This is a genomic window from Streptomyces sp. SM18, assembly GCF_002910775.2.
GTDB lineage: Bacteria > Actinomycetota > Actinomycetes > Streptomycetales > Streptomycetaceae > Streptomyces > Streptomyces halstedii.
On sequence record NZ_CP029342.1, the window covers coordinates 5,370,606 to 5,428,276 of the forward strand.

The 57,671-nt window shown below is 72.2% G+C and carries 48 protein-coding genes (2 of these 48 cut by a window edge); 32 read left to right on the plus strand and 16 right to left on the minus strand.

The window, feature by feature from the left end; translation table 11 throughout:
• The 8 genes from aroA to B9S64_RS24405 all read left to right on the plus strand — a co-directional run.
• Positions 1-800 carry the 3' portion of a 3-phosphoshikimate 1-carboxyvinyltransferase gene (aroA, locus tag B9S64_RS24365; protein WP_103488612.1) on the plus strand. Its footprint begins 439 nt before the window's first position, so 800 of the gene's 1,239 nt are visible here — the last part of the coding sequence; the start codon falls outside the window, past its left edge; its stop codon occupies positions 798-800.
• 51 nt (positions 801-851) lie between these two features.
• Positions 852-1,346 (plus strand): nucleotidyltransferase domain-containing protein, encoded by a 495-nt coding sequence (locus B9S64_RS24370; protein WP_103488611.1) that lies wholly within the window; start codon positions 852-854, stop codon positions 1,344-1,346.
• A gap of 367 nt (positions 1,347-1,713) precedes the next feature.
• Complete coding sequence (dxr, locus tag B9S64_RS24380; protein WP_103489116.1) at positions 1,714-2,967, plus strand: 1-deoxy-D-xylulose-5-phosphate reductoisomerase; 1,254 nt, start codon at positions 1,714-1,716, stop codon at positions 2,965-2,967.
• The gene (locus tag B9S64_RS24385) at positions 2,964-4,274 is read left to right on the plus strand and encodes an RIP metalloprotease (RefSeq protein WP_103489115.1); all 1,311 of its coding nucleotides are present in this window, start codon (positions 2,964-2,966) and stop codon (positions 4,272-4,274) included. The genes dxr and B9S64_RS24385 overlap by 4 nt, the downstream gene beginning before the upstream one ends.
• A gap of 215 nt (positions 4,275-4,489) precedes the next feature.
• A complete protein-coding gene (gene ispG, locus B9S64_RS24390) occupies positions 4,490-5,647 on the plus strand; it encodes a flavodoxin-dependent (E)-4-hydroxy-3-methylbut-2-enyl-diphosphate synthase (RefSeq protein ID WP_103489114.1) in 1,158 nt (385 codons plus the stop codon).
• A 134-nt stretch (positions 5,648-5,781) separates the two neighbouring features.
• The gene (locus tag B9S64_RS24395) at positions 5,782-6,642 is read left to right on the plus strand and encodes a DUF4081 domain-containing GNAT family N-acetyltransferase (protein WP_103489113.1); all 861 of its coding nucleotides are present in this window, start codon (positions 5,782-5,784) and stop codon (positions 6,640-6,642) included.
• Between the two features lie 44 nt (positions 6,643-6,686).
• Entirely contained in the window at positions 6,687-7,265 is a 579-nt protein-coding gene (locus B9S64_RS24400; RefSeq protein WP_103489112.1) for a GNAT family N-acetyltransferase, read from the plus strand.
• A gap of 69 nt (positions 7,266-7,334) precedes the next feature.
• Positions 7,335-9,035 carry a proline--tRNA ligase gene (locus B9S64_RS24405; RefSeq protein WP_103489111.1) on the plus strand — a complete coding sequence of 567 codons (1,701 nt, stop codon included), beginning with the start codon at positions 7,335-7,337 and terminating at the stop codon, positions 9,033-9,035.
• Between the two features lie 88 nt (positions 9,036-9,123).
• Here B9S64_RS24405 and B9S64_RS24410 read toward each other — a convergent pair whose 3' ends face one another.
• The 3 genes from B9S64_RS24410 to B9S64_RS24420 are packed head-to-tail and all read right to left on the minus strand — an operon-like array spanning position 9,124 to position 11,102.
• Positions 9,124-10,041: an aminoglycoside phosphotransferase family protein gene (locus tag B9S64_RS24410; RefSeq protein ID WP_103489110.1), complete on the minus strand. Its 918-nt coding sequence runs from the start codon at positions 10,039-10,041 to the stop codon at positions 9,124-9,126.
• Positions 10,042-10,080: 39 nt separating this feature from the next.
• Positions 10,081-10,590 (minus strand): ferritin-like domain-containing protein, encoded by a 510-nt coding sequence (locus B9S64_RS24415; RefSeq protein WP_109492113.1) that lies wholly within the window; start codon positions 10,588-10,590, stop codon positions 10,081-10,083.
• The gene (locus B9S64_RS24420) at positions 10,587-11,102 is read right to left on the minus strand and encodes a hypothetical protein (protein WP_109492114.1); all 516 of its coding nucleotides are present in this window, start codon (positions 11,100-11,102) and stop codon (positions 10,587-10,589) included. The genes B9S64_RS24415 and B9S64_RS24420 overlap by 4 nt, the downstream gene beginning before the upstream one ends.
• A gap of 171 nt (positions 11,103-11,273) precedes the next feature.
• On the opposite strand from B9S64_RS24420, the gene rimP reads away from it, so the two are divergent.
• The 10 genes from rimP to B9S64_RS24470 all read left to right on the plus strand — a co-directional run bounded on the left by rimP (position 11,274) and on the right by B9S64_RS24470 (position 24,125).
• Positions 11,274-11,771, plus strand: a complete 498-nt coding sequence (rimP, locus tag B9S64_RS24425; RefSeq protein WP_103488378.1) for a ribosome maturation factor RimP — start codon at positions 11,274-11,276, stop codon at positions 11,769-11,771.
• Between the two features lie 2 nt (positions 11,772-11,773).
• Positions 11,774-12,805 carry a transcription termination factor NusA gene (nusA, locus tag B9S64_RS24430; protein WP_103488379.1) on the plus strand — a complete coding sequence of 344 codons (1,032 nt, stop codon included), beginning with the start codon at positions 11,774-11,776 and terminating at the stop codon, positions 12,803-12,805.
• Positions 12,806-12,981: 176 nt separating this feature from the next.
• Positions 12,982-13,260 (plus strand): YlxR family protein, encoded by a 279-nt coding sequence (locus tag B9S64_RS24435; protein WP_103488380.1) that lies wholly within the window; start codon positions 12,982-12,984, stop codon positions 13,258-13,260.
• Positions 13,261-13,410: 150 nt separating this feature from the next.
• Positions 13,411-16,488 (plus strand): translation initiation factor IF-2, encoded by a 3,078-nt coding sequence (gene infB, locus B9S64_RS24440; protein ID WP_109492115.1) that lies wholly within the window; start codon positions 13,411-13,413, stop codon positions 16,486-16,488.
• Positions 16,489-16,692: 204 nt separating this feature from the next.
• A complete protein-coding gene (locus B9S64_RS24445; RefSeq protein ID WP_028443562.1) occupies positions 16,693-16,989 on the plus strand; it encodes a DUF503 domain-containing protein in 297 nt (98 codons plus the stop codon).
• A gap of 25 nt (positions 16,990-17,014) precedes the next feature.
• Positions 17,015-17,476 (plus strand): 30S ribosome-binding factor RbfA, encoded by a 462-nt coding sequence (gene rbfA, locus B9S64_RS24450; RefSeq protein WP_103488887.1) that lies wholly within the window; start codon positions 17,015-17,017, stop codon positions 17,474-17,476.
• The gene (gene truB / locus B9S64_RS24455) at positions 17,473-18,375 is read left to right on the plus strand and encodes a tRNA pseudouridine(55) synthase TruB (RefSeq protein WP_103488886.1); all 903 of its coding nucleotides are present in this window, start codon (positions 17,473-17,475) and stop codon (positions 18,373-18,375) included. Before rbfA ends, truB begins: the two co-directional genes overlap by 4 nt.
• A 256-nt stretch (positions 18,376-18,631) precedes the next feature.
• Positions 18,632-22,261, plus strand: coding sequence for a serine protease (locus tag B9S64_RS24460; RefSeq protein WP_109492116.1), 3,630 nt, complete (start codon positions 18,632-18,634; stop codon positions 22,259-22,261).
• A 43-nt stretch (positions 22,262-22,304) separates the two neighbouring features.
• A complete protein-coding gene (locus B9S64_RS24465; protein WP_103493123.1) occupies positions 22,305-23,258 on the plus strand; it encodes a bifunctional riboflavin kinase/FAD synthetase in 954 nt (317 codons plus the stop codon).
• Between the two features lie 66 nt (positions 23,259-23,324).
• Positions 23,325-24,125, plus strand: a complete 801-nt coding sequence (locus B9S64_RS24470; RefSeq protein WP_103493124.1) for a thioesterase family protein — start codon at positions 23,325-23,327, stop codon at positions 24,123-24,125.
• A 10-nt stretch (positions 24,126-24,135) separates the two neighbouring features.
• Here the strand turns inward: B9S64_RS24470 and B9S64_RS24475 are convergent, their stop codons facing one another.
• The 9 genes from B9S64_RS24475 to eccE form a co-directional block, all read right to left on the minus strand.
• Positions 24,136-25,137 carry an ABC transporter ATP-binding protein gene (locus B9S64_RS24475; RefSeq protein ID WP_103493125.1) on the minus strand — a complete coding sequence of 334 codons (1,002 nt, stop codon included), beginning with the start codon at positions 25,135-25,137 and terminating at the stop codon, positions 24,136-24,138.
• Positions 25,134-26,195: an ABC transporter ATP-binding protein gene (locus B9S64_RS24480; RefSeq protein WP_103493126.1), complete on the minus strand. Its 1,062-nt coding sequence runs from the start codon at positions 26,193-26,195 to the stop codon at positions 25,134-25,136. The genes B9S64_RS24475 and B9S64_RS24480 overlap by 4 nt, the downstream gene beginning before the upstream one ends.
• Complete coding sequence (locus B9S64_RS24485; RefSeq protein ID WP_103493127.1) at positions 26,192-27,112, minus strand: ABC transporter permease; 921 nt, start codon at positions 27,110-27,112, stop codon at positions 26,192-26,194. The genes B9S64_RS24480 and B9S64_RS24485 overlap by 4 nt, the downstream gene beginning before the upstream one ends.
• Positions 27,109-28,200 (minus strand): ABC transporter permease, encoded by a 1,092-nt coding sequence (locus tag B9S64_RS24490; RefSeq protein WP_109492117.1) that lies wholly within the window; start codon positions 28,198-28,200, stop codon positions 27,109-27,111. Before B9S64_RS24490 ends, B9S64_RS24485 begins: the two co-directional genes overlap by 4 nt.
• A gap of 3 nt (positions 28,201-28,203) precedes the next feature.
• On the minus strand, positions 28,204-30,069 hold the full coding sequence (locus B9S64_RS24495) for an ABC transporter substrate-binding protein (protein ID WP_103489821.1): 1,866 nt from the start codon (positions 30,067-30,069) through the stop codon (positions 28,204-28,206).
• A gap of 197 nt (positions 30,070-30,266) precedes the next feature.
• The gene (locus B9S64_RS24500) at positions 30,267-33,299 is read right to left on the minus strand and encodes an SCO5717 family growth-regulating ATPase (protein ID WP_109492118.1); all 3,033 of its coding nucleotides are present in this window, start codon (positions 33,297-33,299) and stop codon (positions 30,267-30,269) included.
• A gap of 437 nt (positions 33,300-33,736) precedes the next feature.
• Positions 33,737-33,970, minus strand: a complete 234-nt coding sequence (locus B9S64_RS24505) for a DUF397 domain-containing protein (RefSeq protein ID WP_103491287.1) — start codon at positions 33,968-33,970, stop codon at positions 33,737-33,739.
• An 81-nt stretch (positions 33,971-34,051) separates the two neighbouring features.
• Positions 34,052-34,762 (minus strand): hypothetical protein, encoded by a 711-nt coding sequence (locus tag B9S64_RS24510; RefSeq protein WP_103491286.1) that lies wholly within the window; start codon positions 34,760-34,762, stop codon positions 34,052-34,054.
• A complete protein-coding gene (gene eccE, locus B9S64_RS24515; protein WP_103491285.1) occupies positions 34,759-36,099 on the minus strand; it encodes a type VII secretion protein EccE in 1,341 nt (446 codons plus the stop codon). Before eccE ends, B9S64_RS24510 begins: the two co-directional genes overlap by 4 nt.
• 183 nt (positions 36,100-36,282) lie before the next feature.
• Here eccE and eccB point away from each other — a divergent pair, with 183 nt between their 5' ends.
• The 3 genes from eccB (at position 36,283) to B9S64_RS24530 (ending at position 39,826) form a co-directional block, all read left to right on the plus strand.
• Complete coding sequence (gene eccB, locus B9S64_RS24520) at positions 36,283-37,809, plus strand: type VII secretion protein EccB (RefSeq protein ID WP_103491284.1); 1,527 nt, start codon at positions 36,283-36,285, stop codon at positions 37,807-37,809.
• Between the two features lie 12 nt (positions 37,810-37,821).
• Positions 37,822-39,150 (plus strand): type VII secretion-associated serine protease mycosin, encoded by a 1,329-nt coding sequence (mycP, locus tag B9S64_RS24525; protein ID WP_103491283.1) that lies wholly within the window; start codon positions 37,822-37,824, stop codon positions 39,148-39,150.
• A gap of 133 nt (positions 39,151-39,283) precedes the next feature.
• Positions 39,284-39,826: a hypothetical protein gene (locus B9S64_RS24530; protein WP_239084788.1), complete on the plus strand. Its 543-nt coding sequence runs from the start codon at positions 39,284-39,286 to the stop codon at positions 39,824-39,826.
• On the opposite strand, the gene B9S64_RS34765 is transcribed toward B9S64_RS24530, so the two are convergent.
• A complete protein-coding gene (locus B9S64_RS34765) occupies positions 39,802-40,389 on the minus strand; it encodes a hypothetical protein (RefSeq protein WP_181012287.1) in 588 nt (195 codons plus the stop codon). The genes B9S64_RS24530 and B9S64_RS34765 overlap by 25 nt on opposite strands.
• A 1,210-nt stretch (positions 40,390-41,599) precedes the next feature.
• On the opposite strand from B9S64_RS34765, the gene B9S64_RS24540 reads away from it, so the two are divergent.
• The 3 genes from B9S64_RS24540 to B9S64_RS24550 all read left to right on the plus strand — a co-directional run bounded on the left by B9S64_RS24540 (position 41,600) and on the right by B9S64_RS24550 (position 43,694).
• Positions 41,600-42,862: a S8 family serine peptidase gene (locus B9S64_RS24540; protein ID WP_103491281.1), complete on the plus strand. Its 1,263-nt coding sequence runs from the start codon at positions 41,600-41,602 to the stop codon at positions 42,860-42,862.
• A gap of 106 nt (positions 42,863-42,968) precedes the next feature.
• Positions 42,969-43,328, plus strand: a complete 360-nt coding sequence (locus B9S64_RS24545; protein ID WP_103491280.1) for a WXG100 family type VII secretion target — start codon at positions 42,969-42,971, stop codon at positions 43,326-43,328.
• Between the two features lie 66 nt (positions 43,329-43,394).
• Entirely contained in the window at positions 43,395-43,694 is a 300-nt protein-coding gene (locus B9S64_RS24550) for a WXG100 family type VII secretion target (protein WP_028443541.1), read from the plus strand.
• Between the two features lie 242 nt (positions 43,695-43,936).
• Here the strand turns inward: B9S64_RS24550 and eccCa are convergent, their stop codons facing one another.
• On the minus strand, positions 43,937-47,911 hold the full coding sequence (eccCa, locus tag B9S64_RS24555) for a type VII secretion protein EccCa (RefSeq protein WP_103491279.1): 3,975 nt from the start codon (positions 47,909-47,911) through the stop codon (positions 43,937-43,939).
• Between the two features lie 239 nt (positions 47,912-48,150).
• On the opposite strand from eccCa, the gene eccD reads away from it, so the two are divergent.
• From eccD to B9S64_RS24585, 6 genes are all read left to right on the plus strand, one after another.
• On the plus strand, positions 48,151-49,659 hold the full coding sequence (eccD, locus tag B9S64_RS24560) for a type VII secretion integral membrane protein EccD (protein ID WP_103491278.1): 1,509 nt from the start codon (positions 48,151-48,153) through the stop codon (positions 49,657-49,659).
• A gap of 214 nt (positions 49,660-49,873) precedes the next feature.
• Positions 49,874-50,164, plus strand: a complete 291-nt coding sequence (rpsO, locus tag B9S64_RS24565) for a 30S ribosomal protein S15 (protein WP_028443538.1) — start codon at positions 49,874-49,876, stop codon at positions 50,162-50,164.
• 271 nt (positions 50,165-50,435) lie between these two features.
• On the plus strand, positions 50,436-52,673 hold the full coding sequence (locus B9S64_RS24570) for a polyribonucleotide nucleotidyltransferase (RefSeq protein ID WP_103491277.1): 2,238 nt from the start codon (positions 50,436-50,438) through the stop codon (positions 52,671-52,673).
• Positions 52,670-54,049: a pitrilysin family protein gene (locus tag B9S64_RS24575; RefSeq protein ID WP_103491276.1), complete on the plus strand. Its 1,380-nt coding sequence runs from the start codon at positions 52,670-52,672 to the stop codon at positions 54,047-54,049. The genes B9S64_RS24570 and B9S64_RS24575 overlap by 4 nt, the downstream gene beginning before the upstream one ends.
• A 21-nt stretch (positions 54,050-54,070) precedes the next feature.
• On the plus strand, positions 54,071-54,823 hold the full coding sequence (gene dapB / locus B9S64_RS24580; protein ID WP_103491275.1) for a 4-hydroxy-tetrahydrodipicolinate reductase: 753 nt from the start codon (positions 54,071-54,073) through the stop codon (positions 54,821-54,823).
• Between the two features lie 13 nt (positions 54,824-54,836).
• The gene (locus B9S64_RS24585) at positions 54,837-55,289 is read left to right on the plus strand and encodes a hypothetical protein (RefSeq protein ID WP_103491274.1); all 453 of its coding nucleotides are present in this window, start codon (positions 54,837-54,839) and stop codon (positions 55,287-55,289) included.
• 39 nt (positions 55,290-55,328) lie between these two features.
• On the opposite strand, the gene B9S64_RS24590 is transcribed toward B9S64_RS24585, so the two are convergent.
• Positions 55,329-55,877 (minus strand): hypothetical protein, encoded by a 549-nt coding sequence (locus B9S64_RS24590; RefSeq protein ID WP_103491273.1) that lies wholly within the window; start codon positions 55,875-55,877, stop codon positions 55,329-55,331.
• 93 nt (positions 55,878-55,970) lie between these two features.
• Positions 55,971-56,210: a hypothetical protein gene (locus B9S64_RS24595; protein WP_103491272.1), complete on the minus strand. Its 240-nt coding sequence runs from the start codon at positions 56,208-56,210 to the stop codon at positions 55,971-55,973.
• 230 nt (positions 56,211-56,440) lie between these two features.
• On the opposite strand from B9S64_RS24595, the gene thyX reads away from it, so the two are divergent.
• Together thyX and dapA are read left to right on the plus strand one after the other, a co-directional pair.
• Positions 56,441-57,178: an FAD-dependent thymidylate synthase gene (gene thyX / locus B9S64_RS24600; RefSeq protein WP_103491271.1), complete on the plus strand. Its 738-nt coding sequence runs from the start codon at positions 56,441-56,443 to the stop codon at positions 57,176-57,178.
• Between the two features lie 152 nt (positions 57,179-57,330).
• Positions 57,331-57,671: the 5' portion of a 4-hydroxy-tetrahydrodipicolinate synthase gene (gene dapA / locus B9S64_RS24605; protein WP_103491270.1), read on the plus strand. Its footprint extends 559 nt past the window's final position; only the first 341 of its 900 coding nucleotides appear in the window; its start codon is at positions 57,331-57,333; its stop codon lies off the right edge, out of view.

Sequence of the window (57,671 nt, forward strand, 5' to 3'; positions counted from 1 at the left end):
GCGAACTCACCCTGGACGCCGGGCAGTCGTCCCAGTACCTCACCGCGCTGCTCATGCTCGGTCCGCTCACCGCCGAGGGGCTGCGGATCCACGTCACGGAACTGGTGTCCGCGCCGTACGTCGAGATCACCCTGTCGATGATGCGGAGCTTCGGCGCCGACGTCGTCCGGGAGGGGAACACCTTCACCGTCCGGCCCGGCGGCTACCGCGCCACCACCTACGCCGTGGAGCCCGACGCGTCCACCGCGAGCTACTTCTTCGCCGCCGCGGCCCTCACCGGCCGCGAGGTCACCGTCCCCGGGCTCGGTACGGGCGCGCTCCAGGGCGACCTGCGCTTCACCGACGTCCTGCGCCGCATGGGCGCGGACGTGACGACCACGGACCGGGGGACCACGGTCCGCTCCACCGGGACGCTCACCGGCCTCACCGTCACCATGCGGGACATCTCCGACACCATGCCGACCCTGGCGGCCATCGCCCCGTTCGCCTCCTCGCCCGTACGGATCGAGGACGTGGCCAACACCCGGGTCAAGGAGTGCGACCGGCTGGAGGCCTGCGCCGGGAACCTGCGGGCCATGGGGATCACCGTGCGCACCGGCCCGGACTGGATCGAGATCCACCCCGGCACGCCCCGGCCCACCGAGATCGCCACGCACGGCGACCACCGCATCGTGATGTCGTTCGCGGTCACCGCCCTGCGCGTGCCCGGCATCGGCTACGACGACCCCGGCTGCGTCCGCAAGACGTTCCCCGGGTTCCACGAGGCGTTCGCCGGGTTCGCGGCCCCGGGCGCCGGCTGACCGGAGGAAAAACCCCGCGCATCGGGCCGGGCCGGTGCCTATCCTGCGCCCATGATGACCCTGAGCGACGTCCTGTCCGTGCTCGAACTCCTCGACCGGGCCGGCGCCGATGTGGTGATCGCCGGAGGGTGGGGCGTCGACGCGCTGCTCGGCGAGCAGACACGGGACCACCGCGACCTCGACCTGCTGCACCGCCGGGAGCAGGAGGGTGCCGTCGTCGCGGCGCTGGAGGCGGCCGGATACGCCGAGACACTCGACTGGCGGCCCGCCCGCTTCGTCCTCAGCCACCCCGACGGGCCGGAGACCGACCTGCATCCGCTGGAGTTCGCCCCCGACGGCTCCGCGACGCAGTCCTCGCTCGACCCGGAGCGGCCCTTCGTCTACCCGGCGGCCTGCTTCGTCACCGGCACTCTCGGGACGGTCACGGTGCGCTGCGTCTCCGCCGAACAGCAGGCGCTGTTCCACCAGGGGTACGAACCGGCCGAGCGTGATCTGGCGGACATGGCGCGCCTGAGGGGGAAGTTCGGCGTCCGGACGCACTTCTGATCCCGCGATGCCGCACAATCGAGCCCCGGCCGCGCTCTCGGCGGCCGTCAACCGACGACAGGGGCAGGGATGTTCGGGGTGTTCGGAGCGGGTGGCCCGAGGGGCGGGGGCACCGCCGCCGCGGCCCGGGGAGCGGTGGCCGTCACCGGGTGCGGCAGCGACGGCGGGGAACGGGCCGCCGCGCGCCCCCACGGCCGGGCCGCGTCCGCGCCACGCCGGGTGACCCCGGACACGGGCCGCCCCTCCGGGGCTCCGAGGGGCGGCCCGGCCGCCCGGCAGGAGGAATTCCGTGCGGCCGGTGTCTGAGCCACGCGCCGACGGGGACGCCCTGTCCGCGCACACAGCACGAGCGGCGACAATGGTCGCCATGACCGACAGCCCCGCACCTCTCGCCGACCCCCATCTCGTCTTCGACGCGGTACACGGCCGCCGGGATCTGGTGATCCTCGGCTCCACCGGGTCCATCGGCACCCAGGCCATCGACCTGGTGCTGCGCACCCCGGACCGCTTCCGCGTCACCGCGCTCTCCGCCGCGGGCGGCCGGGTCGCGCTCCTCGCCGACCAGGCGCGACGGCTGCGGGTGGACACCGTCGCGGTCGCCGACCGGGACAAGGTGCCGGCCCTGCGCGAGGCGCTGCGCGAGGCCTACGGCCCGGGGGAGCCGCTCCCCGAGATCCTGGCCGGCCCCGACGCCGCGACCCAGCTCGCCGCGAGCGACTGTCACACCGTGCTGAACGGCATCACCGGCTCGATCGGCCTGGCCCCCACCCTCGCGGCGCTGAAGGCGGGGCGCACCCTCGCCCTCGCCAACAAGGAGTCGCTGATCGTCGGAGGCCCCCTGGTCAAGGCCCTCTCGGCGCCCGGCCAGATCATCCCGGTGGACTCCGAGCACGCCGCGCTCTTCCAGGCGCTCGCCGCCGGGAAACGCGCCGATGTGCGCAGGCTCGTCGTCACCGCGTCCGGCGGTCCCTTCCGGGGACGTACGAGGAGCGAGCTGGCCGACGTGACCCGGGAGCAGGCGCTCGCGCACCCGACCTGGGCCATGGGGCCGGTGATCACGGTCAACTCCGCGACCCTGGTCAACAAGGGGCTGGAGGTCATCGAGGCCCATCTCCTCTACGACATCCCGTTCGACCGGATCGAGGTCGTGGTCCACCCCCAGTCGTACGTGCACTCGATGGTGGAGTACACCGACGGCTCCACCCTCGCCCAGGCGACCCCGCCCGACATGCGGGGCCCGATCGCGATCGGTCTCGGCTGGCCCGAGCGGGTCCCGGACGCGGCGCCCGCCTTCGACTGGACGACCGCCTCCCGCTGGGAGTTCTTCCCGCTGGACACCGAGGCCTTCCCGTCCGTGGGCCTGGCCCGGCACGTGGGCACGCTGGGCGGGACGGCCCCCGCGGTGTTCAACGCGGCCAACGAGGAGTGCGTGGACGCGTTCCTGGCGGGACGGCTGCCCTTCAACGGCATCATGGACACGGTCACCGCGGTCGTGACCGAGCACGGCACCCCCGCCACGGGAACTCCGCTGACGGTCGCGGACGTCCTCGACGCGGAGACCTGGGCCCGCGCCCGGGCCAGGGAACTCTCGGCGGAAGCGACAGCGGAGGCGCGCGCATGAGCATGACGACGATCCTGATGACGGTCCTGGGGATCGCCGTCTTCGTTGTGGGGCTGCTGTTCTCGATCGCCTGGCACGAGCTGGGGCACCTGTCGACCGCGAAGCTCTTCGGCATCCGCGTACCGCAGTACATGGTCGGCTTCGGTCCGACCATCTGGTCGCGCACGAAGGGCGACACGGAGTACGGCATCAAGGCCATCCCGGCCGGCGGCTACATCCGGATGATCGGCATGTTCCCGCCCGGCCCGGACGGACGCCTCGAAGCCCGCTCCACCTCCCCCTGGCGCGGCATGATCGAGGACGCCAGGTCCGCCGCCTTCGAGGAGCTCCAGCCCGGCGACGAGGCCCGCCTCTTCTACACGCGCAAGCCGTGGAAGCGCGTGATCGTCATGTTCGCCGGGCCGTTCATGAACCTGGTCCTCGCCGTGGCGATCTTCCTCGGTGTGGCGATGAGCTTCGGCTTCCAGACCCAGACCACCGAGGTCGCCGGCGTCCAGCAGTGCGTGATCGCCCAGAGCGCGAACCGCGACACCTGCCGGCCCACCGACCCGGTCTCGCCCGCCAAGGCCGCCGGGCTCAAGGAGGGCGACAAGATCGTCGCCTTCGACGGGCAGCGCATCGACGACTGGGCCACGCTCTCGGACCGCATCCGGCAGACCATCGGCCCCGCCACCCTCACCGTGCAGCGCGACGGCCAGGAACTCACCCTGCACGCCGTGCTGAAGAAGAACGCCGTGGCGAAGAAGGACTCCCACGGCGAGGTCGTCCCCGACCAGTACGTCAGCGCCGGCTATCTGGGCTTCGCCGCCCAGACCGAGATCCTCCCGCTCTCCTTCGGCGATTCCGTCGTCCGCATGGGCGACATGATCGAGAACGGCGTCCACTCGATCATCGCCCTGCCCTCCAAGATCCCCGACCTGTGGAACGCCGCGTTCAGCGACGGCGAACGAGGGGACGACTCACCGGTCGGCGTGGTCGGAGCGGCCCGGATCGGCGGCGAGGTGATGAACCTCGACATCCCCGCCCAGAACCAGATCGCGATGATGCTCTTCCTGCTGGCGGGCTTCAACCTCTCGCTGTTCCTCTTCAACATGCTGCCCCTGCTCCCGCTGGACGGCGGGCACATCGCCGGCGCCCTCTGGGAGGCCCTGCGCCGCAACGCGGCCCGGGTCTTCAAACGGCCCGACCCCGGCCCCTTCGACGTCGCCAAGCTGATGCCCGTCGCGTACGTCGTCGCCGGGATCTTCATCTGCTTCACGCTGCTGGTGCTCGTCGCCGACATCGTGAACCCCGTGAAGATCACCTGACGCCCACCACCACGTCCGTCCCGTCCCTCTCGTCCGTCCCGTCCGTCTCGTCCGTGGAGCTCCGTCACACGACTGGCCTCCCGCCGCCCGCCGTCCGGCGGACTTGCCGACAGGGTGCGCCCGGATTTCCTCCGGTGCCGTAACCTCGGAGCCTGGAGTCCGCCGTTCTCGGAACCTCGATCCACACTGATCCACACCTTGGGGATGCTCAGCGCATGACTGCGATTTCTCTCGGAATGCCTGCCGTTCCGACCAAGCTCGCCGACCGACGGGTCAGCCGTCAGATCCAGGTCGGATCGGTGGCGGTCGGCGGGGACGCACCGGTGTCGGTGCAGTCCATGACGACGACACGTACCTCGGACATCGGTGCCACCCTCCAGCAGATCGCGGAGCTGACGGCCTCGGGCTGCCAGATCGTACGGGTGGCCTGTCCCACCCAGGACGACGCGGACGCCCTGTCCACCATCGCCAGGAAGTCGCAGATCCCGGTCATCGCGGACATCCACTTCCAGCCGAAGTACGTGTTCGCGGCCATCGACGCGGGCTGCGCGGCGGTCCGGGTGAACCCCGGGAACATCAAGCAGTTCGACGACAAGGTCAAGGAGATCGCCAGAGCGGCCGGGGACGCCGGGACTCCCATCCGCATCGGCGTGAACGCCGGCTCGCTGGACGCCCGGCTGCTCCAGAAGTACGGCAAGGCGACGCCCGAGGCCCTGGTCGAGTCCGCGCTCTGGGAGGCCTCGCTCTTCGAGGAGCACGGCTTCCGGGACATCAAGATCTCGGTGAAGCACAACGACCCGGTCGTCATGGTCAACGCCTACCGGCAGCTCGCCGCCCAGTGCGACTACCCGCTGCACCTCGGCGTGACCGAGGCCGGACCGGCGTTCCAGGGGACCATCAAGTCCGCCGTGGCCTTCGGCGCACTGCTCTCCGAGGGGATCGGGGACACCATCCGGGTCTCCCTGTCGGCCCCGCCCGCCGAAGAGGTCAAGGTCGGCCTCCAGATCCTCGAATCGCTCAACCTGAAGCAGCGCCGGCTGGAGATCGTCTCCTGCCCGTCCTGCGGACGCGCACAGGTGGACGTCTACAAGCTCGCCGACCAGGTCAGCGCGGGCCTGGAGGGCATGGAGGTCCCGCTGCGGGTCGCCGTGATGGGCTGTGTCGTCAACGGTCCCGGCGAGGCGCGCGAGGCCGACCTGGGCGTCGCCTCGGGCAACGGCAAGGGTCAGATCTTCGTCAAGGGCGAGGTCATCAAGACCGTCCCCGAGTCGAAGATCGTGGAGACCCTCATCGAGGAGGCCCTGAAGATCGCCGAGCAGATGGAGAAGGACGGCGTCGCCTCCGGCGAGCCCGAGGTCTCCATCGCGGGCTGACCCTCCCATACCACGCGTTCCGTGCCCCGCGGGTCCGTCCCGCGGGGCACGGTCATGTCCGCGGCAGGCCCCTCGGCCCACGCGGGCGGCGTTCCACAGCCTCGTTGGGTACAGTGCGGAAATCAGCAGACCGTATGGTGAGGCCCCCAGTGTTGACGCAGACCACCACCCGGGTCCTCGACCCCGCCGAGCTCCCCGCCGCGCTCGCCGTCCTGGAGAGCGAACCCGTCGAGAACGCGTTCGTGACGTCCCGTGTGCAGGTCGCGGGCCTCGACCCCTGGCGCCTGGGCGGTGAGATGTGGGGCTGGTACACCGACGGCCGGCTGCGCTCGCTCTGCTACTCCGGCGCCAACCTCGTGCCCATCTGCGCCACCCCCGAAGCCGTCCGGGCCTTCGCCGACCGCGCCCGCCGCGCCGGACGCCGCTGCTCCTCGATCGTCGGCCCGGCCGGGCCCACGGGCCAGCTGTGGCGGCTGCTCGAACCGAGCTGGGGCCCCGCCCGCGAGGTCCGCCCCCACCAGCCGCTCATGGTCACCGAGAGCCCGTCCGCCGAGATCGAGGCCGACCCCCTGGTCCGCCGGATCGGCCCGGACGAGATGGACGTCCTCATGCCCGCGTGCGTGGCCATGTTCACCGAGGAGGTCGGCGTCTCCCCGCTCGCCGGTGACGGCGGACTCCTCTACCAGGCACGGGTCGCCGAACTGATCTCCACCGGCCGCTCCTTCGCCCGTATCGAGGACGGCAAGGTCGTCTTCAAGGCGGAGATCGGCGCCGCGACCTCCCGCGCCTGCCAGATCCAGGGCGTCTGGGTCGCGCCCGAACACCGGGGCCGCGGACTCTCCGAGACCGGTATGGCCGCCGTGCTGCGCCTCGCGCTGGCCGATGTGGCACCGGTCGTCAGCCTGTACGTGAACGACTACAACACCGCCGCCCGCCGGGCCTACCGGCGTGTCGGCTTCCGTGAGACCGGCGCGTTCATGAGCGTGCTCTTCTGAAGCACGCTGTTCTGACCGGACGGCCCGGCCAGTAGGGTTCCCGCATGGCAGCAGCAACCCCCGCTTTCCCCGGCGGCTCCGGGGCCCCCGGCATCGTGGTCGGACCGCTCGACCTCGCCGCCCGTGTGGACGAGGCACTGGCCGTCCAGGCCGTCGCCTTCGGCCTCTCCCAGGACGAGATCGACGTGCGCCGCCATATCGTGCTCCGGCACCTCGACGACCCCGGCGCGCGGGCCCTCGGGGCCACCACCCCCGACGGACGCCTCGTCGGCTTCGTCTACGGCCTGCCGAACGACCGCGCCCACTGGTGGTCCACCGTCGTCCAGCCGTATCTGCGGGCCACCTGCTCCGACCACTGGCTCGACGACTCCTTCGTGATCACCGAACTCCACGTCCACCCGGACTTCCAGCAGCACGGCACCGGCCGCTCTCTGATCACCACCGTCACCGACGCGGTGGACCAGCCCCGCTCGATCCTCTCCGCGATCGACACCGACAGCCCCGCCCGCGGCCTCTACCGCAGCCTCGGCTACCGGGACCTGGCCCGCCTGGTGGCCTTCCCCGGCGCACCCAGGCCGTACGCGGTGATGGGCGCGCCCCTGCCGCTGCGACGCGGCCGGTGAATCGATTTCCGCCCGCGCGGGCCGCCCGGCTAACCTCGGGGCCACCACCCTTCCTAGCAGGAGTTCACCATGGCCCAGGTCCAGCGCATGTCCCGATTGATGATCAAGACACTGCGTGACGACCCGGCCGACGCCGAGACGCTCAACCACAAGCTCCTCGTCCGGGCCGGATACGTACGCCGCACCGCCGCCGGCATCTGGTCCTGGCTCCCGCTCGGCAAGAAGGTCCTGGAGAACGTGAGCCGGGTCGTCCGCGAGGAGATGGACGCCATCGGCGGCCAGGAGGTCCTGCTGCCCGCCCTGCTCCCCAAGGAGCCGTACGAGGCCAGCGGCCGCTACGACGAGTACGGCGACCTGCTGTTCCGGCTCCAGGACCGCAAGGGCTCCGACTACCTCCTCGGCCCCACCCACGAGGAGATCTTCACCCAGGTCGTCAAGGACATGTGCTCGTCCTACAAGGACCTGCCCGTGATCCTCTACCAGATTCAGACGAAGTACCGCGACGAGGCCCGCCCGCGCGCCGGTGTGCTGCGCGGCCGCGAGTTCCAGATGAAGGACTCGTACTCCTTCGACACCACCGACGAGGGCCTGGCCGAGTCGTACCGGCTGCACCGCGGCGCCTACATCCGGATCTTCGACCGGCTCGGCCTCGACCACCGCATCGTCTCCGCGGTCTCCGGGGCGATGGGCGGTTCGGCGTCCGAGGAGTTCCTGGCCCCCGCCCCGGCCGGCGAGGACACCTTCGTCGACTGCCCGAACTGCGACTACGCCGCCAACACCGAGGCCGTGACCTTCGTGGCCACCCCCGGTGACGCCTCCGGAACCGCCCCCGTCGAGGAGATGGACACCCCCGACACCCCGACCATCGAGACCCTCGCGGACTTCCTCGGCGTCCCGGCCTCCGCGACGCTGAAGAACCTGCTCGTCAAGGTCGACGGCGAGATCGTGGCCGTGGGCGTGCCCGGTGACCGCGAGGTGGACCTCGGCAAGCTCGGCGAGCACCTGGCACCGGCCGAGGTCGAACTGGTCACCGCCGAGGACTTCGTGGGCCGCCCCGACCTGGTACGCGGCTACGTCGGGCCGCAGGGCCTGGAGAAGGTCCGCTACATCGCCGACCCCCGTGTCGCCGCCGGCACCTCCTGGATCACCGGCGCCAACAAGGAGGGCGTGCACGCGAGGAACGTCGTGTGCGGGCGGGACTTCGAGGTCGACGACCACCTCGACGTGGTCGTCGTCGAGGCCGGCGACCCCTGCCCCCGGTGCGGTACCGGCCTCCAGGTGGACCGCGCCATCGAGATCGGTCACATCTTCCAGCTCGGCCGCAAGTACGCCGACATCTTCTCCCTCGACGTCCTCGGCCAGCAGGGCAAGCCGGTCCGCGTGACGATGGGCTCGTACGGCATCGGCGTGTCCCGCGCGGTGGCCGCCCTGGCCGAGCAGACCGCCGACGACAAGGGGCTGTGCTGGCCCCGCGAGATCGCCCCGGCCGACGTGCACGTGGTCGCCGCGGGCAAGGCGCTCCAGACGGAGCTGGCGCTCGACGTGTCCGAGAAGCTCGCCGCGGCGGGTGTCCGGGTCATCGTCGACGACCGCGCGGGCGTCTCGCCGGGCGTGAAGTTCACCGACGCCGAGCTCATCGGCGTCCCGACGATCCTCGTCGCCGGGCGCCGCTCGGCCGAGGGCGTCCTGGAACTGAAGGACCGGCGCACGGGCGAGCGCGAGGAGCTGACGGTCGAGGACGCCGTCGCCCGCCTGACCGCCCAGGGCTGACCCGCCCTCACACCGCACACCGAGCGGCTCCCGCGCACCGCGCGCGGGGGCCGCTCGGCCGTCGGCCGCCCCGCCGGCGGGGACGCCCTCAGAGCCAGCCCGCGAACTCCAGGGTCAGCTCGCCGTCCTGACGGCGGCCCGCCGTCAGCGTGCGGGTGCCCGACTCCACGGCCCGGAACAGGGTCCAGCCGCGCAGCCGCGCCTGATCGACCTCCAGGGACTCCGCCAGCCTCTTGATCCGCCGCCGGGCCGTCACCGGGCCGCCCGGCGAGGCGATCAGGTCCTCGACCCGGTCGCGCACCAGCCGGGCCAGGTCGTAGGCGCGTTCACCCACCAGCGGTTCCGGCCCCACCGCCAGCCACGGCGCCCGCTCGCCCGACAGCACCTTGCTCTGCCGGAAGTTGCCGTGCAGCAGGAAGCTCTCCGTCCCCCCGGCGAGCAGTTCCTCGCGTGCCGCGAGCGCCGCCGAGACCAGCGGCTCCAGCTCCGGCTCCCGCGCGGCGGCGGCCCGCATCGGCCCCGCCTGGGCCCCGGTGCGCTCCGCGACGGTCTCGAACGGGTGGCCGGGCGGCGGCTGGACCCAGAGCCGCCGTACCGTGCCCGCCGCCTCCAGCAGCGCCTTGGCCTCCGGCAGGGAGCGCAGCGACACCTCGTGGTGCAGCCGCTCCAGCAGCAGGGCGTCCCCGGGCGCCGCCAGGTCGCCGGGGACCAGCAGCTCCACCGCGCCCCAGCCGTTCCAGTGCGCGAGCGCCGCGCGTTCGAGCGCGGGCGCGGCACCGGGCGGGGCGATCTTCAGCGCGGCCCGGGTGCCGTCCGGCCGGTGTACCAGGAGGACGAGGCTGCTGCGCCCGCCCGGGGCCACGACCCGTTCGGCGACGGCCTCGCGGCCCGGGGCGGACAGTGCCTCCCCGGCCAGTGCGGGGAGCCGGCCGAGCCAGTCGGCGGCCCCGTCCCCGTACGTCTCGCCGAGCGCCCGCACCAGTCTCCGAGGCGGTTCGAAACCCATACGTGCCTTGTTCCCCTTCCGAGCCCGCGTCAGCCCGCGTCAGTGCGGGACGCCCGTGGCGCCCGCCTCGGCCGTGGTGTCCGCCGGTTCGGCGGAGGCCTTCTCCGCGAGCCCCGGAAAGGCTACGCCGGAGCCGCGCAGGCGGGCCGCCCGCACGGCGGCCTCGCGGAGCGCCCCCGCGGCCTGTGACCGCAGCGGCCCCCGGGCCGCCCGCACCAGGTCGGAGTAGACGCCCGCGACCCGGTCCTCGATCACGGCGGCGAGCCGCAGGGCGGCCGACGGGTCGGACACCGGGAACGGCAGAGCGTACGCGGCGTCCGCCGCCACCGGCGTACCGCCCAGGTCGCGGACCGTACGCACCAGCGCGTCCCGGCGCGCGCGGTGAGCGTCGTGGGCCGCGGTGGCGTCGGTGCGCGGGCGGCCCTCCAGCCGGCCGCCCAGCACGCCGTAGCCGTACACCGCGGCGTGTTCGGCCGCGAGCGCGGCCTGCGCGGCCCGGAGCGTGCCCGGGTCCTCGCCCCGCGCGGCCGTCGCCGTCACCTCGGTCATGACGCGATCTCCTTGGCCAGTTCCGTCAGCAGATGGGCGTGGACCGCTCCGGCGGCCGCGACCGAGGCCAGCAGCCGGGCCGTCTCCGGGTCGGCCGTCAGCAGGGCCCCGGCACGCTCGTCGGCCACCCTGAGCTCCTCGGCCGCCAGCTCCTTCAGGGCGGCACGGGCGTCGGTGGGGGAAGGGGCGGGAGCCGGTGCGGACGGCGCCGGCACGTCCTTGGAGAAGGCCCGCGCGTGTGCGCCCACGGCGGCGCTCAGCGGCGCGAGCCCGCCGGCCGTCGCGGGGTGCGCGGCCGCCACCTCGGCGTACCGGGCGCGCAGGGCGTGGCTGGTGCGGGCGGCCGCCGTCCGCAGCGCCGTCCGCGCGCGCGTCGAGGCGCTACGGGCGTCGGCGGGCACGGCCCCCCGGTCGCTCCCGGTGCCGCCTGCGCAGCCTGTCAGTAGCGCGCCCAGGGCGAGTGCTCCCGAAGCGGTGAGCGCACTCCTGCGCGTCGTCCCCGTGCGCTGCACTTGTCTCCTTCAGCCTGGTTTTTGACGGTTTCTGACCCGAAATGATCACCGCAGGCGAGCGTACCCGCGGCTGGACGGGAGGCGGACGGCAACACCCCTGCGGACCGGATACCCTTTGACCTGACACGCGACGATCCCCACAACAGCACACGCGGCCGAGGAGTCACCCGGATGAGCACCACCCAGAGCGAGAGGCTGCGCGGGCTGCTCGAACCGCTCGTCAGCGCCAAGGAGCTGGACCTGGAGGAGATCGAGGTCTCCCGGGCAGGCCGCCGCCGGGTGCTGCGGGTCGTCGTGGACTCCGAGGACGGCGTGGAGCTCGACACCTGCGCCGAGCTGAGCCGCGTGATCGCCGACACCCTCGACGCGACCGATGCGATGGGCGAGGGCGAGTACGTCCTCGAAGTGAGCTCTCCGGGCGCGGACCGCCCGTTGACCGAGCACCGCCACTACGTACGCGCCACCGGCCGGCTGGCCAAGCTGACCCTCGCCGACGGCGGCGAACTGGTGGCCCGGATCCTCGGTGTCGACGACGAAGGGCTCGATCTCGAAGTGCCGGGCGTCAAGGGCCGCAAGCCCACCGCGCGCCGCGTCGCCTTCGACGAGATCGCCAGGGCGCGCGTGGAGATCGAATTCAACCGCAAGGACAAGAAGGAAGAGGAGGCGTAGCCGTGGACATCGATGTGAAGCTTCTGAAGGGCTTGGCGCAGGACAAGGAGATCCCCTTCGACGTGCTCGTCGGGGCGATCGAGTCGGCCCTCCTCATCGCGTACCACCGCACCGAGGGCAGCCACCGCCGGGCGCGCGTCGAGCTGGACGCCAACGGCCACGTCACGGTGTGGGCCAAGGAGGACCCGGCCGACCTGGAGGAGGGCCAGGAGGCCAAGGAGTTCGACGACACCCCGTCCGGCTTCGGGCGCATCGCCGCGACCACCGCCAAGCAGGTCATCCTGCAGCGGCTGCGCGACGCCGAGGACGACCGGACGTTCGGCGAGTACGCCGGCCACGAGGGCGATGTCGTCACCGGCCTCGTCCAGCAGGGCAAGGACCCGAAGAACGTCCTGGTGGACATCGGCAAGCTGGAGGCGATCCTGCCCGTCCAGGAGCAGGTGCCGGGCGAGGAGTACACCCACGGCCTGCGCCTGCGGACCTACGTCGTCCGGGTGGCCAAGGGGGTGCGCGGGCCGTCCGTGACCCTGTCGCGCACCCACCCGAACCTCGTGAAGAAGCTCTTCGCGCTGGAGGTTCCGGAGATCGCGGACGGCTCGGTCGTCATCGAGGCCATCGCCCGCGAGGCCGGCCACCGCACCAAGATCGCCGTCCGCTCCACCCGTGCCGGGCTCAACCCGAAGGGCGCCTGCATCGGCCCCATGGGCAGCCGGGTGCGCAACGTGATGGCGGAACTGCACGGCGAGAAGATCGACATCGTGGACTGGTCGGACGACCCGGCCGAGATGGTCGCCAACGCGCTGTCACCCGCACGGGTGAGTGAGGTCGAGGTCGTGGACCTCGGCGCCCGCTCCGCCCGGGTCACCGTGCCCGACTACCAGCTGTCGCTGGCGATCGGCAAGGAGGGGCAGAACGCCCGGCTCGCCGCGCGGCTCACCGGCTGGCGCATCGACATCCGTCCGGACACCGAGACGGACGAGGAGCGGGAGACCGCCGACCGCGAGCGCGCCGAGCGCGCCCGGGAACGGTCCTGACCGACGCGGCGCACGGCCCCGGGGCCGTGCGCCGCACGGGTTCCGCCGCCTCACGGAACCGGCCCCCGGCCGGTGTGACGGAATAGATCAAGGCGATCCGTCGCTGAGATCACGACAACATCCGTTCGATTCTTGCCCCAAAGGGGTGAGGTCGGTGCGGGGAGGTAGACTTAAACGTGTCTGGCCGGACGCATGCCCGCGCTTGCCCTGAGCGCACCTGTGTGGGATGCCGGGAGCGGGCGGCCAAGAGCGAGCTGCTGCGCACCGTGGTGGACGAGGGAGACGTCGTCCCTGATCCACGCGGTACGCTGCCCGGCCGGGGTGCGTATGTGCACCCCGCCCCTGTCTGTCTCGACCTGGCGGTCCGCCGCCGGGCGTTCCCCCGGGCCTTCAAGGCCAAGGGGCCGTTCGACACCGCGGCACTGCGGCGGTTCGTGGAGCGGGTGACACCGTAAGAAAGAAAGTGAACGGCGGGTCCCCGTGCGGTCAGGTACCTCGCGAGTTGGAAGTAGGTCGAGATTGCGATGAGCACTCGATGAGTACGCGATGAGTACGTCCATGAAGTAGCGACGGTCCGGCGGTAACCCGGACCTAAAAGGAGCGAAGTGGCTAAGGTCCGGGTATACGAACTCGCCAAGGAGTTCGGCGTGGAGAGCAAGGTCGTCATGGCCAAGCTCCAAGAACTCGGTGAATTCGTCCGTTCGGCGTCCTCGACGATCGAGGCGCCGGTTGTACGCAAGTTGACCGACGCGCTGCAGGGCCCCGGTGGCAACGCCGGGAAGTCCGCGGCGAAGCCTGGCGCGCCTCGTAAGGCCGCCCCCGCGAAGCCCGCCGCGCCCTCACCGGCCGCGGCGGCACGTCCCGCTGCCCCCAAGCCCGGTGCCCCGGCTCCCAAGCCGGCCCAGGCGAGCAGCACCCCCGCGGCACCGTCCGCGGGTCCCCGTCCGGGCCCGAAGCCCGCGCCCAAGCCGGCCCCGGTCACCCCGGTGCCGGCCGCCGAGTTCTCGGCCCCGGCTCCGGCCCAGGAGCGGCCCGCCGCACCGCAGCAGGCCCCGCGTCCCACCGGCGCCACCCCCGGCCCCCGTCCCGCCCGCCCGGCTCCGGCCGGCGGTCAGCGTGACGGCGGCCAGCGTGACGGCGGCCGCGGCGGCGAGCGCGGCGGTGACCGTCCGGCCCGTCCCTCGGGTCAGGGCGCACCCCGTCCCGGCGCACGTCCGGCGGGTCCCCGCCCGGGCAACAACCCCTTCACCTCCGGCGGTTCCACCGGCATGGCGCGCCCCCAGGCGCCCCGTCCCGGCGGTGCCCCGCGCCCCGGCGGCGGTCAGGAGCGCCCCGGCGCCCCGCGTCCGCAGGGTGGTCCCGGCGGCGCCCCGCGCCCGCAGGGCCAGGGTGGCGCACGTCCGTCCCCGGGCGGCATGCCCCGTCCGCAGGCTCCCCGTCCGGGCGCGGGCCCGGCCGGTAACCGCCCGAACCCGGGCATGATGCCGCAGCGTCCCGCCGCGGGTCCGCGTCCCGGTGGTGGCCCCGGCGGTGGCCGTGGTCCCGGTGCCGGCGGTCGTCCCGGCGGTGCCGGTGGCGGTCGTCCCGGTGGCGGCGGCTTCGCCGGCCGTCCGGGCGGCGGTGGCGGCGGCGGCTTCGCCGGCCGTCCCGGTGGTCCCGGTGGCGGTGGCGGCGCGGGCCGTCCCGGTGGCGGCGGCGGCTTCGGCGGTCGTCCCGGCTTCGGTGGACGTCCCGGCGGCCCGGGTGCCCGTGGTGGCACACAGGGTGCGTTCGGCCGTCCCGGCGGTCCCGCGCGTCGTGGCCGCAAGTCGAAGCGGCAGAGGCGCCAGGAGTACGAGGCCATGCAGGCCCCGTCGGTGGGCGGCGTCATGCTGCCCCGTGGCAACGGGCAGGCCGTCAGGCTCTCGCGCGGTGCCTCGCTGACCGACTTCGCGGAGAAGATCAACGCCAACCCGGCGTCGCTCGTCGCCGTGATGATGAACCTCGGCGAGATGGTCACGGCGACGCAGTCCGTCTCCGACGACACGCTGCGCCTCCTCGCGGACGAGATGAACTACGTCCTGGAGATCGTCAGCCCCGAGGAGGAGGACCGCGAGCTGCTGGAGTCCTTCGACATCGAGTTCGGTGAGGACGAGGGCGGCGAAGAGGCCCTCATCCCGCGTCCGCCGGTCGTGACCGTCATGGGTCACGTCGACCACGGTAAGACGCGCCTGCTGGACGCGATCCGGAAGACGAACGTGGCCTCCGGCGAGGCCGGTGGCATCACCCAGCACATCGGTGCCTACCAGGTCTCCTCCGAGGTCAACGGCGAGGACCGGAAGATCACCTTCATCGACACCCCGGGTCACGAGGCGTTCACCGCCATGCGTGCCCGTGGTGCGAAGTCCACCGACATCGCGATCCTCGTGGTGGCGGCGAACGACGGTGTGATGCCCCAGACGATCGAGGCGCTGAACCACGCCAAGGCGGCCGAGGTGCCGATCGTGGTCGCGGTCAACAAGATCGACGTCGAGGGTGCCGACCCGACCAAGGTGCGCGGTCAGCTCACCGAGTTCGGTCTGGTGGCCGAGGAGTACGGCGGCGACACGATGTTCGTCGACATCTCCGCCAAGCAGGGCCTCAACATCGAGGCGCTGCTGGAGGCCGTCGTCCTCACCGCCGACGCCTCGCTCGACCTGCGGGCCAACCCGGAGCAGGACGCGCAGGGCATCGCGATCGAGTCCCACCTCGACCGCGGCCGCGGTGCGGTCTCGACCGTCCTGGTCCAGCGAGGCACGCTGCGCATCGGTGACACGATGGTCGTCGGCGACGCGTACGGACGTGTCCGCGCGATGCTCGACGACAACGGCAACAACGTCGAGGAAGCGGGTCCGTCGACCCCCGTCCTGGTCCTGGGTCTCACCAACGTCCCGGGTGCCGGCGACAACTTCCTGGTCGTCGACGAGGACCGTACGGCCCGTCAGATCGCCGAGAAGCGTGCCGCCCGCGAGCGCAACGCCAACTTCGCCCGCAAGGGTGTCCGGTTCTCCCTGGAGAACCTGGACGAGGCGCTCAAGGCCGGTCTGGTCCAGGAACTCAACCTCATCATCAAGGGCGACGCGTCCGGTTCGGTGGAGGCTCTCGAGTCCTCGCTGCTCCAGCTCGACGTCGGCGAAGAGGTGGACATCCGGGTCCTGCACCGCGGTGTGGGTGCGGTCACCGAGTCGGACATCGACCTGGCGACCGGCTCCGACGCCATCGTGATCGGCTTCAACGTGCGGGCCGCCGGGCGCGCACAGCAGATGGCCGAGCGCGAGGGCGTGGACGTCCGGTACTACTCGGTCATCTACCAGGCGATCGAGGAGATCGAGGCGGCCCTCAAGGGCATGCTCAAGCCGGAGTACGAAGAGGTCGAGCTCGGTACGGCGGAGATCCGCGAGATCTTCCGCTCGTCCAAGCTGGGCAACATCGCCGGTGTGCTGGTCCGGTCCGGCGAGGTCAAGCGCAACACCAAGGCGCGCCTGCTGCGCGATGGCAAGGTCATCGCGGAGAACCTCAACATCTCCGGTCTGCGCCGCTTCAAGGACGACGTCACCGAGATCCGCGAAGGCTTCGAGGGCGGTATCAACCTCGGGAACTTCAACGACATCAAGATCGACGACGTCATCGCGACGTACGAGATGCGCGAGAAGCCGCGAGGCTGATCCACGGGGAATCCCGGGGGGAGACCCCCGGGCTCTCCTCCGCGGTCGGGGCCGGTCGACGGGTCGTATTTCCGTCGATCGGCCCCGGCCGTTCCGTGTACGGTTCGGGGTGTCCCCGCCACGAGGGTGGCGGGACACGGCTGTGCCGGCCCGGGGGTCGCCCCCGGGCCCTCGAACCCGAACCGGCGGGACATCCGGACACACATGTACGTGGGGACACTGTCCTTCGACCTCCTGCTCGGCGACGTACGGTCGCTGAAGGAGAAGCGTTCCGTCGTCCGTCCGATCGTGGCCGAGATCCGTCGCGCGTACGCGGTGAGCGTCGCGGAGACGGGCAACCAGGACCTCTACCGCAGGGCCGAGATCGGGCTTGCCGTGGTCTCCGGGGACACGGAACACCTCACAGACGTACTCGACCGGTGCGAGCGCATGATCGCGGGCCGGCCGGAAGTGGAGCTGCTGTCCGTACGGCGGCGGCTGCACAGCGACGAAGACGATTGAGCACGTTCAGATAGGAGAAGGACCAGTGGCCGACAACGCGCGGGCAAAAAAGCTGGCGGACCTCATCCAGGTGGTGGTCGCCGAGAAACTGCAGCGCGGTATCAAGGACCCGCGTCTGGGCACGCATGTGACCATCACGGACACCCGGGTCACCGGCGACCTGCGGGAGGCCACGGTCTTCTACACGGTCTACGGGGACGACGAGGAGCGGGCCAGCGCGGCCGCCGGGCTGGAGAGTGCCAAGGGCATCCTGCGGTCTGCGGTCGGCGCCGCGGCGGGGACGAAGTTCACCCCGACCCTGGCCTTCGTGGCGGACGCCCTGCCGGACAACGCGCGCGCGATCGAGGACCTGCTCGACCGGGCGCGTGCCTCCGACGCCAAGGTCCGCGAGGCCTCCTCCGGCGCCACGTACGCCGGTGACGCCGACCCGTACCGCAAGCCGGAGGACGAGTCCGACGAGAACGACGAGGGCTCACCTTCCGCATGACGCAGCAGAACGACAGGACGCCGGACGGGCTCGTCGTCGTCGACAAGCCCGCCGGTTTCACCTCGCACGACGTGGTGGCCAAGATGCGCGGCATCGCCCGCACCCGACGGGTCGGCCACGCGGGCACGCTGGACCCCATGGCGACCGGAGTCCTCGTGCTCGGTGTCGAGCGGGCGACCAAGCTGCTCGGCCACCTCGCCCTGACCGAGAAGGAGTACCTCGGGACGATCCGGCTCGGGCAGGACACCGTCACCGACGACGCGGAGGGCGAGATCATCTCCTCCACCGACGCCTCGGGGGTGACGCGCGAGGCCGTCGACGCCGGGGTCGCCGCACTGACCGGCCCGATCATGCAGGTGCCGTCCAAGGTCAGCGCGATCAAGATCGACGGCAAGCGGTCGTACGCCCGGGTCCGCGGCGGCGAGGAGTTCGAGATCCCGGCCCGCCCGGTGACCGTCTCCTCCTTCCGCGTCTACGACGTCCGCGAGGCGGTCGCCGAGGACGGCACCCCCGTCCTGGACCTGGTCGTCTCGGTGGTCTGCTCCTCGGGCACCTACATCCGGGCGCTCGCCCGCGACCTCGGCGCCGGGCTCGGTGTCGGAGGCCATCTGACCGCGCTGCGGCGCACCCGGGTGGGTCCGTACGGACTGGACGCGGCCCGGACGCTCGACCAGCACCAGGAAGAGCTGACCGTGATGCCCGTGGCCGAGGCCGCCGCGGCCGCGTTCCCCCGCTGGGACGTGGACGAGAAGCGGGCCAGGCTCCTGCTCAACGGCGTACGGCTGGACATGCCGTCCTACCCGCCGGGGCCGGTGGGGGTCTTCGGGCCGGACGGGGCGTTCCTGGTGCTCGTCGAGGAGCAGAAGGGCAAGGCCAGGAGCCTCGCGGTCTTCGCCTGAGCACCGGCCCCGCGGGGGCGGCACGTGGACCCGGGCACCCGGCGTCCGGAGGCCGCTCCCGCACGGCGGGATCCGCCGTGGGGCGGGCAGTCCCCCCGGTGCCCGCCCCACGCTTCCCCTCCCGCGCCCATCCCTGTCCAGGAAGACCCCGCCCCTCACCCCAATGGACGGGCGCTCGGAGTGACTGAGGGGGGTGCGGGGGGCGCGTTGCACACCGCGCTCCTCGCGTCGCCCACCCGAGACCTACCGTCGGACCATGGGCAGCGGGGACCGGTCGACACTGGTGAGAATCTGCGACGAGGCCGGCCGGCCGCGAGGGACCGGGTTCGTCGCGGACGACCGCGGCACGGTCGTCACCGGCCATCAGGCCGTGGCCTCGGCCGTACCGCTCGTCCTGCACGCCCCGGACGGGCGGACGCGCGCCCTGGACCCGGACGACATCACCGAGCTGCCCGCCCAGGGCCTCGCCCTGCTCCGCACCGGCGGACCGGGCGCCCTGGGCGTGGAGCCCCTGCCCGTCGCCGTACGCGACCGGATCGAGACCGGCACCTACGTCCGTATCGCCGCCCACGGCTGGCGGGAGGCCCGGGTCCTGGGGACGACTCCCGCGACCTACACCGAGGGCGGACGGGACCACCGGCTGGACGCCGCCCTGGAACTCGCGCTCGGCACCGACGGGCGGGACGCGCTGCGGTCGGGCGGGGCGGCGGTCGGGGGCCCGGTCACCGATCCGGGTACCGGGGCCGTGCTCGGGGTGCTCTCCACGGCGCTGCGGGCCGGTCACGAGGCGGCCGGGCTCGCCGTACCGCTCGGCTCCCACGGACGGGGCGCCGAAGGGCCGCTGGGCGCGCTGCTGCGGCGCAACGCGGTAGCCGTCCCGGGGTACGGCCGCGACCTCAACCTCGCGGGAGCGTTGCAGCTCACCGCGACCACCCTCGGTCACCCCGGCCGGCCCGACGGGCCCGAGGCGGTCGAACGCCCGGACACCGCGGCGGAGTTCACCGCCTTCGAGGGGGGCACGGGGCTCGTGCTGGGCCTGGTCGGCGCCCCCGGGACGGGCCGCACCACCGAGCTGGCCGCGCTGGCCGCCCGGCGGGCCGGCGGCGCCGTGCCCGCGCTCACCCTGTGGCTGCGCGGCGCCGACCTGCTGGCCGAGGACACCTCGGTCGCCGACGCGCTGACCCGGGCGCTCGCCCGCTCGGGGCGGATCGTGACCGCCGCCGGGGCCCGCGGGGACATGGCGGCGGCCACCCCCGAGCGGGTCGCCCGCCTCGCCGCCGCGTCCGGTGTGGCCCTGCTGGTCGTCCTGGACGGCCCCGGGGAGATGCCGCCCCCGCTCGCCCACCGGCTCGCCGAGTGGACCGAGGGGACCGCGGGCTGGCTGCGTGAGCACGGGGCGCGGATGGCCGTCGCCTGCCGTCCGGAGCACTGGGAGAGGGCCGGGGCGCTCTACCCCCGGGACGCCCTGCACCGGCCGGAGCGGCCCGCCCGGGGACTGCCGCCCGCCGTCCCGCTGGGCGGCCTGACCCCGGAGCAGGCCCGGTGCGCCATGGAGCGGTACGGCATCCCGCCGGACGCGATCGCCCCAGGCCACGACCGGCACCCGCTCACCCTGCGGCTGCTCGCCGAGGTACGGGAGGCGCTGCCGCCCGACGTGCCGGGCCGGCCCACCACCGAGGAGGTCTTCGCGGCCCACCTCGACCTCACCTGCCTCCGGATCGCCGTCCGGATCGGGGCGGAGGCCGAACCCCGGCTCCGGGGCGCGGCCGTACGGCGGCTCGCGGCGAAGGTGGCGGGCCAGGTCCACGAGGCGGCCCGGCGCTGCCTGGGGCCCGGGCAGGGCGAGCTGGACCGCGCGGCGTTCGAGGAGCTCTTCCCCTGGCGTACGGGATGGGCCTCGGCCGTGCTCACCGAGGGGCTGCTGGCCCCGGCGGGCGCGGGCTACCGCTTCGCCCACGAGGAGCTGGGCGACCGGGTGCAGGGCGCCCACCTGGACCTGGACGCCGCCCTGTACGCCCTGGTCCACCGCCGGCACGCGGACGGGGACCCGGCGGACGGCCCGCCCGCTCCCGCGACCACCGCGGGCACGAAGGAGCCGCCCGGGGACGCGGAACCCCGCAGCCTGCCTGTGCCCCGCCATCGCATCGGTCCGGTGATCGAGGCGATGCTCCTGCTGGAACGCCGACGGGGGAGCGCGGCGCTGGCCCACCGGATGGCCGACCTCATCGAGGCCACCGACCGCCTCGCGGCCGGTGCCGGGGACGACGGCCGCGACCCGGACCGCCGGGCCGACGCCGTGTGGTGGGCCGCCCGGCTGCTCCGCGAGAGCCTGCTGCGGGTGGCCGACGCGCGGCCGTACACCGGCGTGCTGCGGGTGCTCGCCGGGCGGATCACCCGGTGGTCGCGCAGCGGCGACGGCGCCGGGCCCTATGCCGCCTTCGAACCGTGGTTCTGGCGCCGGCTGGCCCTGCCGGAGAGCACCCGGATCGACCTCCTGCGCCGGCTGGTGCCCGCCGACGGCGCCCCGTGCGGCCGTCCGGACGGGGCGCCGTCGCCGTGCGGTGGACGGGCCCCGCGCGGCGACGGGGGAGAACGCTATCTGGACGCCGTGGACCGCCGCCTGGCCGCCCACCCCCGGACCGTGCAGATCCTGCTCTGCCGCTGGTTCACCGACGAGACCCCGCTGCACGCCGAGGAGGGCGTGCCGATACGGCTCACCGTGGCCGCCGCCGCGCAGGCCCTTCTGTACGCCCGGCGCGACCTGGGCGCCGACGACCTGACCGAGGCGCTCGTGGACGCCGGCCATCCGCGCGCCGCCGAACTGCTGACCGCCCTCGCGGAGGACGAACCGGCCGTGCTGTGCCGGGCCGTCGAGCGGTGGGCGCGCGACGGGAGACGGCCCGAGCGGCGGGCCGCGGCCGCCGCCCACGCCACGCTCCTGGCGCGCCTCCCGCTCACCGCCGAGGACCGCGCCCTGCTGCGCGAGGCCGCCCTCACCCTGCTGGCCCGCCCCGGCGACCCCGCGCCGCACGCCGCCGCCCTCACCGTGCTCGTACGGGATCCGCGCACCCGGAGCCGGTATCTGCCGCAGGCCCTGAGGATGTTCGCCGCCGGGGACCCGGGGCCGCCGGTCGACCTGCTGGCCGAGGTCTTCCCCGAGTACCCCGGACCGGTGCTCGCCGCCCTCGGCGCGCGCCTGTCGCTGCCCGGGGAGGCCGCCGCCGACGTCCTGCGGGAGCTGGCCCTCCTGGACACCCCCGCCCTGGCCCTGCACGCCCCCGCTCTCGTACGCCGGTACCTCGACAGCCATCCCGCGGACGGCGCCGGGGTCGCCGCCTACGCCGAGCTGCGGATGGAGCACAGCCCCGCCGCCCGCGCGCTGCTGCTGCCGCTGGTGACCGGGCTGCTGCGGGACCGTCCGGTCCCGCCCCCGGCGCGTGCCGCGCTCGCCCGGGTGCTGGCCGCCCCCGCGAGCGACGCCTCGCGGGCGCTGCGGGCCGAGCTGCTGGAGGTGCTGCTGGACTTCGAGCAGGACACCGGCGGGGACCAGGAGGTACTCGAAGCGCTGCTCCGGGCCACGGCCGCGGGCTGTGACCGGCGCCCCGAGGCCCGTACCCGCGCCCTGGCCCACCGCACCGGGATGCTCCTGGTCCGCACGACCGAGGGCGCGGCCCGCTTCGACCGCGTCCTCGTCGAACTCGCCCGGGAGGTGCCCGGATTCGCCGCGCTCGTCACCGGGTGGCTCGCCGACGCCCCCCAGGAATGGGCGGCCGTGGTGGGCCCCGGAGCCCGGCGGACCATGGAGGCACTGTGCGGACCGGCTCCCGTGATGACGGTGCCGATGCGGGCCGCGGGACGTGAGCATGGCAGTCTTAGACCTGCGTAACGGTCATACACACGTACACGGGTTCGGGCGAGGAGCGGTCACAGTGCAGTGCTGGCGCGGCTTGGAGGACATCCCCGATGACTGGGGACGCAGCGTCGTCACCATCGGCTCCTACGACGGGGTCCACCGCGGTCATCAGCTGATCATCGGCCGCGCGGTGGAGCGCGCCCGCGAGCTCGGCGTCCCGGCCGTCGTCGTCACCTTCGACCCGCACCCCAGCGAGGTCGTACGCCCCGGCACCCACCCGCCCCTGCTCGCCCCGCACCAGCGGCGCGCGGAGCTGATGGCGGCGCTGGGTGTGGACGCGGTGCTGATCCTGCCCTTCACCACGGAGTTCTCGAAGCTGGCGCCCGCCGACTTCATCGCCAAGGTGCTCGTCGACCAGCTGCACGCCCAGCTGGTCATCGAGGGCCCGAACTTCCGCTTCGGCCACCGCGCGGCGGGCGACGTCACGCTGCTCGCCGAGCTGGGCGCCACGTACGACTACCGCGTCGAGGTCATCGACCTCTTCGTGAGCGGCGAGGCGGGCGGCGGCGAGCCGTTCTCCTCCACGCTGACCCGCCGGCTGATCGCCGCCGGCGACGTCGGGGGGGCCGCCGAGATCCTCGGCCGCCCGCACCGGGTCGAGGGCATCGTGGTGCGCGGGGCCCAGCGCGGCCGCGCGCTCGGCTTCCCCACGGCGAACGTGGAGACCCTCCCGCACACCGCGATCCCCGCCGACGGCGTCTACGCGGGCTGGCTCACGGTCGAGGGCGAGGCCATGCCCGCCGCGATCTCCGTCGGCACCAACCCGCAGTTCGACGCCACCGAGCGGACCGTGGAGGCCTACGCGATCGACCGCGTCGGGCTCGACCTGTACGGGCTGCACGTGGCGGTGGACTTCCTCGCCTATGTGCGCGGCATGCTCAAGTTCGACTCGGTCGACGACCTGCTCGTGGCGATGGCCGCCGATGTGAAGCGGTGCTCCGAGCTGATCGCGGCGTACGAGGGCGCCTGAGGCAGCCCGGCCGCCGACGCCGTTCCGTACCGCCACACCGGTGTTCCGCACGAGGAGAGGGAATCCGTGACCGCCCCCACCGCTTCGCCCGACAGCTACTACCAGCGCACAGGCGAGCGCCGGTACAAACCGACGGCGCACGCGGGGGGCGCCTGGAACGTCGGCGAGCAGCACTTCAGCCCCCTGGCCGGACTGATCGTCCACGCGATCGACCGCCACCTCGCGGCGGGTGCCGACCAGGACCTCGCGGTGGCCCGGATCAGTTTCGACATACTCGGCCGTATCGCCCTCGACGAGTGCGAGATCACGGTGGAGACCGTCCGGCCCGGCCGCACCGTCGAACTCCTCGAAGCCGTCGTCGTCATCGGGGACCGCCCGGTGGTCCGGGCCCGTGCCTGGCTGCTCGCCTCGCTCGACACGACGGAGGTCGCGGGCACCCCCGACGAACGGCTCGCCCCGCCGGAGACCTTCCCCCGGTGGCCGATGACCGAGGTGTGGGACGGGGGCTTCATCGCCTCGATCGACATCCGGCGCCAGGCCTCACCCCCGGCCGGCCGCGCCACCGCCTGGATCACCAGTCCCCTCGACCTGGTCGCGGGCGAGCCGAGCAGCTCGCTGGCGTCCTTCATGGCCCTCGTGGACACCGCCAACGGCATCACGGTCCGGCAGCCGCCCACGGAGTGGATGTACCCCAACATGGACCTGACCGTCCATCTCCACCGCCGGCCCGAGGGCCGCTGGACCGGTCTGGACACCACCGTCAGCTTCGGGCCGGCCGGCCACGGTCTCACCAGCACCGTCCTGCACGACGCCGACGGGCCGGTGGGCCGCGCCGAGCAGATCCTCACCGTCCGCCCGCTGCCCTAGGACGGGGGGCCTACGGCGCCGGCGCGACCGGGGCCGCCGCCCAGTGGCACGCCACCTGTGTCCGGTCGCCGCCTCCCAGGACCGGCAGGTCCCGGGTACGGCAGGCGTCCGCGACACCGGCCCGCTCCGCCTCCCCGGAGGCCAGGACGTGGCAGCGCGCGTGGAAGCGGCAGCCGGACGGGATCTTCGACGGATCCGGCGGCTCACCGGTCAGGATCACCGGCTCCCCCTCCGCCTCCGGCAGCACCGACAGCAACGCCTGGGTGTACGGATGCCGGGGCGCCGTCAGGATCTGCTCCACCGCGCCCGTCTCGACGATCCGGCCGAGATACATCACCGCCACCCGGTCCGCGATGTTCCAGGCCAGCCCCAGGTCATGGGTGACCACCAGGGCCGACAGCCCCAGTTCCTCGCGGAGCTTCAGCAGCAGGGCCAGGATCTCGCCGCGTACGGACGCGTCCAGCGAGGCCACCGGCTCGTCCGCGACGATCAGTTCGGGCTCCAGGACCAGCGCCCCCGCGATCACCACCCGCTGGCGCTGCCCGCCGGACAGCTCGTGCGGATACCGCAGGAGGAACCGTTCCGGCGGACGCAGCCCCGCCCGTGCCAGGGCACCCGAGACGGCCGTGTGCTCGTCGCCCGCGTATCCGTGGATGCGCAGCCCCTCGGCCACCGCGTCGTACACCGTGTGGCGCGGGTTCAGCGAGCCGCTGGGGTCCTGGAGCACCAGCTGCACCCGTTTGCGGTACGCCTTCAGCGCCCGGCCCGAGTAGTCCAGCGGTGCGCCGCCGAAGGTGACCCGGCCGGAGGTGGGCGGTACCAGGCCCAGCAGGGAACGGGCCAGCGTCGTCTTGCCGCAGCCCGACTCACCGACCAGGGCCACGATCTCGCCCGGCCGGATGTCCAGGTCCACCCCGTCGACGGCGCGTGCCGTCGCCGCCCCTCGGCGTCCGGGGAAGGTGACCTCCAGTGCCTCGGCGCTGAGCAGCGGGGCGGGGGGAACGGTGGTCATGGGGTGCTCCTCGTGCTCTCGCCGCCGCCGTGCGGCCCCGGTGTGCCGAGGGCGCCGGGCTCCACCAGCGCGCAGGCCGCCCGGCGGTCCCGCCCGGCGTCCCGCAGCTCCTGGTCCTCGGTGGCACAGCTCTTCAGCGCCACCGGGCAGCGCGGATGGAAGGTACAGCCGGACGGCAGCGCCGCCGGGTCCGGCGGGTCGCCCGGCAGACCGCGCGGGGCGTGCCGGGAGGAGAGGTCGCCGATCCGGGGGAACGCGGCCGACAGGGCGTGGCCGTACGGGTGGCGGGCGTGCTCGTAGACCTGCTTGGCGGGGCCCTCCTCGACGACCCGGCCCGCGTACATCACCGCCAGCCGGTCGCAGGTGTCGGAGAGCACCGCCAGGTCGTGGCTGATCATGATCAGGCCGAGGTCCTGGTCGGCCACGAGCTGCTCGATCAGCCGGAGGATCTGCGCCTGGATCATCACGTCCAGGGCGGTCGTCGGCTCGTCGGCGACGATCAGCCGGGGGTCGCAGGCCAGCGCCATGGCGATCATCACGCGCTGGCGCTGGCCGCCGGACAGCTCGTGCGGGTAGGCGTCGGCGCGGGCGGCGGGCAGGCCCACCTGCTCCAGCAGTTCGCCGGCGCGCCGGCGGGCGGCGGCCGGGGCGGTCCGGCTGTGCAGCAGAATCGGTTCCGCGATCTGGTCCCCGATCCGGTGCACCGCGTTCAGCGAGTGCATCGCGCCCTGGAAGACGATCGACGCCCCCGCCCAGCGCACGGCCCGCAGCCGCCCCCACTTCATGGTGAGGACGTCCTCGCCGTCCAGCAGGATCTCCCCGCTCAGGGTCGCGGACGGGGGCAGCAGCCGCAGCAGCGCGAGGGCCAGCGTCGACTTGCCGCAGCCGGACTCCCCGGCGACCCCCAGCTTGCGGCCCGCCTCGACCCGCAGATCGACCCCGCGCACGGCGGGCACGGCCGAGGGCCCCGAACCGTAGGTGACCCGTAGGTCCCTCACGTCGAGCAACGGCGGCGGGGCCTTCGGGCTCGGCGCGCTCTCCTGCTTCACAGCGGTCAACGGGACACCCCCAGCTTGGGGTTGAGCACGGACTCGACGGTGCGGCCGCACAGCGTGAACGCGAGGGCGACGACGGCGATGGCGAGTCCGGGCGGAGCGAGGTACCACCAGTTGCCGGAGCTGACGGCCCCGGCCTCACGGGCGTCCTGGAGCAGCCCGCCCCAGGAGACGATCGTGGGATCGCCGAGCCCGAGGAAGGCGAGCGTCGCCTCGGTGAGGATGGCGGTGGAGATCACCAGTGTCGTCTGGGCGAGCACCAGAGGCATCACGTTGGGCAGGACGTGGCGGGACATGATGTGACGGTGTCCGCCGCCGAGCGCCCGGGACCGCTCGATGTAGGGACGGGCCTCCACGGAGAGGGTCTGCGCCCGCACCAGCCGGGCGGTGGTCGGCCAGGTCGTCACCCCGATCGCCAGGATCGTCGTCCAGACCGACCGGGACAGCACGGTGGCGAGCGCGATGGCCAGCACCAGCGTCGGCATCACCAGGAACCAGTCGGTGATCCGCATGACGACGTTGCCGTACCAGCCCTTGAAGTGGCCGGCGGTGACGCCGACCAGGGTGCCGATGGCCACGGAGAGGAACGCGGCCAGCAGGCCGACGGTCAGCGAGACCCGCGTGCCCCACACCAGCAGGGCCAGCAGACTGCGGCCGAACTGGTCCGTGCCCAGCGGGAAGGCGGCGCTCGGTGCCTCCAGCGCGCGTCCGGGCGCGGCGGTGACACTCTGCGAATCCGCGCCCACCAGCCAGGGCGCGGCCAGCGCGGTGACGGCGATCAGCGTGAGGACGGCGAGTCCGGCGAGCCCGGCCCGGTGTCCTCGGTACTGGAGCCAGAAGCGGGCGACGGCCTGGCGCCGCCGGGCGCGGGCGTGACCGCCCGCTCCGGGGGCCGGTACCGCGTCGGTCGTGGTCGTCATCGGCCCACCCGGGGATCGAGGAGCGGATAGATCACATCGGCGAGCGTGTTCATCAGGATCACCGCTGCGGCGAAGACGAAGAACAGTGCCTGCACGAGCGGCAGGTCGGGCACGCTCAGCGCCTGGTAGAAGAGGCCGCCGAGTCCCGGCCAGGAGAACACCGTCTCCACCAGGATGGCGCCCGCCACCGTGTTGCCGAGGTTCACGAAGAGCAGGGTGACGGTGGGCAGCATCGCGTTCGGGACGGCGTGGCGGCGGCGTACGTGGTCGTCGCGCAGCCCCTTCGCCCGTGCCGTCGTGAGGTAGTCGCCGCCCATCTCGTCCAGCAGCGAGGAACGCATCACCAGCAGGGTCCGGGCGTACTCGACGGCGACGAGCGTGATCACCGGGAGGACCAGGTGGTGGGCCACGTCGAGGACGTGGTCGAGGCCGCTGCCGGGGCCCGACTCCATGCCGCCGGTCGGGAAGAGCCCGGGAACCGGCCCGATGCCCACCGACAGGGTGATGATCAGGAGCAGACCGAGCCAGAACGACGGCACCGAGTACAGCGTCAGGGCGAAGGCCGTGTGGAAGCGGTCACCGGCGGAACCGTGCTTCCAGGCGGATCTGGAGCCGAGCCAGACACCGATCACCGTGTAGATCACGAAGGCGGTACCGGTGAGCAGCAGCGTGGCCGGCAGCGCCTCGGCGATCTTGTCCACGACGGGGGCGTGGAACTGGTACGACGTACCGAAGTCCCCGGTCAGGGCCTTGCCGCAGTACTCGGTGAACTGCTGCCAGAGCGGCAGGTCCAGGCCGAATTCGCGGCGCATCGCGGCGATCTGCTCGGACGACACCTGGCGGCCGCCGGTCATCTGCTTGACCGGGTCGCCGGGGATCAGCCGGAAGAGGAAGAAGCTGGTGACGAGCACGGCGAACAGCGAGACGGCGGCGCCGGCCAGCTTGCCCGCCGCGTAGCGGAGGTACGCGGTCGTGCCGCGGGCGCGCGGGCCGCGGGCCGGCGGCACGACCGGAGCCGTACCGTCGGCCCGCGCGGCGTCCGCGCCCGCCCCGCCCGGCGCGAGCGCGGGAGTGCTTTCAGAGCTCATGGACTATTCACGGTCTTCCGCGGTGGAACGGCGACGCATGGCGAACAGCAGCCCGCCACCGGCGAGGACGACTACGGCGACCCCGACACCGATCAGGACCCCGGTCGAGCCGCCGCCGGACGAGCCGCCCGACGCACCGGCGGCGGGGGTCGCGGACCACCAGCTCCAGTAGCCGTCCTGGCCGTAGATGTTGCCCGCGTCGGAGGGCATCGTCGTCAGGGACGCGATCTGGTCGGTGCGGTAGGCCTCGACGGCATTCGGGTACGCCATGACGTTCATGTACCCCAGGTCGTACAGCCGTGACTCCATCCGCTTGACCAGGACAGCCCGTTTGGCGGGGTCGTATTCCGCGAGCTGCTTCGCGTACAGCTCGTCGTACGGCTTGTCGCAGATGAAGTTGTCGGTGGCCGCCGTCTCCTTCGCCTTCGCCGGGAGCGCGGCGCAGGTGTGGATCGACATCACGAAGTCGGGGTCCGGGTTGACGGACCAGCCGTCGAAGGCGAGGTCGTACTCACCGGCGTACCAGGGGTCGGAGACGTTGTCCCGGCAGTCCACCTTCAGGCCGATGCCCAGGTCGCCCCACCACTCCTGGAGGTACTTGCCGACCGCCTTGTCGTTGGGGTCGGTGGCGTGGCACAGGATGCGGAAGTCGAGCGGCTTGCCGTCCTTGCCGGTCCGCTTGCCCGCGCCGTTCTTCTTGTACCCGGCCTCGTCCAGCAGGGCACCGGCCTTCGCCGGGTCGTAGGCGAGCTTCTGCCCGTCGGACGGCTTCCAGAAGTACGAGTCGAAGCGGGGCGGGATGTAGCCCTCGCCCTCCACGGCGTGGCCCTGGAAGACCTTGTCGACCACGGCGCTCCGGTCGACCGCCATGAACAGCGCCTGACGGACCTTCTGGTCCCTCAGCGCCGGGTGCCCGTCACCGAACTTCTTGCCGTCCTTGGTACGCGCGCCCGGGTTGACGGCCAGCGCGTAGAAGCGCCGGCCGGGGGCGTCGTTCACCTTGATGTTGTCGGCGCTGCGCAACGAGGCGGCCTGGGCCGGGGTCAGGCTCGGGCTGCCCGCGACGAAGGAGACCTCGCCCTTGCGGAGCGCGGCGACGGCGGCGTCCTGGTCCTTGTAGTAGCGGAAGACCAGCTCGTCGAACTTGGGCGCCCCGCGCCAGAAGTCCTTGTTGGCCTTCAGCTTCACATAGCTGTCGACCTTGTAGTCCGTCAGGACGAACGGCCCGTTCCCCACGATCGGGAACCGGGTGTCGTTGTTGAACGTGGAGAAGTCGGAGACCTTCTCCCAGACGTGCTTGGGCACGATCGGCACGTCCAGCGCCGTCATCGTGGCCTGAGGCTGCTTCAGCTGGATGACCAGCTTGTCCGGGCTCGGTGCGGTGACCTTCTCGAAGTTGCCGACGAAGCTGCCGTTGGAGGTGGCGGCGCCCTCGTCCGTCATCATCGTGTTGAGGGTCCACGCCGCGTCCTCGGCGGTCGCCCGCTCTCCGTCCGACCACGTCGAGTCCGACCGGATGGTGTACGTCCAGGTCAGCTTGTCCGGCGACGGCTCCCACGCGGTGGCGAGCCCGGGGACCGTGTGGTTGTCCTTGGGGTCGTAGTTGGTCAGGAAGTCGTACATCAGCCGGGAGATGCTCGTGGAGAGCAGTCGCTGAGCGAGGAAGGGGCTCAGCGAGTCGACGCTCTGGGCGACCGCGACGGTGAGCGTCGAGGTACCGGCGGCGTGGGCCTCCTGGGCGGTGTCGCCGACCGGGTTCCCGGGGACGACGGATCCGGCGGCCAGGGCCAGCGCGGCGGCGCCGGAGGCGAGCAGGAGGCGCAGGCGGCCGCGTGGGCGGGCGGAGCGCGCGGGGAAGCTTGTGACCATAGGACGTGGACCTCGCGTCATGACTCGCACGGTGAAGGCGGGCAGATCTCTGGTTCGCCAGCTGGTGAAGCGAAGGTTTATCAGCGGGGTCGGGCTGCGTCAACGGTCGATCAAACCGCGTGTGGGCTGCGGGAATACGGCGAGGGCCCGCATCGTGGGGACGATGCGGGCCCTCATTGGTTCAGACCTCTAATGCCTTACTGGCCAGGCGCCGACGGCGGCTGCGGCGGGTACTGCCGCCAGTCGGCCGGCGGCACGGGACCGTGCGGTTCCGTCTGGCCGGACCGGGGTGGCTGACCCGGCTGGGACACCTGGCCGCCGGGGTGGGGTGCCTGACCGGGCTGCTGTTCCTGACCGGGGTACGCCGGGTGCGCGCCCGGCTGCGGCGGGGGAGGCGGCGCCTGCTGCCAGCCGTTGTGCTGCGCCCCGGGCCCGCCGTACGGGGGATAGGCCTGCGGCGGCTGCTGACCCCCGTACGGCGACGGGGGGTAGGGCTGCTGCTGGCCGGGGTAGGGCTGGGCCGGGTACGGCTGCGGAGGGCCGGGCCGCTGTCCCGGCTGCTGCGGGGCGTACGGCTGCCGACCGGGCGTCTGGTGACCGGGTGCCTGCTGGCCGGGCGCCTGCGCGCCGCCCGGCATCGGCGGGGCGAACTGCGGCGGCGGGCTGCTGCCGTCCGACGTCCACAGGCCCTGTTCCTGCTGGGCGCGCTGGAAGTCCTCGGCGACGAGCGCGGAGAGGTTGAAGTACGCCTCGCGGGTCTTGGGCCGCATCATGTCGAGATCGACCTCGGCCCCGGCCGCCAGGTGCTCGTCGAACGGCACCACGACCACACCCCGGCAGCGGGTCTCGAAGTGCCGCACGATGTCCTCGACCTTGATCATCTTTCCGGTCTCGCGGACCCCGGAGATCACCGTGAGGGAGCGCCGCACCAGCTCCGCGTACCCGTGCGCCGAGAGCCAGTCCAGGGTGGTGGACGCGCTGGAGGCACCGTCGACGGACGGCGTCGAGATGATGATGAGCTGGTCGGCGAGGTCGAGCACCCCGCGCATCGCGCTGTAGAGGAGACCGGTGCCCGAGTCGGTGAGGATGATCGGGTACTGCTTGCCGAGGACGTCGATCGCCCGGCGGTAGTCCTCGTCGTTGAACGTCGTGGAGACGGCCGGGTCCACGTCGTTGGCGATGATCTCCAGACCGGAGGGCGCCTGCGAGGTGAAGCGGCGGATGTCCATGTACGACTGGAGGTACGGGATCGCCTGGACCAGGTCCCGGATGGTCGCCCCGGTCTCCCGGCGCACCCGGCGGCCGAGCGTGCCGGCGTCCGGGTTGGCGTCGATCGCGAGGATCTTGTCCTGCCGCTCGGTGGCCAGGGTCGAACCGAGGGCCGTCGTGGTGGTCGTCTTGCCGACACCGCCCTTGAGGCTGATGACCGCGATCCGGTAGCAGGAGAGCACCGGGGTGCGGATCAGCTCCAGCTTGCGCAGCCGCTCCTGCTCCTCCTTCTTGCCGCCCAGCTTGAAGCGGGACGCGGAGGGGTTGCGGCTGCTCTTCGCCTTCTGCTTGCCCCGCACCAGACGGTCCGACGACAGCTCGACGGCGGCCGTGTACCCGAGCGGGGCACCGGGAACCGAGCGCTCGCGCTGGTCGTGCGTCACCGGGGTGGGCCAGGCGGCCCCGGTACGGGGATCGACCGGCGGGGCCTGCGGCGCGGGCTGCTGAGGCCGGTAGGCGTCCGGCTGCCCCGGCGCCTGAGCGGGCGGGTGGGGCGCGCCGGCCTGCCCCTGCTGGGGGACCTGCGGGGGCAGCGGGGCGCTCTGGGCCGGCAGGTGCGGCGGCGGGGCGGCCTGGGCCGGCAGGGCGGCCTGGGGGTTCTGCGGACCCGCCGGGTGCTGCGGGTACGCGGGGTTCTGCGGGTTGTAGGGACTCTGCGGGGCCTGAGGCGGGAAGCCGTAGCCGTCCTGAGGCCGGTCGGGGGCGGCCTGCGGCAGCTGGGGAGCGCCCTGCTGTGGTGGATACTGCTGCGGGAAGCCGTAACCGGCCTGCGGGGCAGGGGTGTTCGGCGCGACCGGTGCCGGGGGCACGGGGCCGGCAACCGGGGGCTGCGGGAAGCCGTATCCGCCGGACGCGTCCGAGGCGGGCGGGAGCGCGGGCGCCTGCGGTGCCACCGGCGCGGGCCACTGCGCGGCCGGCTGCGGGGCGCCGGGCTGCGGCGCGGCGGGCTGGAAGTCGGGCGGCAGCGGCGGGAGGGCGCCCTGCGCGGGGGGTGCGACCGACCAGGGGGCCGGGGCGTCGGGCGGCGGGGTGCCGGTCGCGGGGGAGGCGGCCGTGGACGGGGCGTCCGCGGCGGGCGCACCCGGGGACACCGGCTCGACCGCCGGGTCCGACGGGGCGCCGGTCCGGCCCGCGTCGGTCTCCGCGTCGTCGGCTGCCCGCGGGGCGCCGGAACGCGTCTCGTCCGTGGAGGAGGCGTCGGCGTCGTGCGCCGTCTCGTCCTCGTCGTCCCGCGCGCCCGGAGCGGGCGCCGCATCCGGGGCGTCCGTGGCTGCCGGGGCGTCCTCGCCCGGCGCGCCGTCCGCCCGGTCCGTACCGGCGGCCGTGGCGTCGGCGTGGGCCGCGCCGCCCTCCGGGGCATCCGTCGCTCCGTCGCCCGCGGGACCCGCAGGGCCGGCCGGATCGGTACGGGCCGCCTCGCGCTCCTCGATCTCCCGCTTCAGGGCGGCCGGTGAGAACCGCATCGTCGCGCCGCTCTCCACATCGCCGCCACCGAACGGGCCGGCCTGGCCCTGTCCGGCCGACGCCTCTTCCTGACGGTCCGCCCGGGTGCCGTCCGCGCGGTCCGGACCGTCCGGGCCGTCCGGGCCGTCCGCGCCGGGCACGGCCGGGGCCACCGGTCCGGGCGCGGGGGACGAGGCGGACGGCGCGGGCTCGGACGAGCCGGGCTCCGGCACCGCTGCCTGCTCCGCTTCCGGGGCGGCCGACGGCGACCAGGCGGGCGGGAAGCCGCCCCCGGCCGGAAGGCCGGGCACGGACAGGGGCGCGCCCTGCGGCGGTGGAGGCGGGGCGAGATGCGCTCCGGCACCGCCCGACGCCTCCCCCGACGCGTTCTGCGTGTACCAGGCGGGCGGGGTGTAGTCGATGGTGAACTCACCCGTCACCTCGACGGGTTCCGCGTCGGACGACTCGTCGACGGGCGTGTTCCATCCCCCGTGGATCTCGTCCCGATCGCCGTTCACTGTTGCCTCCTGGTGTGGTCGAGCACCCTTGTGCCGTGATGGGTAGGGGCGACCGTTCCCGTTGTCCGATTCGCCCGGCTCTCCCCCTGCGACGCGCAGTGCCCGTCCGCAGGTTCTCTGCCGCGTTCCGGTCCACCCTAATCGCCATCGGGCGCACTACGTCAGGGCGTACCGCGGGGGAGGACCCTCCGGCAGGTCACGCGGCGTCCTCAACTGAAGGGCGTACGGCGGAAACCGGGGCACACGCGGCGGGAACCGGAGCACGTACGAGGCGAACTGGACGCACGTACGAGGGAAACCGGAGCGCGTACGGCGGGAAGCGCGGGCGCGCGGGGGCGCGCTCGGCACGGGGCCGTCCGGACGCGGCCGGAAGGCGGGGAGCCGGAAGGCGGGGAGGGGGAGACCGCCGGACGGCCGCCCCCTCACCAGCCGTTGACTCAGGTGAGGTCGAACTCACCGTCCCGCGCGCCCAGGACGAAGGCGCGCCACTCGGCCTCCGTGTACCGCAGCACCGTCTCCGGATCCAGCGAGGAGCGCATGGCCACCGCGCCTCCCGGAAGATGCGCGATCTCGACCCGCTCCTCGGCGTCCTCGGTACCGGGAGCGCTCAACCACTCCACGCCCGAGATGTCGAGAGCGTAGAGCTCGTCCTTCTCCTGCTGGGTGCCCATGGGGACGTCCTTCCTTCGCACGGTGTCGTTCCCCGCCATGATCCTGAACCGTCGCGGTCCCGGGGCGGAAACGGGACAGTTTCAGTCCATTCTGCGGGCGGTGCCCAGCAGGCCCGTCTCGACGTCCGTCGCGCTGGTCATCACCCAGTGGCGCTCGCCGCCCGCCACCCAGAGCGTGACACCGTCCGCCAGGGTGGGCAGCGCCTCGCTCTCGGCGCGCGCGAGCCCCAGGATCGTGCCGATCTGCTCCGCCTCGGCGGGCGACACCCGCTGGATCCCCACGAGCGTCGAGGCCCGCAGCAACCGGGGTGCCACCGGGCTCAGATACGGCAGCAGCGTCAGCACCGACTGCCACGGAGAGGAGACCACCCGGCCGCGGGGCGGGCGCATCCCGCAGTCGCGCACCACCACCACCGGGCTGCCCACCGTCGCCCCCGTGGGCGGAACCCGGCCCACGTCGTGCAGGGAGACGCACTCCAGACCGGCGCCGGCGGCCTGCGCCAGGGTGGTCCAGGCCTGGACGCGGCCCGTCTCGACCGCCACCCGGGCCCCCGTACCGGCCGCGCGCAGCGCCAGCACCTGCGCGGTCCACAGCCCGCCGATCAACAGGACGTCGTACGGTACCGGGCGGTGGAAACCGATCATCTGCGGCCGCCCCTCGGCGTCGTCGCCGATGATCACGCCGTCGTCCCCGACCGGCAGGGACAGCGCGCCCAGATGGTCCGCCGCCAGGGTGTGCCCCGCGTGACGGGGCCCGAGCAGTCCCCGTCGCAGCCCGCTCAGCCTCGTCACCGCGCGCCTCCCAGCGGGAGCGTCGCCAGCACACCGGGGACCTGTTCGCGGTCCAGCCGCGCCAGTCCGACCTTGGCGTGCCGTGCGGCCTGCTCCAACGTCCTTCGTACTCCGACCAGTTCGGTGTCGGTGCCACCGGTGACCCGTACATGGCCGCTGACCGACACGTCTCCCTGGCGCAGGCCCCGGCGCACGGTCAGGCTGACCGTCGTCGCGTACGCGGGGACGGAGGTCAGGAGGGAGACCAGCCGGGGGAGCGGGGTCGCGCCCCGGCCCAGTTCCGGCCAGCGGTCCACCGCGTAGGTGGTGTGCCAGCGGTCGTCGCACCGCCACACCCGGGTCGTCTCCGCGGTGCGCCGCTGCGGGGCGGCGTCCGGACGCCCGGCGCGGGCCGACAGCATCGGGTTGGCACACGCGGACGTCGCCACCGCGGAGTTCAGCTCCTCCTGGTCCAGCACCACGGCCCGGAAACCGGCACCGGAGATCCTGCTCGCCACATGGTCCGCGACCCGCACCAGACAGCGCTGGGCGCCGCCCATGCCGCCGCCGCGCGCCTCGACCGCCTCGGGGCACAACTGGGGGTCCAGCTTCACCGCCACCCAGGTCATCCGCAGCGCGGGGGCGCCGGTCCGCTCCTGGAGAGGGGCGTAGGAGAGCCGGGCCACCGACTGCTGCGGCAGATGCGGCGCCGGAGCCGCCCGTACCTGCTGCACGAGCTGCGCGGACTCCAGCACGATGTCGTCCACCGTGAGGGCGTCGCCCAGGAGGGACAGCGGAAGCGCCCGCGCGCCCAGGGCCCGGCGGAGCGACTCGCCGCTCGCCTCGACCCGTACGACGGCGGTCAGGAACGTGCCGTCGCCGAGCATGCCCACCGTGCGGCGGTCCCGGTCCACGTAGATGTACGGACCGAACCCGGGCACGCTCTCCGCCACCGGCGCGAGCTGCGGCTCGGTGTCCACGGGGGAGGCGGAGGTGGTCCGTCGTCGGTGGCGCAGGGACAGCGCCGTCGACAGCCAGTCCGGCACGGCCTGGCCCCTGCGGCGCACCACGGCGAGGAGGACCAGCAGACAGGCGATCACCGCGGCGGGCACCAGCCACGGACCGCCGAGCGCGAGGCCCACCACGACGACCGCGAGGGCCGCCTCGACGAGTACCAGCTGCCGCAGCGCGGGCCCGGCACGGCCGGTCCGGGAGACCGGGCGCAGCGTCGTCGCGGGAGGGGCGCCCACCGCCGGGACGGGCGGTGCGGCGGCCGGCTCGTTGCTGCGTTGCCGTCGGGAAGAGCCGGGCGTCCGACGGGTCGACCGCCTCGTGCGCTCCCGCGTCGCTGCACCCATCGCCGCGTTGCCCCCTCGTGTCCGTATTCACCGTTTTTTCACGGGTGTTGACCGGGCGATCACCCTACCTGAGCGGGAGGAGCCAGGCCCCAACAGGCATAGTAGGGGCGCCGGTCGACGGCAACCGCCGGCCAGGGGGTGTGGGAACCTGGTCGCCCATCGGGGAGAAGGGGCAGCGCGCACATGGCATCACGGCGGGACGAACTCAACGCCTACACCTTCGCGAAGCGGAGGTTGATCGCACAGTTCCTGCAGCCCCACCCGTCCGGTTCGGAGGAGGGCGCGCCGCGTCCCCTGCGCGCGGTGGTGCCCGGAGTGATCGTCGGCGCGGTCGTCCTCGCGGTGTTCGGCGCCTGGGGCATGTTCAAGCCCGTGGCCCCCCAGAACTGGGACACCCCGTACGAGAACGTCATCATCGCCGGCAAGTCCACCACCCGGTACGTGGTGCTGAAGACCGACGGCAAGACCCAGCTCCACCCGGTACTGAACATGTCCAGCGCCAAGCTCCTGCTCGCACCGGACAAGGGCACGGTCATCAAGGTCGACGAGTCGGTCCTCGACGACGGCACGATCCCGCACGGCGCCACCCTCGGCATCCCGTACGCCCCCGACCGGCTGCCCGACGCCTCCGACGCCGGCGCCCCGAAGCGCTGGGCGGTCTGCGAGCGGCCCGGCGAGGGCGGCAGGGCCATCCAGAAGGCGGCCTTCGTCTTCGCGGAGCGCGAGCAGAAGAAGACCGAGGGCGCCGGCCGGCTCGGCGGCGGTGAGCTGATGTACGTCGAGGGGCCCGGCCCGGACCGCACCCGCTACATCGTGGACGCCACCGGCACGGCGTACGAGGTGGCCAAGGACGAGCTGCTGCTGCGCACACTGGTCGGCGAGAACCGGGTGCCCCAGCGGGTGTCCGCCGCCTGGCTCGGCACGCTGCACCCCGGCGACCCGATCACCTTCCCGGTCATCGACGGCACCCCCGGAGCCGACGCGGGCGTCCCCGGCAAGCTCCAGTCCGACGCCAACAAGGTGGGCATGGTCCTCGCGGCCACCTCCGGCACCAGGACCCAGCAGTACGTGGTCCTGGAGGGCAGGGTCGCCCCGGTCTCGGACTTCGTCGCCAAACTCCTGCTCAGCAGCCGGGCGTTGGTCGACCTCGGCCAGGACGGCAGGGAGAAGCCCGTCAGCGCCGGCGCCTTCGAGCCGGGCGAGGCGTTCGGGCAGGACCTGCGCTGGCCCACGAGCGAGCCGACGCCCGTCAACACCGCGAGCACGGCCAAGGGGAGCCGCAACACCGTGTGCAACGTCCTGCGGGACGTGGCCTCCAAGGACGGCGCCACCACCCTCAGCACCTGGGTCGGCACGGGCTTCCCCGCCCCGCTCCCCACCGGCTCCAGCAGCGCCTACGTGACCCCCGGATCCGGCCAGCTCTTCCGGCAGTTCAAGGGCTCCAGCGCCGACTCCGGCCCGCTGTTCCTGGTGACCGACACCGGCCTGCGGTACGCCATGCAGTCCAACGGCGACAGCGTGCGGGACGACTCCGGCATCGGCGAGTCGAAGAAGGAGAAGGAGCAGCGGCAGCAGGAGGCCCAGCAGGCCCAGAACCGGCTCGGCTACAAGGACGTGGACCCCGCCCCCGTCCCGGCCGCCTGGTCCACGTTCCTGCCGACAGGGCCCCGCCTGTCGACCGGAGCCGCCCGCCAGCCGCAGGGTTCGTGAGGAGCGCACGCCATGACGACGCACCCCTCTACCCGCCGTACCTCCGGTCCTGCCGCTTCTCCCGGTGGAAACCCGGCACGTCCATCCCGTGGCGGCGGGCCTCTCCGGTCCGTCCGCACCCGGGCGCTGACCGTCGCGGCCGCCACCGCCGTCCTCTTCGTCACCCTGCCGGTCCTGCCGGCCGCCGCCGATGACGCCACCCAGTGCACCTTCCCCTCCAAGAAGTACGCGGGACGCCCCTGGTCGCTGCAACGCGTCCTGATGGACGAGCTGTGGCAGCAGTCCACGGGCAAGGGGGTGCGGGTGGCGGTCATCGACACCGGCGTGGACGTCAGGAACCCCCAGCTCAAGAAGGCCGTCGACACCGGCAGCGGACGCAACTTCCTGCCGAAGGACCTCAAGGACGAGGACGGCCGTAAGATCGAGCGCGGCAAGGAGAACGGCACCACCGACACGGTCGGGCACGGCACCAAGGTCGCCGGCATCATCGCCGCCCGCGAGGCGGCGGGAACCGGCTTCACCGGACTCGCCCCTGACGCCACGATCATTCCGATCCAGCAGAACGACGCCGAGGGCCACGGAACGGCGGCGACCCTGGCCGCCGCCATCCGCTACGCCGCCGAGCAGGCCGACGCGGACGTCATCAACATCTCCCAGGACACCGCCAACGCGGTGGAGCCGGCACCCGTCCTGAAACAGGCGGTCGACGCCGCGCTGGCCAAGGAGATCGTGGTCGTCGCCTCCGCGGGCAACGACGGGCTGGACGGAAACGTCAAGGAGACCTACCCGGCCTCGTACGAGGGCGTCCTGGCCGTCGCCGCGTCGGACCGCAACAACGAACGGGCGGCCTTCTCCCAGTCCGGCGAGTTCGTCGGCATCGCCGCACCCGGCGTGGACATGATCTCGACGGTCCCCGGCGGCGGACACTGCGCCGACAACGGCACCAGCTTCTCGGCCCCGTACGTCGCGGGGGTCGCCGCCCTCATCAGGGCCAAGCACCAGGACTGGACCCAGGAACAGGTCGTCGCCCAGATCCAGCAGACGGCGGAACGCTCCACCGCGGGCCACGACCGCCTGGTGGGATGGGGGGTCATCGACCCCGTACGCGCCCTGACCGAGGACGAGAAGCCCATCGAGCGACCGGTGGCGCACGAGGGTGTGAGCAAGGGCGAAGCCCCCGTTCCGGCCGCACTCCACCTGGGCGAGACGGCGGACGAACGCAACGCCCGGCTGGCGACCTACGTGGTCGTGGGCGGGGGAGTGCTGGTCGCCGCCATCGCGGGCGCCGCCGTGGCCGTACGCGACACGCGACGCCGGGCCGGACGGCCGGACCGCACCTGACCATCCGTCGGCAGCGGGCGTTCGCGACGGGGGCTCGGCCCGTCGGTTCCGGACGTCACGTGACGGACAAGACGGTTGGTCAAGTCGTTGCCATTGGCTAGAGTTGACGGTATGAAGCCGGATCGCTTCACGCATGTGCCACAGCAAACGTGAGGCGGACCGAGCAAACGGGGAAACGGGGAAGGGCAGCATCGTGGGCGATGGCACAGACGGGGGCGGTTCGGGAAATCTGCGGCGCGGCGTAGGCGCCCTGGAGCAGTTCCAGAAGCGGGTGAACGCGTTGCTGGCGGACTTCGAGGGTTCGCCGGCCGGCAGGTCGAAGGTCGCGGCGCAGAGGGTGTCGCGTGCCTCCCTGAGCGGCCAGAACGCGTGCTTCGCCGAGGCGGACGGCCTCTATACGCAGTACAACCGTGTCCATGAGTCGCTCGTCGCGCTCTCGAAGTCGCTGGGTGACCAGATCGAGTACCTGAGCCTCGGTGTGCACGCGGCGGCCGTGGGCTTCGACAACGTGGACGACGACACACGCCGCCGGTTCCACACGATCCAGACACGACTGGACGCGGAGCGCGAGGCGGCACACGCGGAGCACGCGCAGACGGGCAAGGCCGGTAAGCCCGAGCAGCCGCGCACCGACACCAACGGCCCCTCCGCCTACGACGACCTGGGGGACAGCTGATGAGTGACGAGACACAGCCGGAGCTGACACCGAAGGAACAGCGACAGCAGGACCAGGAACGCGTCCAGGGCCAACTGGTCGTCACGGACGTCACCCGGCAGTTCCAGGGGGTCATGGAGGCGTTCGGCTTCAGGGGCTCGGGTTCCTCGGGGCGGACCTCTTTCGAGGGCCATGAACTCAACGCGATGATCGACCTGATCGAGCACTCCAACCCGGAGCAGCTCGAAGAGGCCGGAGAGGCCCTCTGGAACGCCCGCTCCTCCCTCAACGACGCCGCGCAGGAGCTCAGCGACTTCATCGGGGCCGTCGACTGGGAGGGCGAGTCCGGGACCGCCTTCCGCGACTGGGGCAACGGCCTGGTGGCCCACGCCCGGAAACTGGGCGAGTTCGCGGAGGCGGCCGGCACCCAGATCACGGTCGCCGGCACGGGCCTCGCCTCGGTCCGCAACTCCCTCCCGCCCCGCGACACCCGCCTCAGCCGCAAGACCCCGGACGAGATCGAGGCCCCGAAGCGGATCGAGGGCAACCCGGAGTACGAGGCCGCACTGAAGGTCGAGAAGCACCGCCAGGAGGCCATCAACCAGGCCAACCGGCTGGCGTCGTACTACGCGGTCTCGCAGGAGACACTGGCCGCGCAGGAGCCGCCGCGGTTCGAGAAGACGCTTGATGTGGCCGTGCCGCGGCCGAGAGGTCAGAAAGGCGGACAGTCAGAGTCCGGGACCTCGTCATCAGGAGGGGCTGAGTCCTCAGGCGGCACGGCCTTCCGAGCAGTGCCGGAGCACGCGGACACAGGCAGTTCCGACTCGGTCTCAAGCGTCCAAGGCAGCGGGTCAGTCGGACCTGTTGCGTCAGTCCTGGACAACCGTACGTCGACGGAGATCAATAGCGTCAGCGCGCCGTCGGTCCCCGTGGCCCCTTCCAGTACGTCTCCAGCTCCTCCTCCGACAGGTCCTGCTGGTCCGAGCGGAGGCCCGGTCCTGCCCGTGGCCAACGGCTTTGTGAACCCCGTGACGAACAGCAGTTCGCGGCGGACTCAGGGCCCGGCAGGCGGACCCAGGGCAGTGGGACAACCCGGAACCGGCAGGTTCAGAGGCGGGAGTGACACCGGCAACGCCCCCACGGCAAACGGACGTTCCGGTCCTCCGGTGGGGCGCCCGACATCCACGGGCGGAGGTTCGGCCTCAGGAACAACCGGACGCGGGGGTGGGGGGAGTCAATCTCCCACCGCCGGTCGTTCGGGTGTGACGGGCGGTAGGCCGGTGACAGGAGGAGGCCACGCGGGTAGAACGGGCACATCGGGCCCGCCCGCAGGCCGGGCGAACGGCATCATGGGCGGGACCCCTCAGCGCGCCACGTCGGGTTCAGGTACGCCCGGGGGAGCTCGTGGCGGCTCGCGCGGCCCGGTCATCGGTGGCGGAGCGACGCAGCCGGGTGGTACGACCGGTGGCGCCGGCCGAAGGGGAGTGATCGGAGGCGGCACACCGAACAGTGCCCCCCGTCCCGGCGGGAAGGGCACGTCCAGTACCAACGGAGTCGTGGGTAAGCCGCGTGGCGGCGCTCCCGGCCCCGGTGCGGGCTCACGAGGCTTCACCGCCGGTGGCGCAGGTCTCGTACGCGGCCCCGCGGGCCGACGGGAGTCCGACGACGAGGACCAGGACGAGGGCACGTCGCGTCCGGACTATCTGACGGAGGACAGAGAGACGTGGGAGGCCGGACGGCGTGAAGCTGCACCCCCGGTGATCGAGTAGGTACAGGGAAGGTTCGGAAGTCAGGATGACAGCAGGAATGAGCCAGACCTGGAAGCGTCGCGCCGCCCTTGGGTCGCGAGGGCGGCTGCTCGGAACGGTGGCGGTGGCGGCTGCTTGGACCGTGGGAATGGCTGGGGCGGCTCCCTCCGCGGTTGCCATGGATGTGCAGTCGAAGCAGTGGTACCTCAGCGCGATGCACGCCGAGGAGATGTGGGCGATCACCACAGGCGAAGGCATCAGCGTTGCTGTCATCGATACCGGCGTCAACGCATCGACTCCGTCCCTGAAAGGCCAGGTTCTGAAGGGATTTGACGCCACAGGCGCCGAAGGGGACGAGCACGACGATTACAGTGGCCACGGCACCACCATGGCCGAGCTGATTGCCGGGACCGGAAAGGGCGGGGGCTTGCGAGGCCTGGCCCCTGGAGCGAAGATCATTCCGATGCGCATCACGGACACTGAATTCCAGAATGAGCACTCGGTGAATGCGTACGACGCTGAGGACGCAATCCGGGCTGCTGCTGATAGTGATGCGCAGATCATCAGCATGTCGTTCGGTAGTGAGTTCTCGGCGGCCAAAGAACGCGAGGCGGCGAAATATGCCTTGAGTAAGGGGAAGCTGTTCTTCGCCTCTGTGGGTAATGAAGCTGAGCAGGGCAACAAGGCGAATTATCCTGCGGCTTATCCAGAAGTCATCGGCGTTGCCGCTACCGATCGGCAGGGCAAGGCATCCAAGACGTCTCAGCATGGTGACTTCGTGGACATCGCCGCACCGGGTGATGATCTCCCGTCCTGGTGTGACCAGAAATTCGAGCAATACTGCCAGGGAAACGGCGGAACCAGCGCCGCCACCGCCATCACCGCAGCCTCCGCCGCCCTGATCTGGTCCGCGCACCCCGACTGGACCGCCAACCAGGTCCTCAAAGTCCTCTTCGACACCGCCGGGAAGTCGGCCGACTGGGAGAAGGGCACCGTCAGCAACTACCTCGGCCACGGCATCATCCGTCCCGCCGTCAACATCCTGAAGGGCACCGGGGATCCGGGTCCCGCCGACATCAGCCCCCTCACCCAGGAGCAGACGTCCGGGTCTCCCGCCTCGGCCACTCCGTCTGCATCAGCTTCGTCACAGCCTGAGAAGAAGGAAAAGGCTTCCGACGCCGCCATGGCAGGCTCCAGCACGGAGAAGGACGACGGCGGTCACCTGGGCCTGATCGTCGGCGGAGCCGCAGCGGTGGTCCTGCTCGGAGGCGGAGCGTTCGTCTACGCCCGGAAGCGTCGCACCGCCTGACCGGCCACACCGTCCGACCGCCCGCACCGACCGTAGTTCCCCCTACGTACCGTATCCACCGGCACGAAGCCGGACGGACAAGAGCAACAGGAAGGAAGCCAGCATCATGGCAGCACCAGATCAGAAGCTCGCAGATGACGCTCTCATCAGGCTGGAGAACGAGCTCTCCACGCGTTTCGACTCCGTGAAGGCCCAGTTGGGCAAGCTGCAGGCCACCATCGACAGCCTGGAAGGCGCCTGGCAGGGCATCGGTGCCAACGCCTTCAACACGAAGCAGGCCGACATCAACCTGAGGATGGGGAACATCGCCACGCGACTCGCCAACTTCCAGGAAGCGATGAAGGCGGCGCGGACCATCAAGGGCAACAACGAGGACGACATCCGGCAGGCGCTCCAGGGCGTGGACGTCGTCGACGGCTACTCCACGGGTTCGGAAGCCAAGACCTCGGCCATCAACTACCTCTGATCTCATTGCGGCCGTACGACGTACGAGCCGGCAACACGACCTGACTGACCTTCACGGGAGGACCGTATGCCGAACAACGACGGGACGATGGTTGTCACCTACGCGAGCCTGGACCTCGCCGCCGGTGACATCGAGCTCCAGAGCAAGCAGCTCAAGGACGACCTCGCGGCCATCAAGGCCAAGATCGCCAGTGTCTCCGAGCTGTGGGTGGGCGAGGCCAAGGAGGCCTACGACGCCGCCCAGGCCGGCTGGGACCGCGACGCCACGGGGATCCACACCGCGCTGAGCGACATCTCCCGCAGGGTGCGTGAGGCCTCCGCCACCTACCAGGCGGGCGACAAGCGCGCGCGGGCCAACTTCGAGTAGAACGCGCCAGGAACACAGCCGACACAAGCCGATACAGGCCGGCACAGGTCAGGGTGGGCACGCACGGGAGGTGCCCACCCTGACCTGTGCCATGAGCGAGGCCGGACCGCACCCGGGCCATAGCCGGACCGCACCCGGGCCGTCGGCCGAGCCCCCGGCCGGCCGGGAAGCGCGGCCGAGCAGCCAGGCGAACCCCGTCCCACCAACGCCCCGCCCCACCGACGACCGGCCGCCGCCCGTCCCTACCGTTCCCCGTCCATGAGCCCCGACTGCACCAGCGGGTTCCCCCGGCGCCGTGTGACGAGGATGCCCCGCCCCGGCGGCATCGGCCGCGGCCGTACGTTGCCGAGGATGTCCCCCTCGATCGGGTCGCCCGAGAGCACCATCCCCTGCGCGCCCAGCTCCATGACCCGCTGCATGAACGGCTCGTACAGGGACCGGCCGGCCCCCGCCGAGCTGCGGGCGATGATGAAGCGGACACCGACGTCCCGCGCGAAGGGCAGCATCTCCGTCAGCTTGGCCAGCGGATTCCCGCTGGAGGTCGACACCAGGTCGTAGTCGTCCACGACCACGAACACCATCGGCCCGCTCCACCAGCTGCGGTCGCGCAACTCCCGCGCCGTGACGTCCGGCGACGGCGTACGGCGCTTCATCAGGTCGTACATGGCGTCGACGTGGTGCTCCATGTTGTTGGACATGGGCACGTACTCCGCGAGGTGCGTCGCGGGCGTGACGTCCAGGAGCGCCCGCCGGTTGTCGATGACGAAGAACTTGCAGGCGTTGCCCTCGTACCGTTCGGTCAGCTGCTTGATGATCAGCCGCAGCAGGTTGGACTTCCCGGACTCGCTCTCGCCGAACACCAGGAAGAACGGGTCGCGTTCGAAGTCCAGGAAGACCGGTTCCAGGTTGTTCTCGTCGATACCGAAGGCGATGCCCCGCTCCGGCTGCGCGTATCCGGCGGGCAGCTCGTGGACCGGGAGCGCGCGCGGCAGCAGACGGACCGCCGGGGCGGGTGCCGCCGTCCAGTGGCGGGCGACCTCCTGGTTCATGGCCGCCGTGGCCTCGGAGAGGTCGCTGTCGGAGTTGATGCCGTCGATGCGCGGTACCGCCGCCATGAAGTGCAGCTTCTCCGGGGTGAGGCCCCGGCCGGGCACCCCCGGGGGCACGTTGACCGCGGCCTTGCGGTCCAGCTCGGAGTCCATGACGTCGCCGAGCCGCAGTTCGAGCCGGTTCATCAGGTGGTCCTTGAGGTTGGCCCGGACCTCCATGGAGCGCGACGCCGTGACGATCAGGTGGATGCCGTACCCCAGGCCGCGCGCCGCGACCTCCACGGCGGCCGGCTCCAGGCCCTCGTACTCCGTACGGAAGTTGCCCCACCCGTCGATGACCAGGAAGACGTCACCCCACGGCTGGTCCGCCACCGAGATCTCACCCCGCGCCCGCATCCTGCGGAAGGTGGCGATCGAGTCGATGCCCGCGCTGCGGAAGTACTCCTCACGGCGCGCCAGGATCCCGTACACCTCGGAGACCGTGCGCCGTACCCGCTCGGGGTCGAGCCGGGAGGCGATCCCGCCGACGTGCGGCAGGCCGGAGACCGACGCCATGCCGCCGCCACCGAAGTCGAGCCCGTAGAACTGGACCTCCTCGGGCGTGTGGGTGAGGGCGAAGCCCGCGATGAGGGTGCGCAGCAGCGTGGACTTCCCCGACTGCGGGCCACCGGTGATCTGCATATGGCCCGCCGCACCGGAGAAGTCCCGGTAGAGCGTGTCGCGCCGCTGCTCGTACGGCTTGTCGACCACGCCCAGCGGCACGACCAGGCGTCCCGCGCCCTCGAAGCCGGGCTGGGTCAGCCCGCGGCCCTCGACCGGCGCGAGTCCCGGCAGGAGCTCGTCGAACGACGGCGGGTTGTCCAGCGGAGGCAGCCACACCTGGTGCGCGGAGGCGCCACGCCCCTCCAGCCGGCGCACGATCACGTCGAGCACGGTGTCCGCCAGCGCGTCGTCCTCCGAGGCGCGGGCCTCGGGCACGGAGCCCGTCGCCTGGGGGCCGGGCCGCACGTACCGCACCGGTACCGGGGCCGCCGTGAACAGCACCGGCCGACGGTCCACCGGCAGCGGCCCGGACGACACGGACGGCTCGGCGCCCGAGCGGTACACGCCGGAGACGTAGGCGGCCTTGAACCGCACCATCTCGTCCGTGCCGTACTTCAGATAGCCGGAACCGGGGACGTTGGGCAGGTGGTAGGCGTCGGGCACACCGAGCGCCGCCCGCGACTCGCCCGCGGAGAACGTACGCAGACCGATCCGGTACGACAGATAGGTCTCCAGCCCGCGCAGCCGCCCCTCCTCCAGGCGCTGGGAGGCCAGCAGCAGATGGACGCCCAGCGAACGGCCGATGCGTCCGATCTGCACGAACATCTCGATGAAGTCGGGCTTGGCCGTCAGCAGTTCGCTGAACTCGTCGATGACCAGGACCAGGGAGGGGATGGGCTGGAGCGGTGCGCCCGCGGCGCGCGCCTTCTCGTAGTCGTGGATGTTGGCGTAGTTGCCCGCGTCGCGCAGCATCTCCTGGCGGCGGTTGAGCTCACCGCTGATGGAGTCACCCATGCGGTCGACCAGCGTCAGGTCGTCCGCGAGGTTGGTGATCACCGCCGCCACGTGGGGCATCTGCGCCATACCGGCGAACGTCGCACCGCCCTTGAAGTCCGCGAGGACGAAGTTGAGCGTCTCCGAGGTGTGGGTGACGGCGAGACCCAGGACGAGCGTGCGCAGCAGTTCGGACTTGCCGGAACCGGTGGCCCCGACGCACAGACCGTGCGGCCCCATCCCCTCCTGCGCCGCCTCCTTGAGGTCCAGCATCACCGGGCTGCCGTCCTCGCCGACGCCGATCGGGACGCGCAGCCGTTCGGCCTGTGAGCGGGCCCGCCAGGTCCGGCTGACGTCGACCGACGCCGCGTCGCCGAGGTTCAGCAGATCGGTGAACTCCAGGTTGGCCAGGAGGGGTTCGTCGTCGTCGCCGCCCGAGGCCATGTGCAGGGGCGCCAGTTGGCGGGCGAGCGCTTCGGCGGCCTCGTAACCGAGCAGGTCGGGCACACCGTCGTAGACGAGCCCCTGCCCGGACTCCAGCTGGAGCGACTTCGGGTCCACCACGACGGACAGCCCGCCGCGTCCCCCGGTGACCTCGCCCGGCACGACCTCGACGACCGTGACGCCCTGGAGGCCCTCGGCCGCGGCGAGCGCCGAGACCGGTGACACCGACTGCCCGTCGAGGACGACGACCACATGGGGCTGGTCCAGGAGGGGCTGACCGCCGGGCTGGAAGCGGGGGCGGCCTTCGAGGCGGCCGGCGAGCATCTCCTCCAGCTCCGCCGTGTCGGTGGTGATCAGACGGCGGCTGCCCGCGCCGTCGGCGGAGCGCGGCACCTGGACGTGGGGGAGCCACTTCGTCCACTCCCAGTGCGCGGCCGCGTCCCGGCCGGCCGCGACGGCGACGACCAGGTCCTCGGGGGAGTGCAGCGAGGTGAGCGCGCCGACCATCGCCCGTGCCGTGGAACGTACGGACTGCGCCTCGCCGCTGATCGTCAGGTGGTAGAAGGCGCGCAGCGAGACGGCCATCGGCAGCCCGTCCAGCGTGCCGTGGGTGGTCAGGAACTGCTGCATCGCCCCCGCGGTCAGCGGCTCCAGCTCGTCGACGGGAGCGGTGTCGGGCGCGACGAGCGGCGTGGCGAGTTCCTGACTGCCCAGGCCGATCCGCACGTGCGCGAAGTCCGCGTCACCGACGCGGCGTTCCCACACCCGGCTGCCCTCGGCGACGAGCGCCCACAGCTGGTCGGGGGCCGGATGCAGGTAGAACTGCGCGTCACGCTGGCCGCGGGCCGTCCGCAGCACGGCGCGCCGGGTCTGCGTGAGGTACTTCAGATAGTCGCGCCGCATGTCCGCGAGCTGGCCCTGGGTGCCGCGCCGGAAGCGGACCATCATCGCGACGGCCATGGCCACCGTCGAGGCGATCATGATCATGCCCATGATCCGCATGATCGGGTTCGGCGTCATGAAGAAGAAGACGACCGAACCGCCCATACCGAGCATGGGCAGGAGCTGCATCATCACCCCCTCCTGCTGGCCGCGGGGCAGCTCCGGCGGAGGTTGCAACTGCACCTGCTCGCTCGGAACTTCGGAGGGGAAGGCCCGCGGTGGGCGCTTGACGACGATCTGGCTCACAGCTCACCAATTCCCTTGCCGGACGGAACTGTTCCTATCGGCGCCCCCGTGGCGACGGGTCCCGTCCGCGGGAGGATCCTACTGGCGTGGGACGGGACCCGAGGGCGGTAGGGTGTCGCGACGCGTGTACGCATCCGCTAACTACCGCAGAAAAACGGGTCATTCGGGACGCCGTCCACGAGGCCGTGGCCCCGGGGTGCGTTCAGGAGTTCCAGCAGAACCATGAGGGGGAGCAGCCCGTGAGTACGACGGCCCAAACGGCGGCTACCGGATCGGCTCGGCCGGGTCCCGGAGTTCCGGCCGGCAACGCGACCGGATTCTGCCGGGTCACGGTCGTCGCGCCCGACAGCCGCGTCGACGTGGCACTGCCCGAGGACATCGCCGTCGCCGACCTCTACCCGGAGATCCTCCGGCTGTCGGGCCAGAGCCCCGCCGAGGGCGCCCCGGTCGGCTACCACCTGGTACGCCGGGACGGCACCGTCCTGGACAGCGGACGCACCCTGGCCGGCCAGCGCATCCTCGACGGCGAACTGCTGTCCCTGCGGCCCTTCTCCGAGTCGCTGCCCCCCGCCGTCTTCGACGACGTCTCCGACGCCGTCGCCAGCGCGGTCGCCCGGGACCGCACTCTCTGGGACGACGGCGTCATGCGGTCGGCCGGTCTCTTCGGCGGTTCGGTCCTCCTGGTCCTGCTCGGCTTCGTGCTGTGGACCTCCGACCTCCGGCACGACATGCACGGGCTGCCGGGCATCCTGGCCGCCGTGGCCACCGTCCTGCTCCTCGCGCTCGCCTGCGTACGCGCGCGGGTGTACGACGACAGGGGCTCGTCCATCGCGCTGGGCATCGGCGTACTCGCGAACGCGGCGGTCGCCGGCTCCGGACTCCTGCCCTTCGGCGCGGGTCAGGGCGTCGGCAGGCTCCAGTTCCTCCTCGCCTGCGCGGCCGTGCTGGTGGCGGCCGTGATCCTCATGATCGCGGCTCCCGAGGGTGACGGCACCTTCGTCGCCTTCGTGTTCGCCTCCGCCATCGGCGTACTGGTGACCTTCGTCGCGATCATGACCGGGATGGAACCGGCCGAGACCGCCGCCGTGTGCGCCCCCCTCTCCGTGGGGCTCCTCGCCTTCCTGCCCGGACTCTCCACCCGCTTCGCCCGCCTGCCCATCGGCTTCGAGCCGCCCCGCACCACCGTGGGCGACTACGGCACGTCCGACCCCGCCCCCCAGGGCCCGGTCGACGCGGACCGGATCGCCGCCCAGGCGCGGCGCGGCCACGAACTGCTCGTCGGGCTGGTCGGCGGATGCGCGCTGGTGGCCGTGGGGGCCGCCGCCGTCCTCGGCTTCTCGGAGAGTGTCTGGGGCCAGCTCCTGGCGCTCGCCACCGGGACCGCGATGCTGATGCGCGCCCACCTGTTCCGCTACACGGCCCAGGTCGGATGCGCCCTCGCGGCGGGCCTCGGCGCGCTGATCCTCCTCGGCCTGGGGCTGTCCCTCAACCCGCCGGCCGCCCTGGTGCACTCCGCCCTCAAGGGGGACACCGCCGGGCTCGACATCCGTACGATCTGGCTCACCGCGGCCGTCGCGGGCATCGCCGCGCTGATCACCGCCATCGGACTGATCGTGCCGCGCAAGGGCGTCACCCCGTTCTGGGGACGCTTCCTGGAGATCGCCGAGGGCTTCGTCCTCCTGACGCTGCTGCCGCTGTGCCTCGCGGTCTTCGACGTCTACCACTCGATCCGGGCGCTCACCAGCTGACACCACTCGATCCGGGCGCCCGCCCGCCGGCCCCGGGGCCCGCGGGCGAGCGGGCTCCGGGCGACTGGTACGCTGTGTAACGGCCGTTTGTGTACGCGCCTCCGGATCATCTGGGGACTGCGCTCATCGGACCTTCGCCTCCGAGTCACGGAAGCACCCCTGAGAACCAGACCAGGGGCACTCGTGGGCGCATCGAACACCAAGAGGAGTACGCGTGCCGCTCGACGCCGCTACGAAGAAGCAGATCATGGCCGAGTTCGCTCAGAAGGAGGGCGACACCGGTTCCCCCGAGGTTCAGGTGGCGATGCTCTCCCGCCGGATCTCGGACCTGACGGAGCACCTCAAGACGCACAAGCACGACCACCACTCCCGTCGTGGTCTGCTGATCCTGGTCGGCCAGCGCCGCCGCCTTCTGCAGTACCTGGCCAAGAAGGACATCCAGCGCTTCCGCGCGCTCGTCGACCGCCTCGGCATCCGCCGCGGTGCGGCCGGCGGCGTCAAGTAGAAACGCTGTGAGAGGGAGCGGTTCCCCCGGACTCAGGGGGCCGCTCCCTTTGCTGTACGTGCGGGACCGGGCTCAGGCTCAGTAACCTGGACGCAGAAGGACAGTACGAGGAGAGGCGCCCCACGGCCGCCGCCGGTCCTCGGTAGTGGCCCCCGGGCGACGCCCGGGAGCTTCGATCGAAGACCGGCCCGCACACACGGTGCGCTTCTCCGCACCGTCCTCCGCCACACGGGCGGCAGGACGAAAGACGACGAGTATGGAGAATCCACTAGTGGAGAACGAGACCCACTACGCCGAAGCCGTGATCGACAACGGCACCTTCGGCACCCGCACCATCCGCTTCGAGACGGGCCGCCTCGCCAAGCAGGCCGCCGGTTCCGCCGTGGCGTACCTGGACGACGACACCATGGTGCTGTCGGCCACCACCGCTTCCAAGCGGCCCAAGGACCAGCTCGACTTCTTCCCCCTCACGGTGGACGTCGAGGAGCGGCAGTACGCGGCCGGCAAGATCCCCGGCTCCTTCTTCCGCCGCGAGGGCCGGCCCTCCGAGGACGCTATCCTCACCTGCCGCCTGATCGACCGGCCGCTGCGCCCCTCCTTCAAGAAGGGCCTGCGCAACGAGATCCAGATCGTCGAGACGATCATGGCGCTCAACCCCGACCACCTGTACGACGTGGTCGCGATCAACGCCGCCTCCGCTTCCACGATCCTGGCGGGCCTGCCCTTCTCCGGCCCGATCGGCGCCACCCGCGTCGCCCTGATCAAGGGCCAGTGGGTCGCCTTCCCGACGCACACCGAGCTCGAGGACGCCGTCTTCGACATGGTCGTCGCCGGTCGCGTCCTGGAGGACGGCGACGTCGCGATCATGATGGTCGAGGCCGAGGCCACCGAGAAGACCATCCAGCTCGTCAAGGACGGCGCCGAGGCCCCGACCGAAGAGGTCGTCGCCGCCGGTCTGGAAGCCGCGAAGCCCTTCATCAAGGCGCTCTGCAAGGCCCAGTCCGACCTCGCCGCCAAGGCCGCCAAGCCCACCGGCGAGTTCCCGGTCTTCCTCGACTACCAGGACGACGTCCTGGAGGCGCTCACCTCCGCCGTCAGCACCGAGCTCGCCAAGGCGCTCACCATCGCCGGCAAGCAGGAGCGCGAGGCCGAGCTGGACCGCATCAAGGAGATCGCCGCCGAGAAGCTGCTCCCGGCCTTCGAGGGCCGCGAGAAGGAGATCTCCGGTGCCTACCGCGCGCTGACCAAGAAGCTGGTCCGCGAGCGCGTCATCAAGGACAAGGTCCGCATCGACGGCCGCGGCGTCACGGACATCCGTACGCTCGCCGCCGAGGTCGAGGCCATCCCGCGCGTGCACGGTTCCGCGCTGTTCGAGCGTGGCGAGACCCAGATCCTGGGCGTCACCACCCTCAACATGCTCCGCATGGAGCAGCAGCTGGACACCCTCTCCCCGGTGACCCGCAAGCGCTACATGCACAACTACAACTTCCCGCCCTACTCCGTGGGCGAGACCGGCCGCGTGGGCTCGCCCAAGCGCCGCGAGATCGGCCACGGCGCGCTCGCCGAGCGCGCCATCGTGCCGGTCCTGCCCTCGCGCGAGGAGTTCCCCTACGCGATCCGCCAGGTCTCCGAGGCGCTGGGCTCCAACGGCTCGACGTCCATGGGCTCGGTCTGCGCCTCCACCATGTCCCTGCTGAACGCCGGTGTGCCCCTCAAGGCCGCCGTCGCCGGCATCGCCATGGGCCTGATCTCCCAGGAGATCGACGGCAAGACCCACTACGTCGCCCTCACCGACATCCTCGGTGCGGAGGACGCCTTCGGCGACATGGACTTCAAGGTCGCCGGCACCAAGCAGTTCGTGACCGCGCTCCAGCTCGACACCAAGCTCGACGGCATCCCCGCCTCGGTCCTGGCCGCCGCGCTGAAGCAGGCCCGTGACGCCCGTCTGCACATCCTGGACGTCATGAACGAGGCCATCGACGTCCCGGACGAGATGTCCCCCAACGCCCCGCGGATCATCACCGTCAAGATCCCCGTGGACAAGATCGGTGAGGTCATCGGCCCCAAGGGCAAGATGATCAACCAGATCCAGGAGGACACCGGCGCCGACATCACGATCGAGGACGACGGCACCATCTACATCGGTGCCCAGCAGGGCTCGCAGGCCGAGGCCGCCCGCGCCACGATCAACGCGATCGCCAACCCGACCATGCCCGAGGTCGGTGAGCGCTACCTGGGTACGGTCGTCAAGACCACCACCTTCGGCGCGTTCGTCTCCCTGATGCCCGGCAAGGACGGTCTGCTGCACATCTCGCAGATCCGCAAGCTCGCCGGCGGCAAGCGCGTCGAGAACGTCGAGGACGTCCTCGGCGTCGGCGCCAAGGTCCAGGTCGAGATCGCGGAGATCGACTCCCGCGGCAAGCTCTCCCTCGTCCCCGTGGTCGAGGGCGCTGAATCCGACAGCGGCTCCGCCGCAGGGTCCGAGAAGAAGGACGACGCCTCCAAGTGACGTCCCGTAGTTCCGCGACGACGGCCCGCCCCTCCACCGGGGGGCGGGCCGTCGCCCGTACCCAAACGCTTCTCCAGGGCACCAACGGCATCGGCACCGTCCGCCGCACGGTCCTGCCCGGCGGGCTCCGTGTCGTCACCGAGACCCTGCCCTCCGTCCGCTCCGCCACCTTCGGGATCTGGGCCAACGTCGGATCACGCGACGAGACCCCCGCCCTGAACGGCGCGACGCACTACCTCGAACACCTCCTCTTCAAGGGCACCGACAAGCGCAGCGCCCTCGACATCTCCTCCGCCATCGACGCGGTCGGCGGCGAGATGAACGCCTTCACGGCGAAGGAGTACACCTGCTACTACGCGCGGGTCCTGGACACCGACCTGCCGCTGGCCATCGACGTCGTCTGCGACATGCTGACCGGCTCACTGATCACCCCCGAGGACGTCGACGCCGAGCGCGGCGTGATCCTGGAGGAGATCGCCATGACGGAGGACGACCCGGGCGACTGCGTGCACGACCTGTTCGCGCACACCATGCTCGGCGACACCCCGCTGGGCCGCCCCGTCCTCGGCACCGTCGACACGATCAACGCGCTGAACCGCGGCCAGATCGCCCGCTTCTACAAGAAGCACTACGACCCCACCCACCTGGTCGTCGCGGCCGCGGGCAACGTCGACCACGCCAAGGTCGTACGCCAGGTCCGCCGCGCCTTCGAGCGGGCCGGCGCGCTGAACCGCACCGACGCCGTCCCGACCGCCCCGCGCGAAGGATCCCGCGCCCTGCGCACCGCGGGCCGGGTGGACCTGCTCGGCCGCAAGACCGAGCAGGCCCACGTCGTGCTCGGGATGCCGGGCCTGGCCAGGACCGACGAGCGCCGCTGGGCCCTCGGCGTCCTGAACACCGCGCTCGGCGGCGGCATGAGCTCCCGCCTCTTCCAGGAGGTACGGGAGAAGCGCGGCCTGGCCTACAGCGTCTACTCGTACACCTCCGGCTTCGCCGACTGCGGGCTCTTCGGCGTCTACGCGGGCTGCCGGCCCAGCCAGGTACACGACGTCCTGGGGATCTGCCGCGAAGAGCTCGACCGTGTCGCCCGCCACGGCCTGGACGACGAGGAGATCAGCCGGGCCGTCGGCCAGCTCGCCGGCTCCACCGTGCTCGGCCTGGAGGACACCGGCGCGCTGATGAACCGGATCGGCAAGAGCGAGCTGTGCTGGGGCGAGCAGATGTCGGTCGACGACATGCTGGCGAAGATCGCGGCGGTCACCCCCGACGAGGTCCGCGCCGTCGCGGCCGACCTGCTCGGACACCGGCCCTCGCTCTCGGTCATCGGGCCGCTCAAGGACAAGCAGGCGGACCGCCTCCACCAGGCCGTCTCCTAACTCCCCAGAAGGAAAGAGCACATGAGCAAGCTGCGCGTGGCCGTTCTCGGCGCCAAGGGCCGCATCGGTTCCGAGGCGGTACGAGCCGTCGAGGCCGCCGACGACATGGAGCTGGTGGCCGCGCTGGGCCGCGGCGACCGGCTGGAGACCCTGGCCGACACCGGCGCCCAGGTGGTCGTCGAGCTCACCACCCCCGCGTCCGTGATGGACAACCTGGACTTCTGCGTCCGGCACGGCATCCACGCGGTCGTCGGCACCACCGGATGGACCGACGAACGGCTCGCGCGGCTGGACACCTGGCTCTCCGCCTCCCCGGGGACCGGGGTGCTCATCGCGCCGAACTTCTCCATCGGCGCGGTCCTGACCATGGCGTTCGCCCAGACAGCCGCCCGCTACTTCGAGTCGGTCGAGGTCATCGAACTCCACCACCCGAACAAGGTGGACGCCCCCTCCGGCACCGCCGCACGCACCGCCCAGCTCATCGCGGCGGCCCGTGCGGAGGCCGGCCGCGCACCCCAGCCGGACGCCACCACCACGGCGCTCGACGGGGCGCGCGGCGCGGACGTCGACGGCATCCCGGTGCACTCGGTCCGGCTCCGCGGCCTCCTCGCCCACCAGGAGGTCCTGCTCGGCGGCGAGGGCGAGACCCTCACCATCCGCCACGACTCCCTGCACCACAGCAGCTTCATGCCGGGCATCCTGCTCGGTACCCGCCGTGTGGTCACCACGCCCGGCCTCACCTTCGGGCTGGAACACTTCCTCGACCTGAACTGACGGGGTCCACCCCATGCGCGCAAAGCTCACCTACGCCGTCACCGCGGCCGTCCTGGTCTTCTACTTCGTCCTGGCCGGCAGCCGCGGCGTGCTGCTCATCCGGCACGGCACCCTGCTCACCGTCACCTTCGGCGTCGCCGTGCTGATCCTGCCGGTGATCGGGCTCTGGTTCCTCTGGAAGAACACCCAGTTCGTCCGCAGGGCCAACGCGCTCGCCGCCGAACTGGACGCCGAGGGCGGTCTGCCCGTCGACGAACTGGCCCGCACCCCCTCCGGACGCATCGACCGGGCCTCCGCCGACGCCGTCTTCGCACGCCGCCGCGAAGAGACCGAGGACCGCCCGGACGACTGGCGGTGCTGGTTCCGGCTGGCCGTCGCCTACCAGGACGCCAGGGACACCCCGCGGGCCCGCAAGGCGATGCAGCGCGCCATCGCCCTGCACGCGAACAAGCCGGTACGCGCCTGAGCGGCGCCGTACCGGCTTGTTCCACGGGACGTCCGGCGGTCAGCCGACGCGGTACTCCGCACCCCAGGCCTCGATCGTGTCAGCGGCACGCTCGAAGGCCTCGGCACGGGCCAGGAAGTCCGCGTCGTGGTCCGTGACCAGCGGCAACTGCTCGCCGCTCCCGCGCGCCACGACCAGCGCCTGGCCCTGGACGGTGCGCGGCAGGCCGAGCCACTTCACCGGCTGCTGCACGGTGCGCAGCGCCGTGGCCCTGCGCCACGGCACCGTCGTCGTACGGAAGAAGCCCACGCGGCGGACTCCGTGCCGGCTGACCCAGGCACCGACCCGCAGCAGCCGCAGGGCGCAGACGATCACCACGACGGCCAGCGCGAAGCAGGTGCCGCCGGCGGACGCCGACCCCGCGAACGCGATGATCATCGCCGCCAGGAGCACGAAGGACGCGAGCAGCAGCAGGGCTGCCGCCGCGGCGACCCGCCACGGGCCGGGGCGGTAGGGCCGCCTCCAGCTGTCGTGGTCGTCGAAGGGCAACGCGGTGTCCTCCGCGATCGCGTCGAATGCGCGGTCGGCCGTCAGGAAGGGCAGGGGCACGACTGATCCTCACTCACAAGCACGCTCGATTGCTGTGCCCGGTGAGGCTACCGATGAGCCCCCCGGTCGACCACCCCAGGGGGCCCGTACGGGTCAGCGCTGCTGGGACGCCTCGGACCGCTGGCTGTGCGAGGGGCTCTGGTCGGCGGAGAGGGCAGGCACGCCGAAGAGCAACGATCCGGCGAATCCCGCGACCAGGGTCAGGCCCACGAGGGAGCGGCCGGCCAGCTGGGAGACGCTGGCACGCTCGCGGGGCGGCGGGGTGACATTGCTGCGGAACCGCTCGGCCTCGGCGACGAACGAGAACGGGACGGACTCACGCCGGCGGAACATGAGGAAACTCTCCTTGAACTCTGTGACGGGTGCTGCTATTGAGTCAGACGTACGGGAGACCCGATCGGTGCCCCGAATCGCCGAACAGGACGAAGAAATCCTGCGGACGGCTGCCCCACGCCTGCCCGGACGCCTCGGACAGATGCCCGGTCCGGCCGGTGGGAGGGGCGGGGCCCCTGCGGCCGTAGAGTGGACGGCGCCCGTGCGACGCCATTGGAAGGACCCCGCCGGTGACCGACACCCCCGAGCCCACGAAGGCCCACTTCCGCAGCGATGTCACCGTTGACCTGGTGAAATCGGCTGCCGCCGACTCCGACGTGCTCTTCGCGGCCCGCGTGTCCACGGCCGGCGAGCAGTCCCTGGAGGAGGTCACCAAGGACCCCGAGCGCTCGAAGGGACTCATCAACTTCCTGATGAGGGACCGGCACGGAAGCCCGTTCGAGCACAACTCGATGACCTTCTTCATCAGCGCCCCGATCTTCGTCTTCCGCGAGTTCATGCGGCACCGCGTCGGATGGTCGTACAACGAGGAATCAGGCCGTTACAGGGAGCTGGAACCGGTCTTCTACACCCCGGGGGAGTCCCGCAAGCTCATCCAGCGGGGCCGCCCCGGCAAGTACGAGTTCGTCGAGGGGACCCCGGAGCAGCACGCGCTCACCAGCCGTGTGATGGAGGACTCCTACCGGCAGGCGTACGACGCCTACCAGGAGATGCTGGCCGCGGGCGTCGCCCGGGAGGTGGCCCGCGCCGTCCTGCCGGTCGGCCTGTTCTCCACCATGTACGCCACGTGCAACGCCCGTTCGCTCATGCACTTCCTCGGCCTGCGGACCCAGCACGAACTGGCCAAGGTGCCCTCCTTCCCGCAGCGCGAGATCGAGATGGTCGGCGAACAGATGGAGCAGCACTGGGCAGGGCTTATGCCGCTGACTCATGCCGCCTTCAACAAAAACGGACGGGTCGCCCCGTAAGCGGTGTCCGTATTGCGGCGTTTCATGAAGTTCATCTAGGCTGATCAAACGGGCCCGGCACTGCTTGAACCCCCGAGCAGGCAGTGCCGGGCTCTTCGTCTCCCGTCCCCCGAGGGGGCACGGCGCTCCGAGCAACGAGTAGCGTGTTACCCATGGCTCCGATCTCCACTCCGCAGACCCCCTTCGGGCGGGTCCTCACCGCTATGGTCACGCCCTTCACGGCGGACGGCGCTCTCGACCTCGACGGCGCCCAGCGGCTCGCCACCCATCTGGTGGACGCAGGCAACGACGGCCTGATCGTCAACGGCACCACCGGCGAGTCCCCGACCACCGGCGACGCGGAGAAAGAGCAGCTCGTACGGGCGGTGCTCGAAGCGGTAGGAGACCGGGCACACGTCGTCGCCGGGATCGGCACCAACGACACCCGGCACAGCATCGAACTGGCCCGCACGGCCGAGCGCGCCGGCGCCCACGGCCTCCTCGCGGTCACCCC

Bases quoted from the DNA above. Each gene is read 5' to 3' on its own strand.
- rimP (WP_103488378.1), top strand. From the start codon at position 11,274: ATGAGCACCACCCAGAGCGAGAGGCTGCGCGGGCTGCTCGAACCGCTC.
- B9S64_RS24490 (WP_109492117.1), bottom strand. From the start codon at position 28,200: ATGAGCTCTGAAAGCACTCCCGCGCTCGCGCCGGGCGGGGCGGGCGCG.
- B9S64_RS24405 (WP_103489111.1), top strand. From the start codon at position 7,335: ATGGCCCAGGTCCAGCGCATGTCCCGATTGATGATCAAGACACTGCGT.
- B9S64_RS24545 (WP_103491280.1), top strand. From the start codon at position 42,969: ATGGCAGCACCAGATCAGAAGCTCGCAGATGACGCTCTCATCAGGCTG.
- B9S64_RS24485 (WP_103493127.1), bottom strand. From the start codon at position 27,112: ATGACGACCACGACCGACGCGGTACCGGCCCCCGGAGCGGGCGGTCAC.
- truB (WP_103488886.1), top strand. From the start codon at position 17,473: ATGACGCAGCAGAACGACAGGACGCCGGACGGGCTCGTCGTCGTCGAC.
- B9S64_RS24550 (WP_028443541.1), top strand. From the start codon at position 43,395: ATGCCGAACAACGACGGGACGATGGTTGTCACCTACGCGAGCCTGGAC.
- B9S64_RS24445 (WP_028443562.1), top strand. From the start codon at position 16,693: ATGTACGTGGGGACACTGTCCTTCGACCTCCTGCTCGGCGACGTACGG.
- B9S64_RS24395 (WP_103489113.1), top strand. From the start codon at position 5,782: ATGGTGAGGCCCCCAGTGTTGACGCAGACCACCACCCGGGTCCTCGAC.
- dxr (WP_103489116.1), top strand. From the start codon at position 1,714: ATGACCGACAGCCCCGCACCTCTCGCCGACCCCCATCTCGTCTTCGAC.
- B9S64_RS24595 (WP_103491272.1), bottom strand. From the start codon at position 56,210: ATGTTCCGCCGGCGTGAGTCCGTCCCGTTCTCGTTCGTCGCCGAGGCC.
- B9S64_RS24475 (WP_103493125.1), bottom strand. From the start codon at position 25,137: ATGACCACCGTTCCCCCCGCCCCGCTGCTCAGCGCCGAGGCACTGGAG.
- ispG (WP_103489114.1), top strand. From the start codon at position 4,490: ATGACTGCGATTTCTCTCGGAATGCCTGCCGTTCCGACCAAGCTCGCC.
- eccE (WP_103491285.1), bottom strand. From the start codon at position 36,099: ATGGGTGCAGCGACGCGGGAGCGCACGAGGCGGTCGACCCGTCGGACG.
- B9S64_RS24410 (WP_103489110.1), bottom strand. From the start codon at position 10,041: ATGGGTTTCGAACCGCCTCGGAGACTGGTGCGGGCGCTCGGCGAGACG.
- B9S64_RS24585 (WP_103491274.1), top strand. From the start codon at position 54,837: ATGCGCGCAAAGCTCACCTACGCCGTCACCGCGGCCGTCCTGGTCTTC.
- B9S64_RS24370 (WP_103488611.1), top strand. From the start codon at position 852: ATGATGACCCTGAGCGACGTCCTGTCCGTGCTCGAACTCCTCGACCGG.
- B9S64_RS24415 (WP_109492113.1), bottom strand. From the start codon at position 10,590: ATGACCGAGGTGACGGCGACGGCCGCGCGGGGCGAGGACCCGGGCACG.
- B9S64_RS24385 (WP_103489115.1), top strand. From the start codon at position 2,964: ATGAGCATGACGACGATCCTGATGACGGTCCTGGGGATCGCCGTCTTC.
- eccB (WP_103491284.1), top strand. From the start codon at position 36,283: ATGGCATCACGGCGGGACGAACTCAACGCCTACACCTTCGCGAAGCGG.
- B9S64_RS24505 (WP_103491287.1), bottom strand. From the start codon at position 33,970: ATGGGCACCCAGCAGGAGAAGGACGAGCTCTACGCTCTCGACATCTCG.
- B9S64_RS24530 (WP_239084788.1), top strand. From the start codon at position 39,284: ATGTGCCACAGCAAACGTGAGGCGGACCGAGCAAACGGGGAAACGGGG.
- B9S64_RS24540 (WP_103491281.1), top strand. From the start codon at position 41,600: ATGACAGCAGGAATGAGCCAGACCTGGAAGCGTCGCGCCGCCCTTGGG.
- B9S64_RS24495 (WP_103489821.1), bottom strand. From the start codon at position 30,069: ATGGTCACAAGCTTCCCCGCGCGCTCCGCCCGCCCACGCGGCCGCCTG.
- dapB (WP_103491275.1), top strand. From the start codon at position 54,071: ATGAGCAAGCTGCGCGTGGCCGTTCTCGGCGCCAAGGGCCGCATCGGT.
- B9S64_RS24400 (WP_103489112.1), top strand. From the start codon at position 6,687: ATGGCAGCAGCAACCCCCGCTTTCCCCGGCGGCTCCGGGGCCCCCGGC.
- B9S64_RS24460 (WP_109492116.1), top strand. From the start codon at position 18,632: ATGGGCAGCGGGGACCGGTCGACACTGGTGAGAATCTGCGACGAGGCC.
- mycP (WP_103491283.1), top strand. From the start codon at position 37,822: ATGACGACGCACCCCTCTACCCGCCGTACCTCCGGTCCTGCCGCTTCT.